At 63.8% G+C, this 56,355-nt stretch carries 55 protein-coding genes (2 of these 55 running past the window's edge); 23 read left to right on the top strand and 32 right to left on the bottom strand.

The features are described from left to right. The 16 genes from urtE to cbiE all read right to left on the bottom strand — a co-directional run. Positions 1-16 carry the 5' end (the start) of an urea ABC transporter ATP-binding subunit UrtE gene (gene urtE / locus ACSSU5_RS07865; protein ID WP_264311397.1) on the bottom strand. The gene continues 683 nt to the left of window position 1, outside the view, so the window shows 16 of its 699 coding nt (coding positions 1-16); the start codon lies at positions 14-16; its stop codon lies beyond the left edge, outside the window. 144 nt (positions 17-160) lie between these two features. Continuing rightward, the gene (gene urtD / locus ACSSU5_RS07860) at positions 161-1,018 is read right to left on the bottom strand and encodes an urea ABC transporter ATP-binding protein UrtD (RefSeq protein WP_492560949.1); all 858 of its coding nucleotides are present in this window, start codon (positions 1,016-1,018) and stop codon (positions 161-163) included. After that, positions 1,015-2,094, bottom strand: coding sequence for an urea ABC transporter permease subunit UrtC (gene urtC, locus ACSSU5_RS07855; protein WP_492560948.1), 1,080 nt, complete (start codon positions 2,092-2,094; stop codon positions 1,015-1,017). The genes urtD and urtC overlap by 4 nt, the downstream gene beginning before the upstream one ends. Continuing rightward, complete coding sequence (gene urtB / locus ACSSU5_RS07850) at positions 2,094-3,581, bottom strand: urea ABC transporter permease subunit UrtB (protein ID WP_492560947.1); 1,488 nt, start codon at positions 3,579-3,581, stop codon at positions 2,094-2,096. Before urtB ends, urtC begins: the two co-directional genes overlap by 1 nt. A 129-nt stretch (positions 3,582-3,710) precedes the next feature. Then, a complete protein-coding gene (gene urtA, locus ACSSU5_RS07845) occupies positions 3,711-4,976 on the bottom strand; it encodes an urea ABC transporter substrate-binding protein (protein WP_492560946.1) in 1,266 nt (421 codons plus the stop codon). Between the two features lie 185 nt (positions 4,977-5,161). Continuing rightward, positions 5,162-6,568 (bottom strand): D-serine/D-alanine/glycine transporter, encoded by a 1,407-nt coding sequence (gene cycA / locus ACSSU5_RS07840; RefSeq protein ID WP_492560945.1) that lies wholly within the window; start codon positions 6,566-6,568, stop codon positions 5,162-5,164. A 205-nt stretch (positions 6,569-6,773) separates the two neighbouring features. Further along, on the bottom strand, positions 6,774-8,138 hold the full coding sequence (locus ACSSU5_RS07835) for a PepSY-associated TM helix domain-containing protein (protein ID WP_492560944.1): 1,365 nt from the start codon (positions 8,136-8,138) through the stop codon (positions 6,774-6,776). Positions 8,139-8,196: 58 nt separating this feature from the next. After that, the gene (locus ACSSU5_RS07830) at positions 8,197-10,263 is read right to left on the bottom strand and encodes a TonB-dependent copper receptor (protein WP_264311404.1); all 2,067 of its coding nucleotides are present in this window, start codon (positions 10,261-10,263) and stop codon (positions 8,197-8,199) included. Positions 10,264-10,329: 66 nt separating this feature from the next. After that, entirely contained in the window at positions 10,330-10,761 is a 432-nt protein-coding gene (locus ACSSU5_RS07825) for a DUF2946 domain-containing protein (protein ID WP_492560943.1), read from the bottom strand. Between the two features lie 23 nt (positions 10,762-10,784). Further along, positions 10,785-11,270, bottom strand: a complete 486-nt coding sequence (locus ACSSU5_RS07820) for a copper chaperone PCu(A)C (protein ID WP_492560942.1) — start codon at positions 11,268-11,270, stop codon at positions 10,785-10,787. Between the two features lie 46 nt (positions 11,271-11,316). Further along, entirely contained in the window at positions 11,317-11,706 is a 390-nt protein-coding gene (locus ACSSU5_RS07815) for a DUF2946 domain-containing protein (RefSeq protein WP_264311407.1), read from the bottom strand. Between the two features lie 226 nt (positions 11,707-11,932). Then, entirely contained in the window at positions 11,933-12,787 is an 855-nt protein-coding gene (locus tag ACSSU5_RS07810; RefSeq protein ID WP_264311408.1) for an SPFH domain-containing protein, read from the bottom strand. Positions 12,788-12,813: 26 nt separating this feature from the next. Beyond that, complete coding sequence (locus ACSSU5_RS07805) at positions 12,814-13,251, bottom strand: NfeD family protein (protein ID WP_264311409.1); 438 nt, start codon at positions 13,249-13,251, stop codon at positions 12,814-12,816. Positions 13,252-13,381: 130 nt separating this feature from the next. Then, positions 13,382-14,107: a cobalt-precorrin-6A reductase gene (locus ACSSU5_RS07800; protein WP_492560941.1), complete on the bottom strand. Its 726-nt coding sequence runs from the start codon at positions 14,105-14,107 to the stop codon at positions 13,382-13,384. Further along, complete coding sequence (locus tag ACSSU5_RS07795) at positions 14,104-15,198, bottom strand: cobalt-precorrin-5B (C(1))-methyltransferase (protein WP_492560940.1); 1,095 nt, start codon at positions 15,196-15,198, stop codon at positions 14,104-14,106. The genes ACSSU5_RS07800 and ACSSU5_RS07795 overlap by 4 nt, the downstream gene beginning before the upstream one ends. Next, positions 15,191-16,402 (bottom strand): precorrin-6y C5,15-methyltransferase (decarboxylating) subunit CbiE, encoded by a 1,212-nt coding sequence (gene cbiE / locus ACSSU5_RS07790; RefSeq protein WP_492560939.1) that lies wholly within the window; start codon positions 16,400-16,402, stop codon positions 15,191-15,193. Before cbiE ends, ACSSU5_RS07795 begins: the two co-directional genes overlap by 8 nt. Positions 16,403-16,616: 214 nt before the next feature. On the opposite strand from cbiE, the gene cobG reads away from it, so the two are divergent. From cobG to ACSSU5_RS07755, 7 genes are all read left to right on the top strand, one after another. After that, on the top strand, positions 16,617-17,948 hold the full coding sequence (cobG, locus tag ACSSU5_RS07785; protein WP_492560938.1) for a precorrin-3B synthase: 1,332 nt from the start codon (positions 16,617-16,619) through the stop codon (positions 17,946-17,948). Next, positions 17,941-18,567 carry a precorrin-8X methylmutase gene (locus ACSSU5_RS07780; protein ID WP_039613543.1) on the top strand — a complete coding sequence of 209 codons (627 nt, stop codon included), beginning with the start codon at positions 17,941-17,943 and terminating at the stop codon, positions 18,565-18,567. The genes cobG and ACSSU5_RS07780 overlap by 8 nt, the downstream gene beginning before the upstream one ends. Next, a complete protein-coding gene (locus ACSSU5_RS07775) occupies positions 18,564-19,298 on the top strand; it encodes a precorrin-2 C(20)-methyltransferase (protein WP_492560937.1) in 735 nt (244 codons plus the stop codon). The genes ACSSU5_RS07780 and ACSSU5_RS07775 overlap by 4 nt, the downstream gene beginning before the upstream one ends. Then, positions 19,286-20,983: a precorrin-3B C(17)-methyltransferase gene (gene cobJ, locus ACSSU5_RS07770; RefSeq protein WP_492560936.1), complete on the top strand. Its 1,698-nt coding sequence runs from the start codon at positions 19,286-19,288 to the stop codon at positions 20,981-20,983. Before ACSSU5_RS07775 ends, cobJ begins: the two co-directional genes overlap by 13 nt. Before the next feature lie 101 nt (positions 20,984-21,084). Next, positions 21,085-21,774, top strand: a complete 690-nt coding sequence (locus tag ACSSU5_RS07765) for a hypothetical protein (RefSeq protein WP_264311416.1) — start codon at positions 21,085-21,087, stop codon at positions 21,772-21,774. 59 nt (positions 21,775-21,833) lie between these two features. After that, positions 21,834-22,514, top strand: coding sequence for a hypothetical protein (locus ACSSU5_RS07760; RefSeq protein WP_264311417.1), 681 nt, complete (start codon positions 21,834-21,836; stop codon positions 22,512-22,514). Beyond that, positions 22,501-23,124 carry a hypothetical protein gene (locus ACSSU5_RS07755; RefSeq protein ID WP_492560935.1) on the top strand — a complete coding sequence of 208 codons (624 nt, stop codon included), beginning with the start codon at positions 22,501-22,503 and terminating at the stop codon, positions 23,122-23,124. Before ACSSU5_RS07760 ends, ACSSU5_RS07755 begins: the two co-directional genes overlap by 14 nt. Here the strand turns inward: ACSSU5_RS07755 and ACSSU5_RS07750 are convergent. The 9 genes from ACSSU5_RS07750 to ACSSU5_RS07710 form a co-directional block, all read right to left on the bottom strand. Next, on the bottom strand, positions 23,121-23,717 hold the full coding sequence (locus ACSSU5_RS07750) for a MarC family protein (protein WP_264311419.1): 597 nt from the start codon (positions 23,715-23,717) through the stop codon (positions 23,121-23,123). The genes ACSSU5_RS07755 and ACSSU5_RS07750 overlap by 4 nt on opposite strands. 52 nt (positions 23,718-23,769) lie before the next feature. Beyond that, complete coding sequence (locus ACSSU5_RS07745) at positions 23,770-26,541, bottom strand: hybrid sensor histidine kinase/response regulator (protein ID WP_492560934.1); 2,772 nt, start codon at positions 26,539-26,541, stop codon at positions 23,770-23,772. Positions 26,542-26,676: 135 nt separating this feature from the next. Continuing rightward, positions 26,677-27,972, bottom strand: a complete 1,296-nt coding sequence (gene purD, locus ACSSU5_RS07740; RefSeq protein ID WP_492560933.1) for a phosphoribosylamine--glycine ligase — start codon at positions 27,970-27,972, stop codon at positions 26,677-26,679. A gap of 147 nt (positions 27,973-28,119) precedes the next feature. Next, entirely contained in the window at positions 28,120-29,727 is a 1,608-nt protein-coding gene (purH, locus tag ACSSU5_RS07735; RefSeq protein ID WP_264311422.1) for a bifunctional phosphoribosylaminoimidazolecarboxamide formyltransferase/IMP cyclohydrolase, read from the bottom strand. A gap of 80 nt (positions 29,728-29,807) precedes the next feature. After that, positions 29,808-30,128: a DNA-binding transcriptional regulator Fis gene (fis, locus tag ACSSU5_RS07730; RefSeq protein ID WP_012274390.1), complete on the bottom strand. Its 321-nt coding sequence runs from the start codon at positions 30,126-30,128 to the stop codon at positions 29,808-29,810. After that, positions 30,125-31,138, bottom strand: coding sequence for a tRNA dihydrouridine synthase DusB (gene dusB / locus ACSSU5_RS07725; RefSeq protein ID WP_492560932.1), 1,014 nt, complete (start codon positions 31,136-31,138; stop codon positions 30,125-30,127). The genes fis and dusB overlap by 4 nt, the downstream gene beginning before the upstream one ends. 174 nt (positions 31,139-31,312) lie before the next feature. Then, positions 31,313-32,668, bottom strand: coding sequence for a DUF3426 domain-containing protein (locus ACSSU5_RS07720; RefSeq protein ID WP_492560931.1), 1,356 nt, complete (start codon positions 32,666-32,668; stop codon positions 31,313-31,315). 40 nt (positions 32,669-32,708) lie between these two features. Next, positions 32,709-33,587: a 50S ribosomal protein L11 methyltransferase gene (prmA, locus tag ACSSU5_RS07715; RefSeq protein ID WP_264311425.1), complete on the bottom strand. Its 879-nt coding sequence runs from the start codon at positions 33,585-33,587 to the stop codon at positions 32,709-32,711. 134 nt (positions 33,588-33,721) lie between these two features. Next, positions 33,722-34,177: a MaoC family dehydratase gene (locus ACSSU5_RS07710; protein WP_492560930.1), complete on the bottom strand. Its 456-nt coding sequence runs from the start codon at positions 34,175-34,177 to the stop codon at positions 33,722-33,724. A 144-nt stretch (positions 34,178-34,321) separates the two neighbouring features. On the opposite strand from ACSSU5_RS07710, the gene ACSSU5_RS07705 reads away from it, so the two are divergent. Genes ACSSU5_RS07705 through ACSSU5_RS07695 form a run of 3 tightly spaced genes read left to right on the top strand, consistent with a single transcriptional unit; the run spans position 34,322 to position 35,997 of the window. Beyond that, positions 34,322-34,684, top strand: coding sequence for a CidA/LrgA family protein (locus ACSSU5_RS07705; RefSeq protein ID WP_264311427.1), 363 nt, complete (start codon positions 34,322-34,324; stop codon positions 34,682-34,684). Further along, positions 34,681-35,397: an LrgB family protein gene (locus tag ACSSU5_RS07700; RefSeq protein ID WP_264311428.1), complete on the top strand. Its 717-nt coding sequence runs from the start codon at positions 34,681-34,683 to the stop codon at positions 35,395-35,397. The genes ACSSU5_RS07705 and ACSSU5_RS07700 overlap by 4 nt, the downstream gene beginning before the upstream one ends. A 9-nt stretch (positions 35,398-35,406) precedes the next feature. Beyond that, positions 35,407-35,997 (top strand): LON peptidase substrate-binding domain-containing protein, encoded by a 591-nt coding sequence (locus ACSSU5_RS07695; RefSeq protein WP_264311429.1) that lies wholly within the window; start codon positions 35,407-35,409, stop codon positions 35,995-35,997. 117 nt (positions 35,998-36,114) lie between these two features. On the opposite strand, the gene ACSSU5_RS07690 is transcribed toward ACSSU5_RS07695, so the two are convergent. Beyond that, positions 36,115-37,431: a bifunctional DedA family/phosphatase PAP2 family protein gene (locus ACSSU5_RS07690; protein ID WP_492560929.1), complete on the bottom strand. Its 1,317-nt coding sequence runs from the start codon at positions 37,429-37,431 to the stop codon at positions 36,115-36,117. Positions 37,432-37,434: 3 nt separating this feature from the next. Next, positions 37,435-38,103 carry a DNA-3-methyladenine glycosylase gene (locus ACSSU5_RS07685; RefSeq protein WP_492560928.1) on the bottom strand — a complete coding sequence of 223 codons (669 nt, stop codon included), beginning with the start codon at positions 38,101-38,103 and terminating at the stop codon, positions 37,435-37,437. A gap of 294 nt (positions 38,104-38,397) precedes the next feature. On the opposite strand from ACSSU5_RS07685, the gene ACSSU5_RS07680 reads away from it, so the two are divergent. The 13 genes from ACSSU5_RS07680 to ACSSU5_RS07620 all read left to right on the top strand — a co-directional run bounded on the left by ACSSU5_RS07680 (position 38,398) and on the right by ACSSU5_RS07620 (position 50,776). Next, the gene (locus tag ACSSU5_RS07680; protein ID WP_492560927.1) at positions 38,398-39,669 is read left to right on the top strand and encodes a glutamate-5-semialdehyde dehydrogenase; all 1,272 of its coding nucleotides are present in this window, start codon (positions 38,398-38,400) and stop codon (positions 39,667-39,669) included. Between the two features lies 1 nt (position 39,670). Next, positions 39,671-40,330, top strand: coding sequence for a nicotinate-nucleotide adenylyltransferase (gene nadD / locus ACSSU5_RS07675; protein WP_264311433.1), 660 nt, complete (start codon positions 39,671-39,673; stop codon positions 40,328-40,330). Between the two features lie 43 nt (positions 40,331-40,373). Beyond that, positions 40,374-40,793: a ribosome silencing factor gene (rsfS, locus tag ACSSU5_RS07670; RefSeq protein ID WP_264311434.1), complete on the top strand. Its 420-nt coding sequence runs from the start codon at positions 40,374-40,376 to the stop codon at positions 40,791-40,793. Between the two features lie 10 nt (positions 40,794-40,803). After that, entirely contained in the window at positions 40,804-41,271 is a 468-nt protein-coding gene (rlmH, locus tag ACSSU5_RS07665) for a 23S rRNA (pseudouridine(1915)-N(3))-methyltransferase RlmH (protein ID WP_023382530.1), read from the top strand. 16 nt (positions 41,272-41,287) lie between these two features. After that, on the top strand, positions 41,288-43,177 hold the full coding sequence (mrdA, locus tag ACSSU5_RS07660; RefSeq protein WP_264311435.1) for a penicillin-binding protein 2: 1,890 nt from the start codon (positions 41,288-41,290) through the stop codon (positions 43,175-43,177). Positions 43,178-43,215: 38 nt separating this feature from the next. Next, a complete protein-coding gene (gene rodA, locus ACSSU5_RS07655) occupies positions 43,216-44,319 on the top strand; it encodes a rod shape-determining protein RodA (RefSeq protein ID WP_264314013.1) in 1,104 nt (367 codons plus the stop codon). Positions 44,320-44,336: 17 nt separating this feature from the next. Beyond that, the gene (gene mltB, locus ACSSU5_RS07650; RefSeq protein ID WP_264311436.1) at positions 44,337-45,347 is read left to right on the top strand and encodes a lytic murein transglycosylase B; all 1,011 of its coding nucleotides are present in this window, start codon (positions 44,337-44,339) and stop codon (positions 45,345-45,347) included. Beyond that, positions 45,347-46,351 (top strand): septal ring lytic transglycosylase RlpA family protein, encoded by a 1,005-nt coding sequence (locus tag ACSSU5_RS07645; protein WP_492560926.1) that lies wholly within the window; start codon positions 45,347-45,349, stop codon positions 46,349-46,351. Before mltB ends, ACSSU5_RS07645 begins: the two co-directional genes overlap by 1 nt. Before the next feature lie 222 nt (positions 46,352-46,573). Beyond that, positions 46,574-47,734 carry a D-alanyl-D-alanine carboxypeptidase family protein gene (locus ACSSU5_RS07640; protein WP_264311438.1) on the top strand — a complete coding sequence of 387 codons (1,161 nt, stop codon included), beginning with the start codon at positions 46,574-46,576 and terminating at the stop codon, positions 47,732-47,734. Positions 47,735-47,809: 75 nt separating this feature from the next. Then, on the top strand, positions 47,810-48,085 hold the full coding sequence (locus ACSSU5_RS07635; protein WP_264311439.1) for a DUF493 domain-containing protein: 276 nt from the start codon (positions 47,810-47,812) through the stop codon (positions 48,083-48,085). Next, on the top strand, positions 48,085-48,732 hold the full coding sequence (gene lipB / locus ACSSU5_RS07630) for a lipoyl(octanoyl) transferase LipB (protein WP_264311440.1): 648 nt from the start codon (positions 48,085-48,087) through the stop codon (positions 48,730-48,732). Before ACSSU5_RS07635 ends, lipB begins: the two co-directional genes overlap by 1 nt. A 2-nt stretch (positions 48,733-48,734) precedes the next feature. Beyond that, positions 48,735-49,751 carry a lipoyl synthase gene (gene lipA / locus ACSSU5_RS07625; RefSeq protein ID WP_264311441.1) on the top strand — a complete coding sequence of 339 codons (1,017 nt, stop codon included), beginning with the start codon at positions 48,735-48,737 and terminating at the stop codon, positions 49,749-49,751. An 86-nt stretch (positions 49,752-49,837) separates the two neighbouring features. Beyond that, positions 49,838-50,776, top strand: a complete 939-nt coding sequence (locus ACSSU5_RS07620) for a S66 peptidase family protein (protein WP_264311442.1) — start codon at positions 49,838-49,840, stop codon at positions 50,774-50,776. A gap of 115 nt (positions 50,777-50,891) precedes the next feature. On the opposite strand, the gene ACSSU5_RS07615 is transcribed toward ACSSU5_RS07620, so the two are convergent. From ACSSU5_RS07615 to leuS, 5 genes are all read right to left on the bottom strand, one after another. After that, the gene (locus ACSSU5_RS07615) at positions 50,892-52,211 is read right to left on the bottom strand and encodes a lytic murein transglycosylase (protein ID WP_264311443.1); all 1,320 of its coding nucleotides are present in this window, start codon (positions 52,209-52,211) and stop codon (positions 50,892-50,894) included. 60 nt (positions 52,212-52,271) lie between these two features. Next, positions 52,272-52,436, bottom strand: coding sequence for an alternative ribosome rescue factor ArfA (arfA, locus tag ACSSU5_RS07610; protein WP_016501800.1), 165 nt, complete (start codon positions 52,434-52,436; stop codon positions 52,272-52,274). Positions 52,437-52,551: 115 nt separating this feature from the next. Next, complete coding sequence (gene holA, locus ACSSU5_RS07605; RefSeq protein ID WP_492561306.1) at positions 52,552-53,589, bottom strand: DNA polymerase III subunit delta; 1,038 nt, start codon at positions 53,587-53,589, stop codon at positions 52,552-52,554. Positions 53,590-53,626: 37 nt separating this feature from the next. Next, positions 53,627-54,232 (bottom strand): LPS-assembly lipoprotein LptE, encoded by a 606-nt coding sequence (locus ACSSU5_RS07600; RefSeq protein ID WP_264311444.1) that lies wholly within the window; start codon positions 54,230-54,232, stop codon positions 53,627-53,629. 60 nt (positions 54,233-54,292) lie between these two features. Further along, positions 54,293-56,355, bottom strand: partial view of a leucine--tRNA ligase gene (gene leuS / locus ACSSU5_RS07595; RefSeq protein WP_264311445.1) — the 3' portion only. 544 nt of this gene lie beyond the right edge of the window; the window shows 2,063 of its 2,607 coding nt (coding positions 545-2,607); its start codon lies off the right edge, out of view; its stop codon occupies positions 54,293-54,295.

Below are 56,355 nucleotides of genomic sequence, written 5' to 3'. Positions count from 1 at the left end.
TGTCGATTTTCAGCATGTCATGTCCCTGTTTTTTACTCTGGCTGCACCGGCCCTTTCGCGGGGCAAGCCCGCTCCCACAGGTACACCACAGTACCCAAATCCAGTGGTGTACCTGTGGGAGCGGGCTTGCCCGCGAAAGGGGCGGAACAGGCTGCGAAGATCATCGGCCCAGATACACCTCGACCACGCGTTCATCCGCCTGCACCTGCTCCAGCGAGCCCTCCGCCAGCACGCTGCCCTGGTGCAGCACTGTCACATGGTCAGCAATGCTGCCGACAAACCCCATGTCATGCTCCACCACCATCAGCGAATGCTTGCCGGCCAGGCCCTTGAACAGTTCAGCGGTGAATTCGGTCTCGGCATCGGTCATGCCGGCCACCGGCTCGTCGAGCAGCAACAGTTGCGGCTCCTGCACCAGCAACATGCCGATCTCCAGGAACTGCTTCTGGCCGTGGGACAGCAGCCCAGCCTGGCGCTGCGCCAGAGGCTGCAAGCGCAGGGTGGCGAGCACCGCGTCAATGCGCTGCTGCTGCTCACCACTCAAACGCGCGGCCAGGCTGGCCCACACCGACTTGTCGGCCTTCAGCGCCAGCTCCAAGTTCTCGAACACCGTCAGCGCTTCGAACACCGTCGGTTTCTGGAACTTGCGGCCGATACCGGCCTGGGCGATGTGGTATTCGCTCATGCGGGTGAGGTCGAGGGTGTCGCCAAAGAATGCGCTGCCGGTGTCGGGGCGGGTCTTGCCGGTGATCACGTCCATCATGGTGGTCTTGCCCGCGCCGTTGGGGCCGATGATGCAGCGCAACTCGCCTACGCCGATGTACAGGTTGAGCGCGTTAAGGGCCTTGAAGCCATCGAAGCTGACGCTGATGCCTTCCAGGCTCAGCACCGTGCCGTGGCGGGTGTCCAGGCCCGCTGTGCGGCGGCTGCCCAGGCCGATGGCGTCACGGCCGCTGCCGAGGTTGTCGAACACCGGTTCAAGCATGAACTCCGGGTGCACAGGGGGCACGCCTCTCATGGCTGGCTCCTTTTCTTCAGCAGGCCGACCACGCCCTTGGGCAGGTACAGGGTGACGAGAATGAACAGCGCACCGAGGAAAAACAGCCAAAACTCGGGGAACGCCACGGTGAACCAGCTCTTCATGCCATTGACCAGGCCGGCGCCGAGCAGCGGGCCGATCAACGTGCCACGCCCGCCCAGGGCGACCCACACCGCGGCTTCGATGGAGTTGGTCGGCGACATTTCGCTGGGGTTGATGATGCCCACCTGAGGCACGTACAGCGCGCCGGCCAGGCCACACAGCACGGCGCTGAGCACCCACACCAGCAGTTTGAAACCGCGCGGGTCATAGCCGCAGAACATCAGGCGGTTCTCGGCGTCACGCACGGCGGTGAGCAAGCGGCCGAATTTGCTTTGGGTCAGGCGCCAGCACAGGTACAGGCTGGCCAGCAGCAGGCCGACGGTGAGCAGAAACAGCACCGCGCGCGTGCCTTGCGCGGCAATGTCGAAGCCGAGAATGGTGCGAAAACTGGTGAAGCCGTTGTTGCCGCCAAACCCCGTTTCGTTGCGAAAGAACAGCAGCATGCCGGCGAAGGTCAGGGCCTGGGTCATGATCGAGAAGTACACGCCCTTGATCCGCGAGCGGAAGGCGAAAAAGCCGAATACCAGTGCCAGCAAGCCCGGCGCCAGCACCACCAGGCACATGGCCCAAGCAAAGTGCTGGGTGCCGGCCCAGTACCAGGGCAGTTCGGTCCACGACAGGAAGGTCATGAAGCCCGGCAGCCCGTCCCCAGCGGCCTGGCGCATCAGATACATGCCCATGGCGTAGCCGCCGAGGGCAAAGAACAGACCGTGGCCCAGCGACAGCAGCCCGGCATAGCCCCAGACCAGGTCCAGGGCCAGCGCGACGATGGCGTAGCAGAGGATCTTGCCGACCAGGGTCAGGGTGTAGGCCGAGACTTGCAGCGTGTGGTCCGCCGGCAGCAGCGACAGTAACGGCAGCGCCAGCAACAGCAGGACGACGACGGCGCCGATGGCCAGCGACAGGCGCGGCCCGGCTTTTTGCGAAGCGGTGACAAGCAGTGGCTGGTTCATCAGTCGATTACCCGTCCCTTGAGGGCGAACAGGCCTTGCGGGCGCTTCTGGATGAACAGAATGATCAACGCAAGGATGAGGATCTTGCCAAGCACCGCACCGATCTGCGGCTCCAGCAGCTTGTTGGCTATCCCTAAGCCGAAGGCGGCCCAGAGGCTGCCGGCCAGTTGCCCGACACCGCCGAGCACCACCACCAGGAACGAGTCGATGATGTAGCTCTGGCCCAGGTCCGGGCCAACGTTGCCGACTTGGCTCAGGGCCACACCACCGAGCCCGGCGATGCCCGAACCCAGGCCGAAGGCGAGCATGTCGACGCGCCCGGTGGACACGCCACAGCAGGCGGCCATGTTGCGGTTCTGGGTCACTGCGCGCACGTTCAGGCCAAGCCGCGTGCGGTTGAGCAGCAGCCAAGTGAGCAACACCACGGCGAGGGCGAAGCCGATGATCACCAGGCGGTTGTACGGCAGCACCAGATTGGGCAGCAGTTGAACACCCCCGGACAACCACGCCGGGTTGCTGACTTCGACGTTCTGCGCGCCGAACAGCAGGCGGATGGCCTGGATCAGGATCAGGCTGATTCCCCAGGTCGCCAACAGGGTTTCCAGTGGGCGGCCGTAAAGGTGACGGATCACTGTGCGTTCCAGCGCCATGCCGACCCCGGCGCTGACGGCGAAGGCTACGGGCAGGGCAATCAGCGGGTAGAACTCGATCGCGCCGGGGGCGTAACGCTGCAGCAGCACCTGGACCATGTAGGTGCTGTAGGCGCCGAGCATGAGCATCTCGCCATGGGCCATGTTGATCACCCCGAGCAGGCCGAAGGTGATCGCCAGGCCTAAGGCCGCCAGCAGCAGGATCGAGCCCAGCGACAGGCCGCTGAAGGCCTGGCCGAGCAGTTCGCCGACCATGAGTTTGCGTTTGACCTGGGCCAGGCTGGTTTCAGCGGCGGTGCGCACGGCTGCGTCGGTTTCCGCGTCGGGTTGCAGCAGGGCCTCCAGACGCGTGCGGGCGACCGGGTCGCCGGTCTCGCCCAGCAGGCGCACGGCGGCCAGACGTACAGCAGGCTCGCTGGCGCCCAGTTGCAGGTTGGCCAAGGCCAGGCCGAGGGCGGCGTGTACCGCTGCGTCCGGTTCGTTGGCAAAGCGGCGGTCGAGGAAGGCCATCTGTGCAGGCTGCGCGCTCTTTTGCAGTTGCTGGGCGGCGGCCAGGCGTGTGTCGTGGTTGTCGCTGAGCAGTTGGTGGCTGGCCAGCGCGTTGTCGATCAGGCCGCGCAGGCGGTTATTCAGACGCACCTTGCGGGTGTCGCCTTCGGCGATGCGGCCCTGGCGCAGGTTGTCCAGCAGCGGTAGGCGCGCGGCATCGGGTTGCGCCGCCCAGCCTTCGAGCAAACGGGCTTGCTCGGCGGGCTTGGCGGTGAGGAAGAATTCGCCCTCGCTGGCCTGGGTTGCCAGGGGTATGAGCAGGAGCAGGGTGAGCAGGAGTCTGAGCATGCGAGTAATCCTGGAAATCGGCGGTGGATTCTTCGCGGGACAAGCCCGCTCCCACAGTGGACCTGTGTAAAGCAATCCCTGTGGGAGCGGGCTTGCCCGCGAATGGGCCGCAGCGCGGCCCCCGTGCTCTCAGTTACCTTTCACTGCATAGTCCGGGCGTTTGTCGTTACCCGGAATGAACGGGCTCCAAGGCTGTGCGCGCAATGGCTGCTCGGTTTCCCAGACCACGCTGAACTGCCCGTCATCCTGGATCTCGCCGATCATCACCGGCTTGTGCAGGTGGTGGTTGGTCTTGTCCATGGTCAGGGTGAAACCGGACGGGGCTTGGAAGCTCTGGCCAGCCAACGCCTCGCGCACCTTGTCGATATCGGTGGACTGGGCTTTCTCGGCCGCCTGCGCCCACATGTGGATGCCCACGTAGGTGGCCTCCATCGGGTCGTTGGTCACGGCTTTGTCAGCGCCGGGCAGGTTCTTGGCTTTGGCGTAAGCCTTCCAGTCGGCGACGAACTTCTGGTTGACCGGGTTATCCACCGACTCGAAGTAGTTCCACGCCGCCAGGTGGCCCACCAGCGGCTTGGTGTCGATGCCGCGCAGCTCTTCTTCGCCTACCGAGAACGCCACCACCGGCACGTCGGTGGCCTTCAGGCCCTGGTTGGCCAGCTCCTTGTAGAATGGCACGTTGGAGTCGCCGTTGACGGTGGAGATGACTGCCGTTTTGCCGCCGGCGGAGAACTTCTTGATGTTGGCGACGATGGTCTGGTAGTCGCTGTGGCCGAATGGCGTGTAGACCTCTTCGATGTCCTTGTCGGCTACGCCCTTGCTGTGCAAGAAGGCGCGCAGGATCTTGTTGGTGGTGCGCGGGTAGACGTAGTCGGTGCCCAGCAGGAAGAAACGCTTGGCGCTGCCGCCGTCTTCGCTCATCAGGTATTCCACGGCAGGGATGGCCTGCTGATTAGGCGCGGCGCCGGTGTAGAAAACGTTCGGCGACATCTCTTCGCCTTCGTATTGCACCGGGTAGAACAGCAGGCCGTTGAGCTCTTCGAACACCGGCAGCACTGACTTGCGCGACACCGAGGTCCAGCAGCCAAATACCACCGCCACCTTGTCCTGGGTCAGCAGCTGGCGGCTCTTCTCAGCGAACAGCGGCCAGTTGGACGCCGGGTCGACAACCACCGCTTCGAGCATCTTGCCGTTCACCCCACCCTTGGCGTTGATCTGCTCGATGGTCATCAGCGCCATGTCCTTGAGCGACGTTTCGGAAATGGCCATGGTCCCCGACAGCGAATGCAGGATGCCGACCTTGATGGTCTCGGCGGCCTGAATGCTCCAGCTAAGGCCCATCGCCGCAATCGATGCGCTGAGGGTAAAGGCCTTGATCAGACTGCGACGCTTCATGTGCTCTCTCCGCTGAGTTTTTATCGTGTTGGCCAAGCGGGAGGGGCGTTGCAAGGGGTGTGCCGAGTGGCAGAAGGTGCGAAATAGAGAGGCTGTGCGAGGAAATAGGGCGTGGAGAAGGCCCAGGATGGTGCCTGAATGATTCGCGTGCACAGCATTGGGGCCGCGCGGCGGCCCCAGTGTTATCAGCCGTTACGCACCGCCGTGCGTGGATGGCGCTTGCTGCGCACACCCTGGTAGGTCACTGCCAGCAGCACGAACCAGATCGGCGTAACCAGCAAGGCCGAGCGGGTGTCCGCCTCCAGGCTCAGCAGCACCAGAATGCCGGCAAAGAACGCCAGGCACACGTAGCACATGAAGCGCCCGCCGGGCATTTTGTACTTCGACGCTTGGTGCAGTGCAGCACGGCGTTTGCGGTAGCTGAGGTACGACAGCAGGATCAGCGTCCAGACGAACATGAACAGCACCGCCGACACCGTGGTGATCAGGGTAAACGCCTCGACCACGTCGGGAATCAGGTAGATCAGCACCGCGCCCAGCAACAGGCAAGTGCAGGAGAAGTACAGGCCGTTGGCCGGTACCGCGCGGCTCGACAGTTTTTCCAGTGCCTTGGGCGCGTCACCTTCCTGGGCCAGGCCATAGAGCATGCGGCTGGTGGAGAACACGCCACTGTTGGCCGACGAGGCTGCCGAGGTCAGTACCACGAAGTTGATGATGCTGGCCGCTGCTGGCAGGCCGGCCAGCACGAACAGCTCGACGAACGGGCTCTTGCCCGGTACCACGTCGCGCCATGGGGTCACGGCCATGATCGCGATCAGCGCCAGCACGTAGAACATGATGATACGGATCGGGATCGAGTTGATCGCCCGTGGCAGCGTGCGCTCGGGGTTCTTCGCTTCGGCGGCGGTGGTGCCGACCAGTTCGATACCGACAAAGGCGAACACGGCAATCTGGAAACCGGCGAAGAAGCCCATCAGGCCGTTGGGGAACATGCCGCCGTCATTCCATAGGTTGGCCAGTTGCGCGGTGCGCCCGCTCGGCGATTCGAAGCCGGTGATGACCATGTACAGGCCGGTGGCGACCAGGCCGAGGATGGCGATGATCTTGATCAGGGCGAACCAGAACTCCATCTCACCGAACATTTTCACGGTCACCAGGTTCAGTGACAAAAGCACTGCCACGCAGGTTAGCGCGGGTATCCACTGCGGCAGGTCCGGGAACCAGAATTGCGTGTAGGCGGCGATCGCGACCACGTCGGCGATACCGGTGACTACCCAGCAGAACCAGTAGGTCCAGCCAGTGAAGTAGCCGGCCCAGGGGCCGAGCAGGTCTGCCGAGAAGTCGATGAACGACTTGTAGTTGAGGTTCGACAGCAGCAGTTCGCCCATGGCGCGCATGACGAAGAACAGCATGAAGCCGATGATCATGTAGACGAAGATGATCGATGGGCCGGCGAGGCTGATGGTCTTGCCCGAGCCCATGAACAGGCCGGTGCCGATGGCGCCGCCGATGGCGATGAGCTGAATGTGGCGGTTGGTCAGGTTGCGCTGCAGATGCTGCTCTTCAGCGGGCGGGGAAGAGGTCCGGGTCATTGGCTGCATTCCATTGAGGGTCAGTCTTTTTTTGTGAAAGCCAAGTAGGCTAACACGGGCGTCCCAATTCGGGGCGCGACAGATCGACACGACCTTTGCGGTGCAGCGCCTGGCCTCTTCGCGGGGCAAGCCCGCTCCCACAGCAACGCGAGACCTGTGGGAGCGGGCTTGCCCCGCGAAGAGGCCGGTATGCTCAATACTGCAATCAGGCGCTGGCCATCACCCTACGCCGCACCACCAAGCTGTCCACCCCCCACATCACCACCATCGATACCCCCACCAGCGGGAACATCACCCCCAGCGCCACCATCACCCCAACAGCCGTTTTCCAGCGCGGCAAGTCATGACGCAGCGGCGGCACACCCAGCCCGCCCGCGGGCCGGCGTTTCCACCACATCACCAGGCCACTGACCGAACCCAGCAGGATCATCAGACACACCAGCAGAATGATGATCTGGTTAAACGCCCCGAACATCTTGCCTTCGTGCAGCATCACGCCCAGTTCGGTAGCCCGTGCAACCGGGCTGTAATCCTGCCAGCGCACGTCGGCCAGTACCTTGCCGGTGTACTGATCGACATGCAGGGTGGCGTCGTTACGCGGGTCGTCAGCGAATACCGCGACAGTGAACACGCCGTCTGCCGTCGTCGGCAAGGTGATGCTGTAGCCCGGCGCCACCTGGCGCGCAGTGGCAATGTCCTCGACCTGTTGCACGCTCACCTGCGGCGCCGCCGGGGCGTTCGACATCATGTGATGCCCGGCATGTTCGGCATGTGCGCCGGACTGCGGCATGGGGGTGTTCTCCACCGCCCAAGGCACGGTCTGACGATGGGCGCTGTTGAGCTCCCGGGCCTGCTGGTCGGATTTGGGCACGTCGTTCCACATCGCTGCCGGGAAGCGGTTCCACAAATCGGCATACTGCTTGCCCCACATGCCCGTCCAGGTCATGCCACTGAGCAGCATCAACAGCAGCAGGGCCGAGCCCCAGAACCCCGTCACCGCATGCAGGTCACGCCACAGCAGCCGACCGCGCGCGGAAAAACGCGGCCACAGCACGCCAGCGCTGCTGCGCCCGCGTGGCCACCAGAGATACAAGCCGGACACCACCAGCACGATGCCCCAGCCCGCGGCCAGCTCCACCAGGCGATCGCCCACCGTGCCAACCATCAATTCGCCATGCAGGGCGCGGGCAACCGCCTGCAAGTTCTGTTTGCCATCCTGCTCACCGAGCAGCTTGCCGCTGTAGGGGTCGACGAACACGTTCAGTTCGCGCCCGCCGTCATGCACCACGAACTGCGCGCTGCGCTCGGCATTGAGGGGCGGCAGGTATTGGCCGACATGGCCTTGCGGATACGCCTGGCGTACCTCGGCGAGCAGGGTGTCTGCGGCCTGTCGGTGGTGGCCGGCTTCGACCACCATCAAGTCGCGGTACAGCAGCGGGTCGAGCTGCGGCTTGAACAAGTAGATGATCCCGGTGATCGCCAGCAGGATCATGAACGGGGCGACGAACAGCCCCGCGTAAAAGTGCCAACGCCAGGCCAGGTTGTAGAAAGACACGCGTGTTCCGCTCATGGGAACCTCCTGTTTGACCAGGTGAGGGGCGCGACCGTAGCCGCGCCCATTGTTATTGTCAGAAGCTGAAATCGACCTTGGTCCAGAAGGTCCTGCCTGGCTCGTTCACCGGCTGTGGGTCTGTGGCCGGGTAGCCGAACCCGGCGTTCCCGGCCAGGTTCAAGTGCTCGGCGTAGGTTTTGTCGAACAGGTTGTCGACCCCTGCGCTGAGCTTGAGGTTGTTGTTCACCTTGTAGGCACCATTGAGCGAGAACACGCCGAAGCCTGCGCTCTTGTCGTAGTCCTTGCCGACTACGTTGCCCTGGTTTTCGGCGATGCGGTTTTGCGCGGCCACCAGCCGCCACAGCGCACCGACACTCCAGACGTCGCGGCTGTAGGTCAGGCCCAGACGGCTCTCCAGGGGTGGCATTTGCGGTAGCGCTTTGCCATCACTGCTGTTCTTGCCCCAAGCGTAGGCCAGGGTAGCGTCGGCCTTCCAGTTTTCGCTGAGCTTGTAAGCGGCACCCAGCTCGCCGCCCATGATGCGGGCGTCGATGTTCTGGGCCTGGGAGGTGCTCATGCCCATCATGCCGGTGCGGTAGTCGAACAGGATGTAGTCACGGATCTGCCCGACATAACCCGAGGCCCAGGCTTCCAGGCGCGCGTCGCGGTACTGGATGCCGAAGTCGAGCTGGGTGGTCTTCTCTGGCTTGATGCCGTCGAAGGCATTGGCCGCGCCGGCTGGCGCCAGCTTGGGCGAGAACAGCTCCCAGTAGTCGGGGAAGCGCTGGGCGTGGCCGAGGCCGATGTAGGTGGTGGCCGGGATCGCTGCCAGGTCGTGCTCGTAGCGGATGAAGCCGCTGGGCAGTGTATCGGCGCGGGTATCGCCTTCGGTGGCGACGCCTTGGCGAAAATCACGGGCCGAGGCACGGTCGAGGCGGGCGCCGGAGATCAGCCGGTCTTCGCCGCTGACGTACCAGGTCAGCTCGCTGAAGGCACCGTAGTTATGGAAGTCGGCATCTTTGGTCCACGCCTGGCCCTTGTGCGCATCGACGCCCATGCCACCGCGCTTGCGATGCTCGTTGGTCTGCGCATCGATGCCGCTGACCAGTTGCACGTCAGCCCAGCGCCAGGTCGCCTTGACCCTGGCGCCCATGGTGCGGCGGTCGACGTTGCTGACCATCGGCATGCCCATCATGCCGCTGCCGGAGGGCGTGCGCAGGCTGTAGTTGTCCATCACGTGGTCGGCGTAGTTGTAGTAGACCTGTGCCTCGACCTTGTCGAGCACCTCGCCGAGGTTGGACTTCTCGAAGCGCAGCCCCAGGCTCTCGCGCTTGAACTGCGAGCCGTCCATGCCGCGCCCGGCATAGCGTGCTTCGCCATCGCCCTTGCCGGCGGTGAGTTCCAGCAGGGTGTCCGGGTCGGGTGTCCAGCCGAGGGCTACATCGCCGTTCCATTTGTCCCAGCGCGACGGCACGGTGTCATCGTTGCCGTCGTGGTAGTCGTCCGAGCGCGACTGGTTGCCGACGAAGCGGGCATAGCCTTGGCTGTTGCCGGCGGCGGCGTCGAGTACCTTGTCGAAGCGGCCATTGGAGCCGGCCAAGAGGCTTGCGTTGACACGGCTGCCCAGGGTACCGAACTTTTCCGGCTCGCGTTCGAAGAGGATGGTCCCGGCGGAACCGCCAGGGCCCCAGATCACGCTTTGCGGGCCTTTGATCACGGTCAGGCGGTCGTAGGTTTCCGGCGAGATGTACGAGGTCGGTGCGTCCATGCGGTTAGGGCAGGCACCCAGCATGACGCCGCCATTGGTGAGGATGTTCAGGCGCGAACCGAACATGCCGCGCAACACCGGGTCGCCGTTGGTACCGCCGGAGCGGATAGCCGAGAAACCAGGGATGGTCTTGAGGTAATCGGCACCGTCGCTGGCAGGTACGGGTTGGCGTGGGTCTTTCGGGTTGGTGACCACGGTCAGCGGCGAGCTGGGCGCCACAGCGGTGATCACCGTCGGGCTCAGTTCGGGCGCGTCGTGCACGTGGCCTTCATGGCCAAGGTCGGTGGCCAGGGCCATGGGCGCAATCAGCGAACCGCACAAGGCGGCGATGGTCCCGCGCAGGGACAGGGCAAAAACAGGGGTGCAGCCAGACATAATGATTCCAGTCGATCAGTCATGGGTGTGCGCGAAGCCTCCTGGCTCCGTGCGGACAATGTGGTTTCAGACGCTGATCGAGGAAGGCGGCGCGCGGCTGCGCGCGCCAGGGAATACAGCCTGCCGGGCATGCCCCTGGCGCGTGGGGGCAATCAGGTGGGTGGAGGGGGCTACGACGCCGGCACTGAGCGGGCTGAGGGTTTGTGGCAGTGCGGGGCAGTTGAACAGCAGGCTGCAGTAGCCGCACTTTTCCCACATCACATGCAGCTGGCCGTCGTCGCCATGGCCGTGATGTGAGTCTGCGCCATGCTCATGCTCGGTGGACATCGACATGTCCATCGGCATGCTCATGCCGGCGTGGTGATCCATCGGCATCGACTGGGAAATCAGCGGGCCGATGAAGATCATCCACATGGCGAACAGGCTCAGCCAGCCGCCACCGACGCGCCTGCGTTCAGGGCGGGTGGTACGGCTGGTGCTGTTGCGCGGCAGGCTCATGGCGAGTGCCTGTCAGCTAATGGTCAGTGCGCGTGTTCGTGGGCCTGGGGCTGGCCCGAGGGCGCCTCTTTCTGCACGGCGACTTCGACGGTGACGTCACCGGCTTTCTCGAAGTGCAGAGTCAAAGGGAAACGCTTGCCGTCGCTGAGCAGGCTGCGGTCCTTGGGCTGCATCAGCATCACGTGGTAGGCGCTGGGGGCGAAGGTCACGTCCTTGCCGGCGGGCACCACCACGTTGGGCACCTGTTGCATCTTCATGGTGCCGCTGGCTGTCATGGCGTGCTCGTGCAACTGGGCGTCATCGCTGATGGGGCTGTCGACACTCAGCAGGCGGTCATCGGCCTGGCCTTTGTTGTGCACGACGAAATACGCGGCGACGTTGGGGGCATTCGGTGGCAGTTGCAGCGACCAGGGGTGCGCGATGTGCAGGTCGCCCACGGTGTATTCGTGGGCTGTGGCGAAGGCGCTGGGCAGCAGCAGGGCGGCCACGACGAGAGCTTGCTTGAGCATGGTGAGTCTCCGATCTGTTCAGGTTCAGGCAGACAGCGTGAGTAACTCAGACCAGGGGAGAGGCACGGGGATTGAGCGCGGGCCATAACTGGCGCGGCGTGGGTTGGTAGTCGGCAAGCTGCGGCGAATGCCCCGCGGTCATTGTCGGCGGGTTGTGCAACTGCGGCGGGTAGCCCGGTAAAGCCAGCAGCGGCGCGGCACCGGAGCAGCACCAGCAGTTCATCATGCTGGCGCTGTCATCGCTTTGCGGGCCGAGGTCGATTTTGGCCAGGGCCTGGACGTCGACTTTGGCCTTGTTGGCCATGCTGGAACAGAAAGCCCCCCACAGCAACTGCTCGGCCGGGCCCTTGGGCGCGGCAGAGGACAGCGGCATGGCCAGCAGGTTGAACAGCACTGCTAGGCAGGCTATCCAGGCAATGTGCCGACGTGGGGGCATGGAGAGATCCGGTCAGGAATCGTGGCGGGTATTGTAAGGCGGAGTATAGGTAAAAAAGGCGGGGTGCGGTGAAGTGACGCAGTTGGTGGTGGTTTCTGGGGCTGCTCTGCAGCCCATTCGTGGGACAAGCCCGCTCCCACAGGCACAGCGCTGACCTCTGGAGTTGCGCAGTTCCTGTGGGAGCGGGCTTGTCCCGCGAATGGGCCGCAGAGCAGCCCCGACATTCTCAAGCCTTGTTGCGGCCCATCAAGCCGCGCACGGTCTCCTGCAGGTCCGCTGGCAACACCACGACTTTGGCATTGTCGCTGCTGGCCAGGTTCTCCATCGCCCCGATGTACCGTTCGCCCAGCAAGTACATGGCCGGCACGGTCTCGTTACCCACCGCCTCTTTTACCAGCGAGATCGCCCGCGCCGAAGCCTCGGCCAGGTTGATCTGCGCCTCGGCATCCAGCTTGGCCGATTGCAGGCGTGCTTCGGCTTCGAGGATCGCCGCCTGTTTGGCACCTTCGGCGCGGGTCACGTCGGCCTTACGCTCACGCTCTGCTGCCGCCTGGCGCTCCATGGCCAGTTGCATGTTCTCGGATGGCTTGATGTCCTGGATTTCCACCGAGCGCACGGTCACGCCCCAGTCTTCGGTCTGCTCGGACATCGCCTCGCGCAGGCGGGCCTTGATCTGCTCACGGCTGGACAAGGCTTCGTCCAGGTCCATGGCACCGACGATGGCACGCAGCGAAGTCATGGTCAGGCTGGTGACGGCGAAGGAGAAGTTCTGTACGCCGTAAGAGGCCTTCTGCGGGTCGACCACCTTGGCGAAGCACAGGGCATTGGCAACGATCACCGCGTTGTCCTTGGTGATGATTTCCTGCTGCTGCACATCGAGGATGATGTCTTTGGTGGGCAGGCGATAAGCGACCACGTCCACGTAGGGAATGACGATGTTCAGGCCGGGCTTGAGGGTGTTGTTGTAGCGGCCCAGGCGCTCGACGATCCATTCTTCGCCCTGAGGCACGATGCGCACCCCCTTGAACACGGTGATCAGGACGAACAGGGCGAGGGCGCCCACGACGATAAGGCTGGTCATGATACGAACTTCCTTTTTGTACGGATTCAGGCCCGGATGACGCGGGCGGTATTGCCTTCGATGGCGGTAAGGCGCACACGCTCGCCGGACGGGATGTCAGTGTCGGCGACGCAGGTCCATTCCTCATTGCCGAGGATCGGCTTCTGGAAACGCACGCGGCCTTTCTGAAACTCGGAAACGCTGGCGGTCAGCAGGCCGACTTCACCGATCACGCTGTCGGCTGTCCAGCGCACATCTGGCTTTTTGCGCCGAAACACCTTGAACCACAGCGCAGTGGTGGCTGAAGAAAGCAGCACCCACAGCAGCATCTGCATATCCAGTTGCAGGCTGGGCGCGGCGAGCGAGATGAGCGAAACCAGCACGGCACCGATGCCGAACCAGAGAATGAAGAACGTGGGCAGGACCAGTTCGAGCAGGGTCAGCGCGATACCGAAGACCAGCCAGATCCACCATTGCATGTCCATATGAATGAAGCCTTCCGGGGGAGAGGGCTGAAGTCTAAGGCAGAGGGGCCGCCATAGGCTATTCAAGCGGCATGTGAACCGTCTGAACTTCGTGTCAGAAAAGGGGAGTTGCCCAGCGCCTGCCGCAGCGTTAGCCGTTGGGGCTGAGTGCTGCAGTCAAATCAGCAGGTGAGCTGAATGTCCGATCGACTCCCAGAAGTTCCGGCCGGCGCAGAATCAACACCGGCACCCCTAGCTCCCGCGCCACGTCCAGCTTTGGCTCGGTCGCTACGCTGCCGCTGTTCTTGCTGATCAGCACATCGATCTTGCGGCGCGCGAACAACGCACGTTCGTCTTCAATGCGGAAGGGCCCGCGTGCGCCGATCACTTCGCAGCGTTCGTTACCGGGGCAGGCCTCCAGTGCGCGCAAGGTCCAGAACTGCTCCGGCGGGATCTCTGCCAGATGTTGCAACGGCTCACGCCCCAGCGTGAACAGCGGTCGCCGGAACGGCGCGAGTGCTTCGATCAGCCCCGCCCAGTCGTCCACTTCGCGCCAATCGTCACCCGGCTGTGCCTGCCAGGCGGGGCGGCGTAGCGCCCAGCAGGGAATACCTGCGCTACGCGAGGCAATGGCGGCGTTGCGGCTGATTTGCGCGGCATAGGGGTGGGTGGCGTCGATCAGCAGGGTGATGCCCGCCTCACGCAGGTACTGGGCGAGGCCTTCAGCACCGCCATAGCCGCCGACGCGCACCTGGCAGGTCAGGTCCTGCGGTACGCGGCCGATGCCGGCCAGGCTGTACACGTGCTGTGGGCCTAATTGACGGGCAATGGCCAGGGCCTCGGTCACACCACCCAGCAGCAGGATGCGCGCCGTCATTGCACACCTGCCTGCCCAACGATCCCGCCTTGGCGGTTGATGGCAAACACCTCGACTTGCACCTGCGCTGGGACCACGCTGCGGGCGAAGGCCAGCGCGTGTGCGCAAACGGCGTCGCCCAGGGCGATGCCAGCGGCATGCGCCAGCGCCAGGGCTTGCTGGCTGGTGTTGGCGGCGATGATCGCGGCCTGAAGGTTTGCGTCGGCGCCGATATCCGCCGCCCAGCCGGCCAGTTGTGGCAGGTCGATGCTCGAATGGCGGCTGTGCAGGTCCATGTGCCCGGCGGCAAGCTTGCTGATCTTGCCGAACCCCCCGCACAGGCTCAGGCGCGGCACCGGTACCTTGCGCAGGTGCTTGAGCACCGCGCCGACGAAGTCGCCCATTTCGATCAGGGCGATTTCCGGCAGGCCGTAGACCCGGCGCATGGTGTCTTCGCTGGCGTTGCCGGTGCAGGCGGCGATGTGTGTGTAGCCGTTGGTGTGGGCGACGTCGATACCTTGATGGATCGAGGCGATGTAGGCCGCGCAGGAAAACGGCCGGACGATGCCGCTGGTACCCAGGATCGACAGCCCGCCGAGGATGCCCAGGCGCGGGTTCATGGTTTTGAGTGCCAGCAGTGCTCCGCCCTGCACATTGACCGTTATTTCGAAGCCGCCGTGGTAGGCACACTCCTCAGCCAAGCGTTGCAGGTGTTCGCCTATCATGCGCCGGGGCACCGGGTTGATGGCCGGTTCGCCCACCGCCAGCACCAGCCCGGGGCGTGTCACGGTACCGACGCCTTCGCCGGCAACGAAGCGCACGCCGGGCTCCGCCAGCAAACGGACCTGGCTGAACAGCAGGGCACCATGGGTCACATCCGGGTCGTCGCCGGCGTCCTTGAGGGTGCCCGCTTCGGCACGTTCGCCCTCGCGACGGCAAAACTCCAGGCGCATCTGCACCACCTTGCCCTTGGGCAGGGTGATGCTCACTGCATCGCTGCAGACGCCGGTCAGCAACAGACGCGCCGCCGCGAGGCTGGTGGCGGTGGCGCAGCTGCCGGTGGTCAGGCCGCTGCGCAGCGGTGCGGGCTGTTCGTGGGTTTCTTCACGCATCGGCGGGCTTCACCACGTCCAGCAAGGTGATCGGCAGTGCCTGGCGCCAGGTGTCAAACGCCCCCAACGGCTGTGCCTGGGCAACATGAATCCGGGTCAGTTCGCCACCGTGACGTTCGCGAAAATGCGCCAGGGCCAGCTCGCTTTGCAGGGTTACCGCGTTGGCCACCAGCCGCCCACCGGGGCGCAGGCGCTGCCAGCACAGGTCGAGTACGCCTTCACGTGTCACCCCGCCACCGATGAAGATCGCATCGGGCTGCTCAAGGCCTGCCAGCGCCTCGGGCGCCTTGCCGCGGACCAGTTGCAGGCCGGGCACGCCCAATGCATCGCGATTGTGTTCGATAAACCCCTGGCGCCCTTCGTCGGCCTCGATGGCCAGCGCACGGCAGGCGGGGTGGGCGCGCATCCACTCGATGCCGATCGACCCACAGCCTGCGCCCACGTCCCACAGCAGCTCGCCGGGTTGTGGCGCGAGGCGGGCCAGGGTGATAGCGCGGACATCGCGCTTGGTCAGTTGGCCGTCATGCTCGAAGGCGGTGTCCGGCAGCCCGGCTACCCGTGCCAGGCGCGGTGCATTGGGCGCGGCGAGGCACTCGATGGCCACCAGGTTGAGCGCTGCAACCTGAGCGTGAGGCCAGTCCTGGGCGCTGCCCGCCCGTTCACGTTCCTCGGTGCCACCGAGGTGTTCGAACACGCGCAGGCGGCTTGGCCCGAAGCCACGCTCGCACAGCTGTGCGGCAAGTGCGGCGGGGCTGTCGCCGTCGTTGCTCAGCACCAGCAGGCGGGCGCCGGTGTGCAGCTGGGCATTGAGCGCCGCCAGCGGGCGGGCGACCACCGACACCACCTGCACATCCTGCAGCGGCCAGCCCAGTCGGGCGGCGGCCAGGGCGCAAGAGGACGGCATCGACAGCACCCGCATCTCGCTGGCGGGCATCTGGCGTGCCAGGCTGGCACCGACGCCGTAGAACATCGGGTCGCCGCTGGCCAGCACGCAAATGGGTTCGCCGCGCTGGGCGAGCACGGGCGCCAGAGAGAACGGGGTTGGCCAGCTTAGCCGCTCGCCGACCACGCAGCGCGGCAGCAAGGCCAGTTGGCGAGGGCTGCCGAAGATCCGCGAAGCGCCCAGCAGGGCACGCCGGGCCTGCTTGCCAAGGCCATTGAAGCCGTCTTCACCGATGCCTACTACTGTCAGCCAGGGTGCCATGTGTTTCAATCCGCCATTTCTGGGGCCGCTTCGCGCCCCTTCGCGGGCAAGCCCGCTCCCACAGGTGCAGCGTGATCCCTGTAGGGGCGGGCTTGCCCGCGAAGGGGCACGAAGCGGCCCCGGGTAAACAATAAGCTCGACCACCGGCTTTTCATGCCGCCGGACAAAGCAGGCATAATACCGCGCCTTCTACACTCAAGCGCACTTTCACAGATTGCCGGACACCTCTTTGAAGCAGGCTCATCCCTCCGACGTTTCACCTCGCCCCTCGGCTTGCCCGGGGTTGTGGCGCATCGTCAGTGCCCGTGACGGCGGGATTTGCCGGATCAAGCTGCCGGGCGGTCTGCTGCTGGCCGATCAGGCCGATGCGGTGGCCGAGGCCGCCGAGTGTTTCGCGGGCGGGGTGATCGAGGCCACCAACCGCGGCAACTTGCAGATCCGCGGTATCGGCAGCGACCATCGCGGCCTGGTCGCCAGGCTGCTCGCTGCCGGCCTGGGCCCGCGCGATGCCGCCGGTGACGATGTGCGCAACCTGATGCTCAGCCCGCTGGCCGGGCATGATCCGGCCATGTTGCTGGATGCCCGGCCGCTGGCAGGGCAGATCCTCGACATGCTGGAACGCACACCGCGTTTTCACCAGTTGTCGGCCAAGTTCGCCGTGCAACTGGATGCCGGCGAAGGCCTGGCGATGCTCGAACATCCTCATGATCTGTGGCTTTCGGCCCTGCATCTGGAACACCAGACGTGGTTGGCGTTCGGCTTGGCGGGCTGCCCGGCCGACGCTCAGGTGCTCGGTGCGGTGCCGTTGGCGCAGGGCCTGGCGCTGGTACGTGCGGTGCTGGAGCGTTTCCTTGACCTGGCGTCTGCGCAGCAATCGCGCATGCGCCAGTTGCTGGAAAACTGTTCGGCCAGTGTTTTCGTCGAAGGGCTCGGCCTGGACATCCGTCGTGATGCCGCCGTGCTCCAGTGGCGTCGCCCGCACAGCCAGCCCACATGGCTGGGTGTGCTGCCACAGGGCCACGGCCTCGCCCTGGGCGTGGCCCCGCCACAGGGCCGGTTGACCCCAGCGATGCTGCGAGGTGCCGCGCGCATCGCCCGCCACCTGGGTGACGGCAGCCTGCGCCTGAGCCCTTGGCAAAGCCTGGTGCTGACCAACCTCGACCCAGGCCATATCGAGCAGGCCCAGGGCCAACTGTCCGCATTGGGCCTGCTTTGCCACAGCCATGAGCCGCTGGCCCGTATCAGCGCCTGCACCGGCAGCCGTGGTTGCGCCAAGGCCCACGGCGAGACCAAGGCCGATGCCGTGGCCTTGGCCGCGCTGCTGGGCCCTGGCGTGCCAGGCAGCGTGCACCTGTCCGGCTGCCCCCGATCTTGCGCCGTGGCCCATGTTGCCCCGGCCACCTTGCTGGCCCGTTCACCGGGCCGTTACGACTTGTATGTGCGCGATGCGCGCCTGCCGGGCTTTGGCGCCCTGCGCGGCATCGACCTCACCTTGAACGAAGCAGGCGCCATGCTCGACCTGCCGACGGAGCACCTTGATGATTGACTACATCCGCGATGGTCAGGAGATCTATCGCAATTCCTTCCGGATCATCCGTGAGGAAGCCCGACTCGAGCGGATACCCGCAGACCTCGAAAAACTCGCTGTACGCGTGATCCATGCCTGCGGCATGGTCGACGCCATCGATGGCCTGCAGTTCTCCGAAGGCGCTGGCCGGGCCGGGCGTGAGGCGCTGCTTAACGGCGCGCCGATCCTGTGCGATGCGCACATGGTCGCCGAAGGCATCACCCGGGCCCGCCTGCCAGCAGACAACAAAGTCATTTGCACCCTGCGCGACCCAAGCGTGCCAGGCCTGGCCAAGGACGCCGGCAATACCCGTTCCGCCGTGGCCCTGGAGCTGTGGCGGCCGTACCTGGAAGGCAGCGTGGTGGTGATCGGCAACGCCCCGACCGCGCTGTTCTACCTGCTGGAAATGCTCGACGCTGGCGCTCCCAAGCCTGCGCTGATCCTCGGCTTCCCGGTCGGCTTCGTCGGTGCCGCAGAATCCAAGGCCATGCTCGCCGCCGACAGCCGTGGCGTGCCGTTTGTGATCATGCAAGGCCGCCTGGGCGGTAGCGCGATGGCCGCTGCTGCGGTCAACGCCCTTGCCACGGAGGTGGAATGATGGCGCCACGTGGACGTCTGCTCGGCCTGGGCGTAGGCCCCGGCGACCCTGAATTGATCACCGTCAAAGCGCTGCGCCTGTTGCGCGAGGCGCCGGTGGTTGGCTACTTCGTGGCCAAGGGCAAGCGCGGCAACGCGTTCGGCATCATCGAGGCGCACCTGCAGCCAGAGCAAACCTTGCTGCCGCTGGTCTACCCGGTCACCACCGAGGCCCTGCCGGCACCGCTGTCCTATGAACAGGTGATCAGCGACTTTTACGATGAAGCCAGCGTGCAGGTTGCCGAGCATCTGGATGCCGGCCGCGACGTGGCGGTGATCTGCGAGGGCGACCCGTTCTTCTACGGCTCCTACATGTACCTGCATGACCGCCTGGCGCAGCGCTATGAGACTGAAGTGATTCCCGGCGTCTGCTCGATGCTCGGGGGCGCCTCGGTGCTCGGCGCGCCGTTGGTGTACCGCAACCAGAGCCTGTCGGTGCTGTCGGGCGTGCTGCCGGCCGAGGAGCTCAAGCGGCGCCTGGCCGATGCCGATGCAGCGGTGATCATGAAGCTTGGCCGCAACTTCCCCAAGGTGCGTGGCGTGCTGGCCGAACTGGGCCTGGACGGGCGTGCGCTGTATGTCGAGCGGGCGACCATGGCCAACCAGAAGATCGTGCCGCTGGCGGACGTCGACCCGCAGTCGTCGCCGTACTTCTCGCTGATCATCGTGCCGGGTGAAAAATGGCAGGGATGAGCATGCACAAGGCGCCGGCAATCGTCATTCTGGGCCCCGGCAGCCTGGCCACGGCGCAGCGTATCCAGCAGCGTTATCCACAGGCAGTGATTCATGGCCTGAGTGGCCGGGTCGAGGGCGCCGATCAGTCTTATGCCTCGTTTGGCGACACCCTGCGCGCGCTGTATCAGCAGGACACCCCGATCATCGCCTTGTGCGCCGCCGGTATCGTCATCCGCAGCTTGGCCTGCGTGCTCAGCGAGAAAGGCGTCGAGCCGCCCGTGTTGGCGGTGGCGGAGGATGGCAGCGCGGTCGTGCCGCTGCTCGGTGGCTTGAGTGGTGTAAACGTGATGGCGCGCGAGATTGGCGAGGCACTTGGCGTGGCGGCTGCGATCACCACCAGTGGCGAGCTGCGCTTTGGCACCTGCCTGCTGAACCCGCCACAGGGCTATGCCCTGGCGGATATCGAGCAAGGCAAGCGCTTTGTCTCCGACCTGTTGGCCGGCGAGTCGGTACGCGTCGAAGGGGATGCGCCGTGGCTGGATCAGGCGCAACTGCCTGCCAGCGAGTCGGCCCAGCGCACCATTCATGTTGGCCATCAGGCGCGCCCGAGCAGTCGGGACGAGCTGCTGATCCATCCTCGGTCGGTGGTGGTTGGCGTCGATACCGGCAACCTGCAGAGCATTCGCGCAGCACTGCAGGATGCGGGCATTGCCGAGCAGTCGCTGGCCTGCTTGCTGGCGGGCGAGCTCGCCATGGCCGATACAGCCTTGCACGAGGCTGCACAGGCCCTTGGCGTGACGCTGCGTTTTGCGGCCAAGCCTGGCGATTTGCGCGGCATGGTTGCCCAGGCGCTGCCAGAGGCACAGTTGATTGAACAGGCGGATGCAGTCATCGCCGTAGCTTCGGCCCCCGTGGATGCCGAGCAGGTCGGCCACCGCCGTGGCCGGTTGGCAGTGATCGGCCTTGGCCCTGGCGCGGCCGAGTTGATGGTGCCGGCGGTCAAAGCCGAACTGGCACGCGCCCAGGACATTCTCGGCTACGAAACCTACGTGCGCATGGCCGGGCCGTTCCGTGCCGACCAGGTGCAGCATTGCACCGACAACCGCGAAGAGATGCAGCGCGCACGCCATGCCTTCGAGCTTGCTGCACAAGGGCGTTCGGTGGTGGTGGTGTCGTCGGGGGACCCGGGTGTGTTCGCCATGGCCGCGGCCGTGCTCGAAGCGCTGCACGCATCCAGCGACCCGGCCTGGCATCGGGTCGATCTGGAGATTCTGCCGGGTGTTTCGGCTTCGCTGGCAACCGCCGCCCAGGCCGGGGCACCGCTGGGGCACGACTTCTGTGTGATGTCGCTGTCGGACAATCTCAAACCTTGGTCAGTTATCGAGCAGCGCCTGGACCTGGCCGCTCAAGCCGACCTTGTGTTGGCGTTCTACAACCCGATTTCCCGGTCACGGCCGTGGCAGCTGGGGTGTGCCCTGGACATCGTGCGCCGGCACCGAAATGGGACAACGCCTGTAGTCCTTGGCCGCGACATCGGTAGGCCTGGGCAGACGCTCAAGGTCGTCTCCCTGGCCGAGCTGGTGCCAGAAATGGTCGACATGCGCACCATGGTCCTGCTGGGCTCTTCCACGACCTGCCAGTTCCCGAGGGCCGATGGCACGCAGTGGGTGTACACCCCGCGTTGGTACCCGACAGCCAATTGAGGCACCGAGGGAACCTGTTCATGCCTGTTCCCTGCTGGTTTACGGCATAGGGTGAAGGCCCCTCGACGATACCCGTCGGGGGCCTTCAAAGGACCCTGCACATGACCGATGAAACCACTATCAGCGGCAACAGCATTGCCGTTGTCGAACAGTCGCTGCTGGCGCTCAGCGCAGGCATGTCGGCGCAAAGCCGGCGCGATGCCAAGACCACGTTCCAGTTTGCTTCCCGCGTGGCGTCCAAGCTGCATGACCGCGATGGCGAATCCGAAGCCTGGTTCAACAAGTTTCTGGAAGTGATGCGCACCTTGGGTTGGGTGGTGGGTAAGCGTTCCTACGAGCGCGACTACGACCAGAGCCTGTCGCTGACGCTGGGGCCGATTGCCTTCAAGGTCGCCAGCGCCGCAGGTAAGGCATTGCTCGGTGGGCCACTGGGTGAGGCCATGGCAAAGCTGGCGGGCGATGCCATCAGCGCGTTGGGAAATATCGAGGAAGCCCAGAAGATCTACCAGCAAAATCTCAAAGGGCATCCGGTCTCGACCACGGGGCTGGGGGCCTGTATCGAAACGCCCGAAGGCGAACTGTTCATGCTGGTCAACGCCTTCAGTGCCTCGCCGAGCGAAAACGACCTCAATACCACAGTGTTCGAATGGAAGAGCGCCAGTAAGGACCGCTACTGTGGCTCGGCTGTGCTCAGTTTCAACGAAGTGGTCTACAACGACGCGGTTCGTGAGTCGATCGAGCAAAAGCTGATCAACAAGGCCGTCAAGGCAGCCAGCGAATTCGAGATCTGACACAACAGCGGGGCTTTCGGGCCCCCTTTTTCAATGTGTTTGAACGTCGAGGTATTCCGATGAGTAAGGACGTCTATTCCTTGTGGCTCGTTGGCGGCACGGCCTTGTTGGTTGCCGAAACGGCATTGCCGTCCCGGCAATATGCGCTGGACTCGGTGCTGTTCGCGCAGTTGCGTGCGGACAAACTGCATGGATCACGCTTTGCCGATTACGCGCGCTGGTACAGCAGCTACCGCACAGCCTTGGAGGCGCGTGGTTGGGTGATCCCCTACAGTCGCAGTGATTATCAGCCCCAGCAGGGCAACGCGCCGCTGACTCAACGCCTTACAGATGGCTTGCAGGCTCGTCATCCAAGCCTGGCAGGCTACCTGCAGGCAGCCATTGTCAAACTCTCGCACGATGAGGTGCAGCCATACCTGCGGCCCTTCACCGTGGTCGAACAGGGCCAGGCAGCTCACGTGGTGTATGAGGTGGGTGTGATGCTGCCCGACGCATCCCTGGACCTGTGCGGGCTGGCGTTGAAGAGCGTGCTGCCCGCTGCGCAAATCCACCCTTGCACGGCGTTATCGCCGTCACCCAGCGATAAGGTCGATCTGCGCACCACCCTTGCAACGCTGGGTGATCACGTGGCGGAAGCTGACCGCCAAGGGCTGCACGCGTTGCTCGAACACAAGCAATACGCAGGGCGGATCAGGAACTTGGGCGTACTGAAGCCGGAGGTTAGCCATGCAAACACATGAAGCCACTGTCGTCGGTGCCAGCCTGGTCTCTTTCATCCCCGGTGTCAGCCAGGGGCAGCGCAAGGCCGTCAAGCTCGCTGCGCTGTGGGCCGAGACCGTGACCCTGCAGGACATGACCAAGGAAAACGCGCAGGACCAGTATCAGTATTATCGCAAGAAGTTGATGTATCTGGGGTGGGACGCGAAGTCGGCTGAAGAGGTGCACTGGCCGGACCCTCAACGGCCGAAAATCGTTGACCAGGCGCTGAGCAAAATCGACGCCATCGCAGGCGTTCAGCATTCGAGCAACATGGCACTGGCGCTTGAGGCATTGAAGAAGAACGGCAAGCCGTTGCTGCATTTTGAGTCGCGCAGCAAGGACCGGGCACAGTTTCAGCTTTTGTCCTGCGCCCCGGTGAGTGGTAATTACGTGGACATCGTGGTGTATCACGAGGCCGGCAACGTCGCGGCTTTCACGGCCGGGTTTATGTTTCGTGAGCGCCGCGACACGCAGGTAACCGCAGAGCTGGTGCGTTTCAATACACGCCTGTTCGACCAGGAGCGCCGCAGTGCGGTTGAGCGTGCGCTGGTGAAAATCGCGCTGAAGGAGATCCATGAAATGGAGATCTAGAGCACGAGATAACCCTTGATCCCGGTAAAGATGATCTGCGCCGCCAGGGCACAGACGAACAGCCCCATCAAACGGCTGACGATCTGCAGGCCCTGGTCGCCGAGAATCCGCTCGATGCCGTGCGAGAGGTACAGCACCAGGCCCACGGTGAAGCTGGCCAGCGCGATGCTGACGATGGCCAGCAGCTTGTCGTCCCAGTGCGGCTGGCCCACGCCCATCACCAGCAGGGCGCCGATGGTGCCGGGGCCGACGGTCAGCGGGATGGTCAGCGGCACGATGGTCACATCCTGCTGCACGTTGTCGGCCTGCACGGCGGGTTTGCCTTGGGCCATGCCCAGCGCGGAGATGAACAGCACGCTGCCAGCACCGATGCGGAAGGCGTCGGCGGTGATGCCGAAAATACCGAAGATCGCCCTGCCGAACAGGTACAGCAGAACACTGGCGACCAGTGCGGCAAAGGCCACCTTCCAGGCCAGCTGTTTGCGTTCCTTGCTGGAGTGACCGCGGGTCAGGCTGATGAAGCACGACAGCACGAAGAATGGGCTGTAGAGCACGAGCATCTTCAGGTAGACGCTGAACAACTCATGAAGCATGGGCGTGGATCCTCGGCTGCGGTGGGGCCTGTAGGAACATCATCGGCAGTGTTTACGGGATAGGCGCCGGATCCGTCTTGGCTTCCCGGTGATTCGCCCAATACTGGATCAGCTCGCGCAATTGCGACAACTCAACCGGCTTGGCCATGTGCCCATCCATGCCCGCCAGCTTGGCGCGCTCCTTGTGCTCGGCGAGGATATGCGCGGTCAGCGCCACCACTGGGGTTCGCTGACGCTGGTGTGCGGTTTCCCACGCGCGCAGTTGCTGGGTTGCCGAGAAACCGTCCAACACGGGCATCTCGCAGTCCATCAGCACCAGGTCATAACGCTGCGCTTTCATCGCTTGCAACGCCTCTTCACCATTACAGGCCGTGTCTGGCTCCAGGTTGAGCTTGCCGAGCATGCCGCGGATTACTTTGGTCGAGATGCTGTTGTCTTCGGCGACCAGCACGCGGAAGTCGCTGGGCAGGTCCAAGGCTTGCGGGATGCCGGGGAGGGTGGCTGGCACCGCTTGCTCACGGCCGCGCTGGGCCAACTCTTCGGCCAGGGTGGTCTTCAGTGTATAGCCCGCCACCGGTTTGGCGAGGATCCGCTTGACCCCGGCATTGCGCGCGATGACCTTGCTCGGCGCATTGCTGATACCGGTGAGCATCACCACCAGGATGTCGTGGTTCAGGCTTGGGTCTTCCTTGATCTTGGCGGCCAACTGCATACCGGTCATGCCAGGCATGTTCTGGTCCAGTAGCACGGCATCGAAGTAGTCGCGCAAGTGGGCCTTGGTGCGCAGCAACGCCAGCGCTTCCTTGCCGGACGGCACTGCGCTGACATTCATGCCCCACGCGCTGCACTGCTGCACCAGCACCTTGCGGCAGGTGTCGTTGTCGTCCACCACCAGGACACGGGCATCGCGTAGCGGCCCGTCGAGGTCGGCAGGGGGTTGTTCCAGGCGCGAAGGGTCCAGCGGCAGGGTCAGCCACAGCGTGTTGCCCATGCCACTGCTGCTCTTGATGCCGAATTCGCCCTGCATCAGGCCGATCAGTTGCTTGGCGATGACCAGCCCGAGGTGGCCCCCCAGCTTGTTGCTGGAGAGGAAGTGGTGGCTGTGCAGCTCGGCTTGCAACAGCGCTTCGCGTTCGGTGGCCGGCAACGGTTCGCCGCTGTCCTGCACGGCAATGCGCAAGCGCGGCGCGGCGCCGCGCTGGTCGAGTGCCACCACCAGCAGGATTTCCCCCTGGTCGGTGTTTTTCAGGGCATTTTCCAGCAGGCTCGACAGAGCCTGACGCAGGCGCGTCGGGTCGCCACTGATCACGCGTGGCACCTGTGGCTGGGTAAAGCTGATTAGCTCGATGTTCTGCTGTTCGGCCTTTGCCCGGAAGATGTTCAGGCAGTCCTCGATCAACGCATTGAGGTCGAACTGCACATCGTCCAATTCGATCTGCCGTGACTCCAGCTTGGAGATGTCGAGAATCTCGTTGATCAGCGTCAGCAGCTCGTTGCCGGCGCTGTGGATGGTTTGCACATAATCGCGCTGCTTGACCGACAGCGGCGTGCCGAGCAGCAGCTCGGTCATGCCCAGTACGCCGTTCATCGGGGTGCGGATTTCGTGGCTGATCTTGGCCAGGAACTCGGCCTTGGCGTTGATCTCGGCATCGCTGGCAGCCAGGGCGCGGCTGGCGCTGAAGCGCTCCTCGCTCATGCGCCGCAGGCGTTCGCTGACCGCCAGGTTGAGCAGCAGGCCGCAGATGACGGTCAGGCCCATGAGCACGCACAGCAGCCAGGGCGTCGAGGTACGGGTCAGGCCCAGTAGTGCTGGCAGCAATACCAGGCCGCCGAGGTTGTAGACCCCCATGGCGAGGGTGAACAGGCGTGCGGGCGCGTAGCCCTTGTACCAGTGATAGGCGCTGACCAGCAGCATGCTGACGCTGCCCAGGGCCAGCAGGGCATAAGTCATCAGGTTGAGTGGCAAGGTGTCGACGAACAGCAGCACCAGGCCGCTGAGCGCAGCCACCAGCATCTCGCCTTGCAACAGGCGGTTCAGCCGCGGCGAATGGCACGGCGCGAAAAAATGCAGGGTGAAATACAGGCCGGCCAGGCCCGCGAGGACCAGCGTGAGGTAGGCGGCTGGCGTTTGCGCGCTGTGCCACACATGCCACCAAGGGCCGCTGAGGTTGAGCAGGATCAACCCGCTGAGCATCATCAGCCCGTGGTACACGGCCAGAATCAAGGTGGTGCTGGAGCGGCTGTAGAGGAAGCGGATCAGGTTGTGCAGGATCAGCATCACCAGGCCGCCGAAGAGCATGCCGAACAGCAGCGGTTGGCTTTGGTCCGAGGCGGCCACGGCAGCGGGCTCCAGGCTGATGGCCGGGCGCAGCTGGTGCTCGGAGACCAGACGCAGGTAGATGTCCAGCGGCTGCTTGCTGTTGGGCAGTGGCAGCACATGGTCGCTGCCGCGCAGGGTCGGGCTGGCATTGCCGGCCTGGCGCCCGTGGTGCAGCTGACGGAGTAATTTGTCGCCATCGAGGGCGTAGAGGTCCAGGCCTGAAAGGTCTGGGGCGAACACCCGTAGCAGTTGCTCCTGATCGCCGGGTTCCAGGCGATAGTGCAGCCACAGGGCTTGTTCTGCGGGGGCCGCATCCAGGTCGCCGAGCAGCAGTGGGCTGAACTGGTTGCGATAGCGATCGGAGCGCACGTCGCTCAATTGCAGGTTGGCCTGTTCGTCGAGCAGAACGGACCAGCCTCCGCCCTCGTCGGCCGAGGCCGGGAGCAGGCAGAGCAAGGTCAGCAAGCTGACGATCAGAGCTGTGGCAATCCGAAGCCGACGCACTACGAAATCCCTTCTTAGCCGAGGTGCCGGATACTAACTATGCGCGGCGCGCCAACTCGAAGGCAAGGCCCACACAGGGCCCTGTCGACGAGCCGAAGGCCGTGGGCGCAAGGCGTCACGGCACTTCGGTAAAGGTTACTGCTGGTGTTCACCGCGCTCGCGGGCGATGGCCCGGTAGCCGATGTCGGTACGGTAGAAGCTGCCGTCCCATTTGACCTGCTCTGCCAGGCGGTAGGCCTGCTGCTGAGCGGCTTCGACGGTCTCGCCCAGGGCGGTGGCGCAGAGCACACGGCCGCCGGCGGTCACCACCTGGCCATCTTTGAGGGTAGTGCCAGCATGGAACACCTTGCCTTCGAGCTTGGCCGCTGCGTCCAGGCCGCTGATCGCGTCACCTTTGGCGTAGTCGCCTGGGTAGCCACCGGCAGCCAGCACAACGCCCAGGCTCGGCCGTGGGTCCCACTGGGCTTCAACCTTGTCCAGGGCCTTGGCGAAAGCCGCTTCGATCAGCAGCACCAGGCTCGATTCGAGGCGCAGCATGACCGGTTGGGTTTCCGGGTCGCCGAAGCGGCAGTTGAACTCGATGACCTTGGGGTTGCCCGCCTTGTCGATCATCAGGCCGGCATACAGGAAGCCGGTGTAGACGTTGCCTTCCTCGGCCATGCCGCGCACGGTTGGCCAGATGACCTGGTCCATCACGCGCTGGTGCACGTCGGCGGTAACCACCGGGGCAGGGGAGTAGGCGCCCATGCCACCAGTGTTCGGGCCGGTGTCGGCGTCGCCGACGCGTTTGTGGTCCTGGCTGGTGGCCATCGGCAGCACGTTGTGGCCGTCGACCATGACGATGAAGCTGGCTTCTTCGCCGTCCAGGAACTCTTCGATCACCACACGCGAGCCGGCATCGCCAAAGGCGTTGCCTGCCAGCATGTCACGCACGGCGTCTTCGGCTTCCTGCAGGGTCATGGCGACGATGACGCCTTTGCCCGCAGCCAGGCCGTCGGCCTTGATCACAATCGGCGCACCCTTTTCCTGCAGGTAGGCCAGGGCTGGCTCGATTTCGGTGAAGTTCTGGTAGTCAGCGGTCGGGATCTTGTGACGCGCCAGGAAATCCTTGGTGAAGGCCTTGGAGCCTTCCAGCTGCGCCGCGCCCTTGGTAGGGCCGAAGCAGTCCAGGTTACGGCTGCGGAACAGGTCGACGACACCGGCGACCAGTGGCGCTTCAGGGCCGACGATGGTCAGCTGCACGTTCTGTTCGGCGAAGTCGGCCAGTTGCTCCAGGGCAATGACGTCGATGGCGACGTTTTCGCACTTGGCTTCAGTGGCGGTGCCGGCGTTGCCTGGGGCAACGAAGACTTTCTCGACGCGTGGGTCCTGGGCGACTTTCCAGGCCAGGGCGTGCTCACGGCCGCCGCTGCCGATGATCAAAACTTTCATGTCAAAACCTCGATTCAGGTGATCTCGAGGCTAGCAGCAGACCTGTGAGAGCGGGCTTGCCCCGCGAATGCGGCGGTGAATGCACCATCGTATTCGCGGGGCAAGCCCGCTCCCACAGGGCCGTTGCCAGCCCCGGGATCCATGTAATTAGTGGCGGAAGTGGCGCATACCGGTGAACACCATCGCGATGCCGGCTTCGTCGGCTGCGGCGATGACTTCGGCATCACGCATCGAACCACCTGGCTGGATCACGGCGCTGATACCCACTTTAGCCGCATTGTCGATGCCGTCACGGAACGGGAAGAACGCATCCGACGCCATGACCGCGCCTTGTACCTGCAGGCCAGCATGCTCGGCCTTGATTGCAGCAATGCGCGCGGAGTTGACGCGGCTCATCTGGCCGGCGCCGACGCCGATGGTCTGGCGCTGCTTGGCGTAGACGATGGCGTTGGACTTGACGAACTTGGCCACTTTCCAGGCGAACACCAGGTCGTGGATCTCTTGCTCGGTCGGCGCACGCTTGGTAACGATTTTCAGGTCATCGGCAGTGATCATGCCGTTATCGCGGCTCTGTACCAGCAAACCACCGTTGACACGCTTGAAGTCCCAGCCAGCAGTACGCTCAGCGGGCCATTCGCCGCACTCCAGCAGACGTACGTTCTGCTTGGCGGCAACCACGTCGCGGGCGGCCTGGGAGATTTTCGGGGCGATGATCACTTCGACGAACTGGCGCTCGACGATGGCTTTGGCGGTTTCGCCGTCGAGCTCGCGGTTGAAGGCAATGATGCCGCCAAAGGCCGACTCGGTGTCGGTGGCGTAGGCCAGGTCGTAGGCCTTGCGGATGCCGCCTTCGTCTTCCGGTACCACGGCCACGCCGCACGGGTTGGCGTGCTTGACGATGACGCAGGCAGGTTTGACGAAGCTCTTCACGCACTCCAGCGCGGCGTCGGTGTCGGCCACGTTGTTGAACGACAACTCTTTGCCTTGCAGCTGGATGGCGGTGGAGATGCTGGCTTCACCCTTCTTGGCTTCGACATAGAACGCCGCGCTCTGGTGCGGGTTCTCGCCGTAGCGCATTTCCTGGGCTTTGACGAACTGGCTGTTGAAGGTGCGCGGGAACTCGCTGCGCGCTTCTGTGCTCAGGGTGTCCTTGGCCTGGTCGATGGTGCCCATGTAGTTGGCGATCATGCCGTCATAGGCGGCCGTGTGCTCGAAGGCCTTGAGCATCAGGTCGAAGCGCTGGGCGTAGGTCAGGCCACCGGCTTTCAGGCCGTCGAGGACGTTGGCGTAGTCGCTGGCGTTGACCACGATGGCAACGTCTTTGTGGTTCTTGGCGGCCGAGCGGACCATGGTCGGGCCACCGATGTCGATGTTCTCGATGGCGGTCGGCAGGTCGCAGCCTGGCTTGGAGATGGTGGCTTCGAAGGGGTACAGGTTGACGGCGACCAGGTCGATCGGCTTGATGCCGTGCTCGTTCATGATGGCGTCGTCGATGCCGCGACGGCCCAGAATGCCGCCGTGAATTTTCGGGTGCAGGGTCTTGACCCGGCCATCCATCATTTCGGCGAAGCCGGTGTAGTCGGCCACTTCCACCGCGTTCACGCCGTTATCCTTGAGCAGCTTGTAGGTGCCGCCAGTGGACAGGATCTCGACACCGAGCTGCTGCAGCTCACGGGCGAATTCGAGGATACCGGTCTTGTCGGAGACGCTGATCAGGGCGCGGCGGACTGGCAGGCGGGTAGTCTGGTCGGTCATTTCGGATTCCATAACGCGGTGGAGTCAGCAAAAAAGGCGCCTCTGTTCAGGGAGCCGCCTTTTCTGATTGGGATTCTGGCTTACAGCAAGTCGTACTGCTTGAGCTTCTTGCGCAGGGTGCCTCGGTTGAGCCCGAGCATCTCGCTGGCCTTGGTCTGGTTGCCCTTCACGTAGTTCATCACGCTTTCAAGCAGGGGCGCCTCGACTTCGGAGAGCACCAGGTTGTACACGTCCGTGACGGTCGCGCCTTCCAGGTGGGCGAAGTAGTTGTGCAGCGCCTTCTCGACGCTGTCGCGAAGGGTCTGGCCCTCTTCGCTCGGCGTGTTGAGGTGCTGTTTCAGGTTGGCGTTGTCGCTCACGGGCGTTGTTCCACTCACAAATGTCTCGGTCATCATCGTCATGCGGCCACCCCTTGTCCGTCCTCTGTCTCAAGGCTCTGTCGACGTTCACTGAAAAACGCGCGAACGTTGGCGCACTGCGCTTGTGTGTCTTCCAAAGCATTGAACCGGGAGCGAAACTCCTTGCCGCCGGGTCGTGTCGCCAGGTACCAGCCAACGTGCTTGCGGGCGATACGTACGCCCATCACATCGCCATAGAAGGCATGCAGCGCGGCCAGGTGCTCTAGCAGGATGCGTTCCACTTCGTCCAGCTGCGGGGCCGGCAACTGTTCGCCGGTCCGCAGGTAATGCTCGATCTCGCGAAAGATCCATGGCCGCCCCTGGGCGGCGCGGCCGATCAACAGGCCATCGACCCCGGTGGCGTCCAGTACCGCCCGGGCCTTTTCTGGCGAAGTGATATCGCCGTTGGCAAATACCGGGATAGACACCGACTGCTTGATGGCAGCGATGGTGTCGTATTCGGCCTCGCCGGTGTACAGGTCGGCGCGTGTGCGGCCATGCACCGCCAGCGCCTGGATGCCGGCCTGCTCAGCGATCTTCGCCACATTCAGGCCGTTCTTGTTCGCCCGATCCCACCCTGTGCGGATCTTCAGCGTCACCGGGACGTCCACGGCGCTTACCACGGCGTGGAGAATCTCGCTGACCAAGGCTTCATCTTTCAATAAAGCAGAGCCTGCAGCTTTGTTGCAGACTTTTTTTGCCGGGCAGCCCATGTTGATGTCGATGATCTGGGCACCCGCTTCGACGTTGGCCTTTGCCGCCGCCGCCATCATTTGCGCGTCACCACCGGCGATCTGTACCGAGCGTGGCTCGGGATCGCCTTCGTGGATGCGGCGCAGGCTCGACTTGCGGCTGTTCCACAGGCTCATGTCGCTGGACACCATCTCCGACACCACCATGCCTGCGCCAAGGCGCTTGCAAAGTGTTCGGAAAGGCTGGTCCGTGACCCCGGCCATGGGGGCGAGGATCAGGTTGTTTCGCAGTGTGTATGGGCCGATGCGTACCGCCGACATAGGTGATCCCTGTTGTGGGGCCGAATCTTGGAGTTCGAAAAAGGGTGGGCATGATACCCGCTCTCGGTGACCGGATAAAGATGGATTTGGATAAAATCTGAACAGTTGCCGGCTTATGACTTTTGGTACGGGTAGGCGAACCTGGGGGCGCGGAGTGCCCCCAGGATCAGCTGATTACTCCGGCGAGCGGAAGCTGAGGCTGTAGTTCACAGCCTTGGGGCCCGGATCGAGGATGTCCAGGGCGATGTGGATCGGGGTCTGGCTGGGCATCTCGCCACGCCCGGCCAATTCGCCGGAGAGGTACTCGCTGGGCTTGAAGCGTCGGCTGGCGATCAACTGGCCATTGAGGTCGGCGAACCGTAGCTCCAGCAGCGGGAACGGCTGGGCGAACGGGGCGCGGTTGTAGATGATTGCGTCGACGATCAGCGCACCCTTGAAGTCAGGATGGCTGCGCACCACCAGGTTGCTGCTCTTGATGCGTGCAATGTCGACGCGGGTCGGCACTTGGCAGCCGAACACCGGGCACAATTGCTGGAAGATCGGCCGGTACTGGTCCTGACGGGCCATTTCGTCGAAGTGGAACCAGATGTACTGGAAGGCCAGAAGGCCTGCTGCCAGCAGCGTCAGCAGCCCCCACAGCAAGCGCTTGCCCCAGTTGGCCTGGGGCTTTTCCCAGCCCAGTTGCAGCGGGTCGTCGACCACATCGACCAGCGGTTCCTTGCGCGGCGTGCGCTCGGGTTTGCCGGACAAGCCTGGCTCCAGGCGTTCGCCGGGTAGCGGCTCGACCGGGTCGTCGTCACGGGCTGACAGGTGCAGGTCCAGTTCGTCGTCGTCGCGGGCGTTGAGGCCCTTTTCCGGGGCTGCATCATCGCTGGTGGCGAAGTGCTCGCTGACGAACGCATGGTGCTCGTCGGCCTCGATGCCCCGGCGCACGGGCGGCTCATCGTCGATGTCCAGGTCCAGGTGGCCGCCCAGGGTCGGCTCGGTGCGATCACCCGGGGCCGGCTCCAGGTCCAGAGGTTCCTGTTCCAGCAGGACCGGTGCAGGGGCCGGCGCCTGTTGTGGCTCGAAGCGGTCGTCGGTGGCGTTGCCGAACAGCTTGTCGGCATGCGCGTCCGGCTGATGCTCGTCGCGGCGGGCCTGCAAGCCGTTGTCGGCACGGGCCGGGCGAGACTCGGCAGGGTCGCCGCGCTGTTCGAGGCGGGCCAGTTCCTGGTCCAGGTCCAGTTCATCCAGGGCCTGGGCGGTGAGGGCCCAGTCTTCCTCGATGGCCAGTGGGCGTTCGCTGACGGGCGGATCGGGCGTGACCGCAGGCTCGGCGACCGTCTCGGCAGGCGCTGCCGGTGCTGGCGGTGCCACGGGCGCTTCGTCAGCGCCGGGACGGTTCTGCTCCAGCAGCTGCTTGGCGGCGTTGAACACCTGCAGGCAATGGCCGCAACGCACCACGCCGCGCGCCACACTCAACTGGTGATGGGTGACGCGAAAGCTGGTCTGGCAATGCGGGCACTGGGTGACGAAACTGTCGGTCATGCGGCGATCCGGGGTTATACAGAGGTTATTCTAGGCGCGCTTAACGACGGCGACCACTGATGCGCACCCAACCGTCGCGCACGGCGATCGGGTCCAGCTCGAAGTCGGCGGCGTAGGCAGCAGCCACGTCCTCGCCTTGTTCGGCAAGGATGCCCGACAGAGCCAGCAGGCCACCAGGGCGAACCAGGCCGGACAGCTGTGGCGCCAGCGCGACCAGCGGGCCGGCAAGGATGTTGGCAACCAGTACGTCGGCCTGCATGGCTGGCATGTGCTCGGGCAGGTACAACGCCAGCTTCTGATCGGCGATACCGTTGCGCTGGGCATTGTCGCGCGAGGCTTCAATGGCCTGCACGTCGATGTCGGTACCGACCGCTTCGCGCGCGCCCAGCAGCAATGCCGCGATGGCCAGAATCCCCGAGCCGCAGCCGAAGTCGAGCACCTGGGTGCCTTCGAGTTGCTGGCCGTCGAGCCATTCCAGGCACAGGGCAGTGGTCGGATGGGTGCCGGTGCCAAACGCAAGGCCGGGGTCGAGCAGCAAGTTTACCGCGTCCTTTTCCGGGGCTTCGTGCCAGCTTGGCACGATCCACAGGCGGCGGCCGAAGCGCATGGGCTGGAAGTTGTCCATCCAGCTGCGTTCCCAGTCCTGGTCCTCGATCACTTCGGCCTGGTGCTCGGGCAGCTCGGTGCCGGTCAGCAGGCGGACGTGGGCGAACACCTGCTCAGGTTCGGCATCGGCCTCGAACAGGGCCAGCAAGTGGGTGTGCGACCACAATGGTGTGGTGTTGAGGTCGGGTTCGAAGATCGGCTGATCTTCTGCGTCCACGAACGTGACCGAGACCGCGCCGACTTCGAGCAGGGCGTCTTCGTAGGTTTCGGCTTGTTCCGGGCTGATGGCCAGGCGTACTTGCAGCCAGGGCATGGCGGGCACCTTTGGTAAATCGACAGGGGCAGCCCGAGGCTGCGCGAAGGCTGGCAGTTTACGCGAGTGTGGGGTGTTTGTGGATTGTATCGGGGGCAAGTCGCGAATGGGGCGCGCAGCGCCCCGACAATCGTTCAGACAAAACAGAGTGAAAGGGACTCTGCTATATAGGCAGGCTTTTCTTCCCCTTCGATCTCCAGCGTGGCGATAGCCTTGAGCAGCCATTGCCCGGGCTTTTTCTCCAGCACCTCGGCAAGGTCGACCTTCAGCCGAACCTGGCTGTTCACCTTGACCGGTTGAATGAAGCGCACACTGTCCAGCCCGTAGTTCACGACCATCTTCAACCCTTGCGGCAGGATGAGGATGTCGTCCATCAGCGTGGGGATCAGCGACAAGGTCAGAAAGCCATGGGCAATGGTGCCGCCGAAGGGTGTTTTGGCGGCCTTTTCAGGGTCGACGTGAATGAACTGAAAATCACCCGTGGCCTCGGCAAACAGGTTGATGCGCTGCTGGTCGATGGTCAGCCAGGCGGAACGTCCCAGTTCCTTGCCAACGTACTGCGAAAGCTCTGTAACCGGTACATAAGGCATCGCGACTCTCCAGGGTTGTCAGTTGGTACGAAAGTACAAGATCAGCACGGCGAACCCTTTCAGTCAAGTTGAGCCTTTTTCGGCGAATATCGGCTTATAGCCGTGGCGTGCTTATAATGGCCGCCATGCCCGAGGGAGATGCTTATGCTGTTGCGTGGTTTGACCTGGCTGGTGCTGTTCCAGCTGCTGGGTACGGCGATCAATCACCTGTTTGTGCCGTTTCTGCCGGGGCCGATCATTGGTCTGTTGCTGCTGCTGGCGTTCCTGATGCTCAGGGGCGAAGTCGGCAAGCCGCTCAATGAAGCCGCCAGCAGCCTGTTGCGCTACCTGCCGCTGTTACTGGTGCCGCCGGCGGTGGGGGTGATGGTGTACGCCAAGGATATCGCCGCCGACTTCTGGGCGATTGCCGGTGCGCTGTTTATTTCGTGCCTGCTGACCTTGGTATTCGTTGGCGTGCTGATGCAGAAGCTGATCCACCGCCAGGGCAAGCGCGGGGAGCAGCCATGATGCTCGACTGGCAAGGTGCGCTCGACGCGGTCATCCACCACCCCTTGTTCGGCATCGGCATTACCCTCGGGGCTTACCAGGTGGTGCTCGCTGCCTACGAAAAGACCCGCTGGATCTTCCTGCAGCCGGTGCTGGTCTCAATGCTGCTGGTGATTGGCGTGCTGCTTGTGTGTGGCATCGACTACCGCGAGTACCGCAAAACCACCGAGATCATGAACACGCTGCTGGGGCCTGCTACCGTGGCCCTGGCCGTACCGCTCTATCTCAACCTGCGGCGCATTCGTCAGCTGTTCTGGCCAACCTTTACTACGCTGGTAGTCGGAGGCCTGTTCGCCACCGTCTGCTGCCTGCTGCTGGGCTGGTGGTTCGGTGCCGAACACATGATCCTGATGACCATGGCGCCCAAGTCGGTGACTTCACCGATTGCCATGCTGGTGGCGGAGCAGATTGGCGGCGTGGCAGCGCTGGCTGCTGTGTTCGTGCTGATCACCGGGGTGATCGGCGCGATCTTCGGCCCGGCGCTGTTGACCCGGCTTGGTGTGCACAGCCCTGAAGCGCGCGGCATGTCGTTGGGTGTCACCGCGCATGCGGTGGGCACTTCGGTAGCCTTGCAGGAAAGTGACGAATGCGGCGCGTTCGCCGCGCTGGCGATGAGCCTGATGGGGGTGGCCACGGCGGTGTTCCTGCCGCTTGCGGTCAGCCTGGTGGCTTGAGGAGTTGTGATGACGCTACCGCTGTTTCCCCTCAATACTGTGCTGTTTCCCGGTTGTTTTCTCGATCTGCAGATTTTTGAGGCGCGCTACCTGGACATGATTGGCCGCTGCATGAAGCAGGGCGGGGGCTTTGGTGTGGTGTGCATTCTTGAAGGTGAGCAGGTCGGCAAGGCGCCACCGGTGGTCGCGTCGATCGGCTGCGAAGCGATGATCCGCGATTTCGTGCAGCAGGATAACGGCCTGCTGGGTATCCGCGTCGAAGGTGTGCGGCGTTTCAACCTGGAACAGACCGAAGTGCAGAAGGACCAGTTGCTGGTCGGGCAGGTGCAGTGGCTGCCGGAGCTTGCGGACAGCCCGCTGGGCGAGGCAGACGATGACCTGCTGGCGTTGCTGGTTGCATTGGGCGAGCATCCGATGGTCGAGGCGCTGGACATGCCGCGACCGGTGGAGGGGCGGCAAGCGCTGGCCAATCAGCTGGCGTATCTGCTGCCGTTCATGGAAGAGGACAAGCTGGATCTGCTGACCATCGACTCGCCGCAGTTGCGGCTGGAAGAGATTCAGAGGCTGCTGGAGCGGATTCAGGGTGAGTTGTTTGCCTGATTGATCAGTGTGGCCTGTACCGGCCTCTTCGCGGGGCAAGCCCGCACCCACAGGCAGCCTGCAATGCACCACCTGTGGGAGCGGGCTTGCCCCGCGAAGAGGCCGCAACAGCCACCCTCAATACTGATACCGCTCCAAAGCCTGTGGCAACGCATGCATGGCAAAGAACGCGAGCAGCGCAATACACGCCGGCAACACTAGCCACCACACCCGCAGCGGCAGTGCTCTAAGCGGCTGCCGGTACTGCGTCAAGGTCAAGCTCAGCGCACAGACGCAGCACGCCAGCAGGGCGCCGGCCAGAATATCGGTCGGCCAGTGCGCCCCCAGGTAAACCCGCGACAAGGCAATCGCCAGGGCGGGAATGCACCCCAGCAACACCCAGGTCAGTCGCATCCGTGGCGGCTGACCTCGTCCCGCCAGCACCGCCATCACCAGAAAGAACGCAAACGACGCCGAGCTGTGGCCGCTGGGCATGCTGTAACTCGTCAGTGGGTCGATCAGCACCTCAGGCCGTGCGCGGGCGAACAGCCATTTGAGCGTGCCGTTGGCAAGCGCCGTCCCCATCAATGCGCCGCCCGCAAACAGGGCATGTCGCCATTGCCGGGCGAGCAGCAACAGGCCGGTCAGCAGCCCACCGAGGAAAAACTGGGTGCGAAAATCACCCAGGCGCGTCACCAGCACGACGGCGCCGTCGATGACCTGGCTGCGATGCTCCTGCACCAGTGTCATCACGCCCTGATCGAATTCGTGCAGGTAGGGCCAGCCCAGGAACACACCGGCCAGGGCCGCGAAGCTCAAACCGGCGATCAGTCGCGTGCCGTGGCGTTGGTCGCGCAGGCTGCTGTTCAGGCTCAGGCCGATGAGCACCGCCAAAGTGCCCGCAATGATGCCGGCATCCAGCCAGAAGCCTTCGGGTAACGGCAGGCGCATGGCCGCGCCGGTGGCCCAGCCGGGCAGCAGGTAGGCAACGGACCAGCCGGCGCCTGCCACCAGGCTCACGGCAATGAAGCGCGGCAGCGGCATGTCGAACATGCCAGCGACCATCGGCAGCATGGGCCGTAGCGGCCCTATGAAACGCCCGACCAGCAGGCTGGCGATGCCGTAGCGCTGGAAGTAGGTTTCGGCGCTGCCGATCCATTCCGGGTGGTGGCGCAGCAGTGGCAGGCGGCGGATGTTTTGGTGGAAGTACTTGCCGATCGTGTATGACACGGCGTCACCCAGCAAACCGCCGAGAAAGCCCAGCAGCAGTGTCTCGCCCAGGCTGAAGGTGCCGCTGCCGGCCAGCACGGCGACCGCGAACAGCAACACCGTGCCGGGCACAATGATGCCGGCAATGGCCAGGCACTCGATGCAGGCCACCAGGAAAATCGCCAGGCCAAGCCACTGAGGGTTTGCGCTTAGCCAGCCGGTCAGGCTGTCGAGCCATTGGCCCATGTTTCAGCTTCCTTGTTCGTGTATGAAGAAGTCCCGACCTTCGACTTGGCCGCGACGTATCGGGTTCCGCGTACAGAAGCGGGCGTATTCGGCGTCGACGAAGCGGTAAGGCAGGTGCTCGTCGCGGCCATGGGGGATACCCAGGCGAGCAGCCTGGACTACCCGAGGCACGGCGATGCCGCAGTCTTCGACGTAAAGGCGCTCAGGGTCGAACCGCTGGGCGTCCCAGTGGGGCACTTTCAGGCCCAATGCCCGGCACAGCAGGGTTTGGCCCGCACACAGGCGCTCTGCCGGGCGCAGGTTGCCGCTGGCATCCGGGTTGTTCAACTGCATCTGCGCCAGGCTGTTGGCGTTCGAGATGGCATCCTGCCAAGGGTAGGCGGACTTGATCAGCACTGCATTGCCTGGGCCTTGGGCACTGAAATTCAACGAATCGCCACCGCGGGCGTAGTACATGTAGATGTGGCCGCCATCAAGGAACAGCGCCTTGCGTTTTTCGGTGTAGCCGAGCGAAGCGTGGCTGCCTTTGTCGGTCAGGTAGTAGGCCTCGGTCTCGATGATGCGCGCGGCCAGCCACAGGTCGCCCTGGCGATGGCGAATGACCTTGCCCAGCAGCGCTTTGGCCAGGGTTTGGGCGTCACGGTCGAAAAAGCTGTCGGGCAGGGCTGACATGCGGGCAGTTCGCGGCTGAGGAGGCGGGGATGATAGCAATGAATGGCTTAATCGAGGCTGAACCTGTCGCCCATTCGCGGGCAAGCCCGCTCCCACAGATGCTCGCAAAAACCCTGTGGGAGCGGGCTTGCCCGCGAATGGGCGACAACAGGAGATAGAAATTTCGATAACCCCAGTTACATCTTTCCTACACATTGGCTTCGCCATTTTCTACCATCCGCCACCCGCCGCTGGGCGTACACCTGCGCGGCAGTTATAATCAGCCGATTTCCCCTTCGCCAAGACACCGAACCCATGACTGAGTCCGTTCTTGACTATATGACCCGTTTGGGTCGCGCTGCCCGCCAGGCTTCCCGGGTGATCGGCCGTGCCAGTACTGCGCAGAAAAACCGCGCCTTGCAAGCGGCCGCCGACGCCCTGGACGCCGCGCGTGCCGAGCTGACCGCCGCCAACGAGCTGGACCTCGCCGCAGGCCGTGCCAACGGCCTGGAGCCTGCGCTGCTCGACCGCCTGGCGCTGACCCCGGCGCGTATCGACGGCATGATCACCGGCCTGCGCCAGGTGGCCGGCCTGCCCGACCCGGTCGGTGCCATCCGCGACATGAGCTACCGTCCATCGGGTATTCAGGTTGGCAAGATGCGCGCACCGCTGGGGGTGATCGGGATCATCTACGAATCGCGCCCGAACGTGACCATCGATGCGGCCAGCCTGTGCCTCAAAAGCGGCAATGCGACCATCCTGCGGGGTGGTTCCGAGGCGATCCACTCCAACCGTGCCATCGCCACCTGCATCCAGCGTGGCCTGGCCGAGGCCGGCCTGCCGGCGGCAGTGGTGCAGGTGGTCGAGACCACCGACCGCGAAGCCGTGGGCGCGCTGATCAGCATGCCGGAGTTCGTCGATGTCATCGTACCGCGCGGAGGCCGTGGCCTGATCGAGCGTATCAGCCGCGATGCGCGAGTACCGGTGATCAAACACCTGGACGGCATCTGCCACGTCTACGTCAGCGAACATGCCGACCTGGACAAGGCCTGGCGCGTCGCCTTCAACGCCAAGACCTACCGCTACGGCATCTGTGGCGCCATGGAAACCCTGCTGGTCGACCAGCGCGTGGCCGAACGTTTTCTGCCGGAAATGGCCCGTCGCTTCCTGGAAAAGGGCGTCGAGCTGCGTGGCTGCGAGCGCACGTGCGCAATCATCGATGCCAAGCCGGCCAGCGAAGACGATTGGCACACTGAATACCTGGATGCGATCCTGTCGATTCGTGTAGTCGATGACCTGGACCAGGCCATCGAGCACATCAATCATTATGGCTCGCACCACACCGATTCGATCATCACCGAACACCAGGGGCAGGCCCGCCAGTTCATGGCCGAGGTCGACTCGGCATCGGTGATGCTCAATACCCCGACCTGCTTCGCCGACGGTTTCGAATACGGCCTGGGGGCGGAGATCGGTATTTCCACCGACAAGCTGCATGCCCGTGGCCCGGTCGGCCTGGAAGGGCTGACCTGCGAGAAGTACGTGGTGATCGGCGACGGCCAACTGCGCGGCCAGGAGTCCTGCTGAGTTGAGCAAGGCCCAGGCAGTCCGGCGCATCGGCATTCTAGGCGGTACCTTCGACCCCGTGCACATCGGCCACCTGCGCAGCGCGCTGGAAGTGGCCGAGTTCATGGCGTTGGACGAGTTGCGCCTGCTGCCCAACGCCCGGCCGCCACACCGCGATACGCCGCAAGTGGCTGCGCAGGATCGCCTGGCGATGGTGCGCAGCGCCGTGCAGGGTGCCGAGCGCCTGAGTGTGGACGCCCGCGAGCTTGCCCGCGACAAGCCGTCGTACACCATCGACACCCTGGAGTCGATCCGCGCCGAACTGGGCACGAACGACCAGTTGTTCCTGGTGCTGGGCTGGGATGCCTTTTGTGGGTTGCCCGGCTGGCATCGCTGGGAAGAGCTGCTGCAATACTGTCACATCCTGGTGCTGCAACGCCCGGATGCCGACGTTGAACCCCCTGACGAGCTGCGCAACCTGCTGGCTGCGCGCTCCGAGAGCGATCCCACCGCCATGTCCGGCCCGGCGGGAAATATTTCGTTCGTCTGGCAGACGCCGCTTGCGGTGTCGGCTACACAGATCCGACAGCTGCTGGCCAGCGGCAAATCGGTGAGGTTCCTGGTGCCGGACGCCGTACTGGCCTATATCGAGGCGCACGAACTCTATCGTGCGCCTAACTGACGGTGCCTCTGGCGCCTCATCCAACGAGTTGAACGAGTTTTATATGACCAAGCAGAAAATTTACGGCGACGAACTGGTCGCAGTGACCAAGGCAGCGCTGGAAGACGTCAAGGCCCAGGACATCCAGGTCATCGACGTGCGCGAAAAGCACAGCCTGACCGACTACATGATCATTGCCACCGGTACCTCCAACCGCCAGATCAACGCGATGGCCGAAAAGGTCCGTGAAGCAGTCAAGGCCAAAGGCGCCCAGCCGCTGGGTGAAGAAGGCAAGGGCGACAGCGACTGGGTGTTGCTGGACCTGAACGACGTCATCGTGCACATGATGACCGCCGCTGCCCGCCAGTTCTACGACCTGGAACGCCTGTGGCAGGGCGCCGAGCAAAGCCGTGCCGCCGATGGCAAGCACCACAGCCCGGAGCACGTCCACGAGTACTCCGAAAAGCTCAAAGACCGCGAATAAGGAAAGCGCTGTGCGTCTGCGCCTGATCGCGGTCGGCTCGCGCATGCCCAAGTGGGTCGAGGACGGTTGGCATGAATATGCCAAGCGCCTGCCCCCTGAGCTGTCGCTTGAGCTGGTGGAAATCCCGCTGAACACCCGTGGCAAGAATGCCGACGTCGCTCGCCTGATCCGTCAGGAGGGCGAAGCCATGCTGAGCAAGGTTCAGCCTGGGGAACGCATCGTCACCCTCGAGGTCCATGGCAAGCCCTGGAGTACCGAGCAACTGGCGACCGAGCTGGACCGCTGGCGCCTGGATGCGCGCACGGTGAATTTGATGGTGGGCGGCCCGGAAGGGCTGGCACCTGAGGTCTGCGCACGCGCCGAGCAACGCTGGTCGTTGTCGCCGCTGACGTTGCCGCACCCGTTGGTAAGGATACTCATCGGCGAGCAGATCTATCGCGCCTGGACCGTGTTGTCCGGGCACCCTTACCACAAATGAGCCTGTAAGTAGTCCGATGTCGCAGCCGATTCGTCTCAAGGACCACGAGAAAGACGCCCGCCTGGTGCGTAACCGCGTCGTGGTCGGCGCGGTGGCGATCGTGCTGCTTATCTGCGTCTTGATCGCGCGGCTGTACTACCTGCAGATCATCCAGTACGACTACCACTCGACGCTGTCGGAGAACAACCGGGTGCATGTGCAGCCGATCCCGCCGACCCGCGGGCTGATCTTCGACCGCAACGGGGTGATCATCGCCGATAACCGGCCCAGCTTCAGCCTGTCCATGACCCGCGAACGTGCGGGTAATTGGCAGGAAGTACTGGACAACATCGTCGAAGTGCTGGAGCTGACAGAGGACGACCGCGCCCTCTTCGAAAAACGCATGCGCCAGGGGCGTCGGCCGTTCGAGCCGGTGCCTATCCTGTTCGAGCTGAATGAAGAGCAGATCGCCCGGGTGGCGGTGAACCAATTCCGCCTGCCGGGTGTGGAAGTGGTCGCGCAGTTGGTTCGGCACTACCCGCAAGGTGCGCACTTCGCGCACTCGGTGGGGTATGTCGGGCGCATCAACGAGAAAGAACTGAAAACCCTGGACCCTGTGAACTACAGCGGCACGCACCATATCGGCAAGACCGGTATCGAGCGCTTCTACGAAGATGCCCTGCACGGCCAGGTAGGTTACGAGGAAGTCGAGACCAACGCCCGCGGCCGCGTGCTGCGAGTGCTCAAGCGTACCGACCCGAAGCCTGGCAAGGACATTGTCCTGAGCCTGGACATCAAGCTGCAGGAAGCCGCCGAGGCTGCCCTGGGTGGCCGGCGCGGCGCCGTGGTCGCGCTTGACCCGCGTAGCGGCGAGGTCTTGGCGATGGTCAGCCAGCCCAGCTTTGACCCCAATCTGTTCGTCACCGGTATCAGCTTCAAAGCCTATGCCGAGCTGCGTGATTCGATCGACCGGCCGCTGTTCAACCGTGTGCTGCGTGGCCTGTATCCGCCGGGCTCGACCATCAAACCGGCAGTTGCCATCGCCGGCCTCGACAGTGGTGTGGTGACGGCCAGTAGCCGGGTGTTCGACCCGGGCTACTACCAGTTGCCCAACTATGACCATAAATACCGCAACTGGAACCGCAGTGGCGATGGCTGGGTCGACCTCGACCTGGCGATCATGCGCTCCAATGACACCTACTTCTACGACCTGGCGCACAAAATGGGCATCGACCGTTTGTCCAGCTATATGAACAAATTCGGCCTGGGCCAGAAGGTCTCGCTGGACATGTTCGAGGAATCTTCCGGGCTGATGCCGACACGTGAATGGAAGCGTGCCACCCGCCGCCAGGCCTGGTTCCCGGGTGAAACGCTGATTCTCGGTATCGGCCAGGGCTACATGCAGACCACCCCCTTGCAGATGGCTCAGGCCACCGCGCTGATCGCTAGCAAGGGTAAGTGGCGGCGCCCTCACTTGGCCCGCACCATCGAAGGCCAGCCGCCGGTGGACGAAAGCCCGATCGACGATATCGTGCTGCGTGACCCGTCTGACTGGGCCAAGGTGACTCACGGTATGGAGCAGGTGATGCACAACGCGCGGGGTACCGCTCGGGCCGCTGCCGCCGGCGCCCAGTATCGCATTGCCGGCAAGAGCGGTACGGCCCAGGTGGTGGCCATCAAGCAGGGCGAGAAGTACGACCGTAACAAGGTCCAGGAACGTCACCGTGACCACGCCTTGTTCGTGGGCTTCGCGCCGGCACAAGATCCCAAGATCGTGATCGCGGTCATGATCGAGAATGGCGAGGCCGGGGGTCGGGTTGCCGCGCCGGTGATGCGTCAGGTGATGGACGCCTGGCTGCTCGATGAGAACGGCCGTCTGAAAACCGAGTTCGCGCCAGCGACTGTTGCTCAGGAGTTGGCCCCGTGATGAACAATTTCGATCGCATGCTCTCCAGCGAGGATGTGATGCGTCGGCGCGCCAGCTTTCTGCAGCGCATTCATATCGATGGCCCCTTGCTGGTCATCCTCCTGGCCCTGGCGGCCGGTAGCCTGTTCGTCCTCTATTCGGCCAGTGGCAAGAACTGGGACCTGCTGCTCAAACAAGCCACCTCGTTCGGTATCGGTCTGGTGTCGATGTTCGTCATCGCCCAGCTGGAGCCGCGCTTCATGGCGCGCTGGGTGCCGTTGGCCTACCTGGTCGGCGTGTTGCTGCTGGTGGTGGTGGACGTCATGGGCCATAACGCCATGGGTGCCACGCGCTGGATCAACATTCCCGGGGTGATCCGCTTCCAGCCCTCGGAATTCATGAAGATCATCATGCCGGCGACCATCGCCTGGTACTTGTCCAAGCGCACCTTGCCGCCGCACCTCAAGCATGTGGCGATCAGCCTTGTCCTGATCGGTGTGCCGTTCATTCTCATCGTCCGCCAGCCTGACCTGGGGACGGCGCTGCTGATTCTCGCCTCCGGTGCGTTCGTGCTGTTCATGGGCGGGTTGCGCTGGCGCTGGATCGTCAGTGTGGTGGCTGCGGCGGTGCCGGTGGCGGTTGCCATGTGGTTCTTTGTCATGCACGACTACCAGAAGCAACGTGTGCTGACCTTCCTTGACCCGGAAAGCGACCCGCTGGGCACGGGCTGGAACATCATCCAGTCCAAGGCCGCGATCGGCTCGGGCGGGGTCTTCGGCAAAGGCTGGCTGCTGGGTACCCAGTCGCACCTGGACTTTTTGCCCGAGAGCCACACCGACTTCATCATCGCGGTGCTGGGTGAGGAGTTCGGCCTGGTGGGCATCTGCCTGCTGCTGATCGTCTATCTGCTGCTGATCGGTCGCGGCCTGATGATCACGGCTCAGGCGCAGACCCTGTTCGGCAAGCTGCTGGCAGGCAGCCTGACGATGACCTTCTTTGTATACGTGTTCGTCAATATCGGTATGGTCAGCGGCCTTCTGCCCGTGGTGGGCGTGCCGCTGCCCTTCATCAGCTATGGCGGAACTTCGTTGGTGACGCTGCTGTCAGCGTTTGGCGTTCTGATGTCGATCCATACGCACCGCAAATGGATCGCACAGGTTTGAATAAGGTGAAGAATTTCATGCAAGCAGTGCGTAACTGGGCTGCCCGTTGTGCGCCGTGGATCGGCGCGGTGGGCCTGTTCGGCGCTGTCCAGCTGGCCCATGCCGGCGACTACGACGGCTCGCCTCAGGTGGCTGAGTTCGTTGGCGAAATGGCCCGCGACTACGGTTTTGCCAGCGAGCAGCTGACAGGTGTGTTCCGCGAGGTCCAGCGCAAGCAGTCGATCCTTGATGCCATCTCGCGTCCGGCCGAACGGGTCAAGCCCTGGAAGGACTACCGGCCGATGTTCATCACCGACGCGCGCATCGCCCGTGGTGTGGACTTCTGGCGTCAGCACGAAGCGGTGCTGGCACGTGCCGAGCAGGAATACGGGGTGCCGGCGCAAGTCATCGTCTCGATCATCGGCGTAGAGACCTTCTTTGGCCGCAATACCGGCAACTATCGGGTCATCGACGCCCTGTCGACGCTGGGCTTCGACTACCCGCCTCGGGCCGAATTCTTCCGCAAAGAGTTGCGCGAGTTCCTGCTGCTGGCCCGCGAAGAGCAGCTTGACCCGCTCACGCTCAAAGGCTCCTACGCCGGCGCCATGGGCCTGCCGCAGTTCATGCCGAGCAGCTTTCGCAACTATGCCGTGGACTTTGACGGCGACGGCCACATCAATATCTGGAACAACCCGGACGATGCCATCGGCAGCGTTGCCAGTTACTTCAAGCGCCATGGCTGGGTGGCCGGCGAAGGTGTGGTCAGCCGTGCCATGGTGCAGGGCGAGCGAGCCGATGAAGGCCTGACCACCGGCATCGAGCCGGTGAAGACCGTCGGGGAGTTGCGAGCGCTGGGCTGGTCGAGTCATGATGCGCTGCGCGATGATCTGCCGGTTACCGCCTTCCGCCTGGAGGGCGAAAACGGCCCTGAGTACTGGATGGGCCTGAAGAACTTCTACGCGATCACTCGCTACAACCGCAGCGTGATGTATGCCATGGCGGTGCATCAGCTTTCGGAACAGCTGGTCCAAGCACGGGGCGTCAAGTAATGCGCGCAATCATCTCTGCCAATACCTTCAAGCTGCTGACCTGCATGACTGTCGGCATGCTGCTGGTCAGCTGCTCCTCCAGCCGCCCGACCACCACCCAGAAAAGCGGCAATACTGTCCGCGCCCAGCCCGGACTGGACATCAACCGTGCCCACAAGGACGGCGCGCCGTGGTGGGACGTGGATGTGAACAAGATCCCCGATGCCACACCGACCGTGCACACGGGCAACTACAAGGCCAACCCCTACACGGTGCTGGGCAAGACCTACTACCCGATGCAGGAGTCGCGCAACTACCGCGCCGAGGGCACCGCGTCGTGGTATGGCACCAAATTCCATGGCCAGAACACCGCCAACGGCGAGCTCTACGACCTGTACGGCATGAGTGCGGCGCACAAGACCTTGCCGCTGCCGGCCTATGTGCGGGTGACCAACCTGGCCAACGGTCGCAGCGTGGTCCTGCGGGTCAACGACCGCGGCCCGTTCTATTCCGACCGCATCATCGACCTGTCCTACGCGGCGGCGAAGAAGCTCGGCTACGCCGAAATCGGCACCGCGCATGTGCGCGTCGAGGGGATCGACCCGCAACAATGGTGGGCCCAGCGTGGCCAGCAACCACCGTTGGTGCTGAAGGAGCCGCAGGTCGCCCAGACCCAGTCGATTCCGGCCAGCACCGGGCGCGTCGAGCAGTGGACCCCGCCGCCGCAGCAACACGCGGCGCCAGTGGTACCCGTACAGGTCGGCGGCAACAATGTGCCGGCCGGCAACGGCGGCAGCTTCCTGCAGGTGGGTGCCTTCGCCAACCCGGACGCCGCCGAACTGCTGCGTTCGAAGCTGAGCACCATGGTCAGTGCGCCGGTGTTCATCAGTTCCATCGTGCGTAACCAGCAGACCTTGCACCGCGTGCGCCTGGGGCCGATCGGCAGCCAGGGTGAGATCCAGCAGGCGCAAGACAGCATTCGCCTGGCGAACTTGGGGCAGGCAAAGCTGGTCACAGCAGACTGACAGCTTTAGTAGGAGCGGCCCTTTCGCGACACAAGGCCGCTCCTACAGGTTTTGTCATGAATTGCCGGGCGCGCGCATGTACAATGACGGCTTTTGCCCGCAGCGACATAAAGCCGCACTGCGTGGGCTCGGCCCAAGGCCTTAAAAACTAGACTGACTGGCGCTGGGCACACGCTGTAGCCCAGGGAACATCTCAGACCATTAGCGATTTTCGAGAGACGGATGAACATCACCAACCTTGCCAAACGACTTTGCCTGCCCGTACTGCTGATGATCACGCCTGCTGCTTTCGCGGCAGAGCAGATGATGCCGGCACCACCGCAACTGGCAGCCAAGTCCTACGTACTCATGGACGCGTCCAGCGGCAACGTGCTGGTCGAGAACAACGGTGACGAGCGCCTGCCGCCAGCCAGCCTGACCAAGCTGATGACCGCCTACATCGCCACCCTGGACATTCGTCGTGGCCAGATCGGTGAAAACGATCCGGTCACCGTCAGCGAAAACGCCTGGCGTACCGGCGGTTCGCGCATGTTCATCAAGGTTGGCAGCCAGGTGACCGTCAGCGACCTGCTGCACGGCATCATCATCCAGTCGGGTAACGACGCTTCCGTCGCCCTGGCCGAACACATTGCCGGTAGCGAAGACGCTTTCGCCGACATGATGAACAAGACGGCCACCGACCTGGGTATGGCCAACAGCCACTTCATGAACCCGACCGGCCTGCCGAACCCGGAGCACTACTCTTCGGCGCACGACATGGCCCTGCTGGCGCGCGCGATCATCGACGTCGACCCGGCCCACTATGCGATCTACTCGCAGAAAGAGTTCTACTGGAACAACATCAAGCAGCCGAACCGCAACCTGCTGCTGTGGCGTGACAAGACCGTCGATGGCCTGAAGACCGGCCACACCGACGAAGCCGGTTATTGCATGGTGGCTTCGGCCGTACGTGACGGCCAGCGCCTGATCGCCGTGGTGTTCGGCACCAACAGCGAGCAGTCTCGTGCTGCCGAAACCCAGAAGCTGCTGACCTACGGCTTCCGCTTCTTCGAAACCCAGACCTTCTACCAGAAGGGCACCGAGCTGACTCAGGCCCCGGTCTGGAAGGGCGCCACCAGCCAGGTTAAAGCTGGCCTGGCCAACGACCTGACCATGACTATGCCTAAAGGCCAATTGAAGCGCCTGCAGGCTTCGATGACCATGAACCCGCAGCTCACCGCACCGATCGCCAAAGGTGACGTGATCGGCAAAGTGGAAGTCAAACTGGACGAGAACGTGGTTCACAGCGCCGACCTGATCGCCCTTGATGGCGTCGAGGAAGGTGGTTTCTTCCGCCGTATGTGGGATAGCATCCGTCTATTCTTCTACGGGTTGTTCAACTGATAACGTGACCTGCCACGCTCCCGCTGTTCATGCGGGGGCGTTGTTGTTGCCACGGCTTACGAGGCCGTTTCCGCCATGAGCGAACCTGACGTCAAGTCGCACAAGATCGAGTTCCCCTGCGCCGATTACCCGATCAAGGTCATTGGCGATACCGTTGTCGGTTTCAAGGACACGGTCATCGAAATCCTCAGCAAATACGCCAAGGTCGACCTCGCTACCCTGGCCGAGCGCCAGAGCAAGGAAGGCAAGTACACCACGGTGCAACTGCACATCGTTGCCGAGAGCGAGAACCAGCTGCACGACATCAACAGTGCACTGCGTGCCACCGGCATCGTGAAAATGGTGCTCTGATGTCCGCCTGTCTCGGTTTTCGCGATCTTGGCCTGCAGCCCTATGAACCGGTGCTGGAAGCCATGCGTCGCTTTACCGAGCAGCGAGGGCCCGACAGCCAGGACGAAATCTGGCTGGTCGAACACCCTTCGGTCTTCACCCAGGGCCAGGCCGGCAAGGCCGAGCACCTGCTGATTCCGGGCGATATCCCGGTGGTGCAGACCGACCGTGGTGGCCAGGTGACCTACCATGGCCCCGGGCAGTTGGTGGCCTACCTGCTACTGGATGTGCGCCGGCTGGGTTTTGGTGTACGTGAGCTGGTCAGCCGTATCGAGCAGACCCTTATCGACCTGCTTGCCAGTTACGATGTCCAGGCCGCGGCCAAGCCCGACGCCCCGGGTGTCTATGTCGATGGAGCGAAAATCGCCTCCCTCGGCCTGCGAATCCGCAACGGCCGTTCCTTCCACGGCCTTGCCCTGAACGTGGACATGGACCTTGCGCCATTCCGCCGAATCAACCCCTGCGGTTATGCGGGGCTGGCCATGACCCAGCTACGCGATCAGGCAGGCCCGATCGAACTCAACGAGGTCAGGACAAGGCTGCGCGGACAGCTGGTCAAGCACCTCGACTACGCTGAGCAGACGACCCTCACGGGCGGAATCGACTGAATATGACAACTGTGCAAGAAGCCGTGCCGAACCTGATACCTACCCAGGATGTCACCTCGCGCCCTGCGCCGAAGAAGGTGGAAGCTGGGGTCAAACTGCGTGGCGCCGACAAGGTGGCGCGCATCCCTGTGAAGATCATCCCGACCGATGAGCTGCCGAAAAAGCCCGACTGGATCCGCGTGCGCATCCCGGTCTCGCCCGAGGTAGACCGCATCAAGCAACTGCTGCGCAAGCACAAGCTGCACAGCGTCTGCGAAGAAGCCTCTTGCCCGAACCTGGGCGAGTGCTTCTCTGGCGGTACCGCGACCTTCATGATCATGGGTGACATTTGCACCCGTCGTTGCCCATTCTGCGACGTGGGCCACGGCCGACCGAAGCCACTGGACCTCGACGAGCCGAAAAACCTCGCCGTCGCCATTGCCGACCTGCGTCTGAAGTACGTGGTGATCACCTCGGTGGACCGCGACGACCTGCGTGACGGTGGTGCCCAGCACTTCGCCGACTGCATTCGCGAGATTCGCGCCTTGTCGCCAGGTGTGCAACTGGAAACCCTGGTCCCGGACTACCGTGGCCGTATGGATGTGGCCCTGGAGATCACCGCGCAAGAGCCGCCGGATGTCTTCAACCACAACCTGGAAACCGTACCGCGCCTGTACAAGGCCGCGCGTCCGGGTTCGGACTATGACTGGTCGCTGGACCTGCTGCAGAAGTTCAAGCAGATGGTCCCGCACGTACCGACCAAATCGGGCCTGATGCTCGGCTTGGGCGAGACCGACGAAGAAGTCATCGAAGTGATGCACCGCATGCGCGAGCACGAGATCGACATGCTGACCCTCGGCCAGTACCTGCAGCCGTCGCGCAGCCACTTGCCGGTGCAGCGTTTTGTGCACCCGGACACCTTCGCCTGGTTCGCCGAAGAAGGCTACAAGATGGGCTTCAAGAACGTGGCCTCCGGCCCGCTGGTACGTTCTTCGTACCATGCTGACCAGCAGGCCCACGAAGCCAAGATCAAGCTCTGAGCCTGGTCTGAGTCACACATGCCGATGCGCGCCGAAAGGCGGCATCGGCATTTTTGTTTTTGTGCCCTGCGCTGCAAGGAGTTGCGATGAATTGCGCCGAAACCTTCGAGTCCCGCCTGCCCGCCGTACTGCGGGAGGATGCCTGCTTTGCCATCGTCGCACCGGCCGGGCCGGCACGCCTGGATGCGCAAAAAGCCAGCCAGTGGTTTGCCGAACGTGGCTATCGCTGTCGTATCTACCCGGGCGTTGATCAGGCCCAGGGCTACCTGGCGGGATCTGATCAGCAGCGGCTGCAGGACCTTCACGATGCCTTCGCTGACCCGGCTATCGACGCGATCCTGTGCATGCGCGGCGGCTACGGCAGCATGCGCCTGCTCGACCAGCTCGATTTTGACCTCGTTCGCCGCAATCCCAAGCCACTGATCGGCTACAGCGACATCACCGCGCTGCACACGGCCATCTACCGGAACACTGGTCTACTTACCTTCCATGGGGCAATGCTGAACGCCGATCTGCTGGGCGCCAAGCTTGAGCCGACCGAGTCGTCGCTCATAGCGCAGTTGATTGGGCAGGTTGGGGCCGGGGATGCGATTGCGCATCCTGCCGACTTTGCCTTGAACTGCGTGGTGCCGGGTATTGCCAGTGGGCGTTTGCTGGGTGGCAACCTGTCGATGCTCGGCGCGACCCTGGGCACCGTGGCAGAGATCGAAACGCAGGGGTGCATCTTGTTTATCGAGGACGTCAACGAACCGCTGTTTCGGGTGGATCGTTTACTGACCCAGTTGCGCCTGGCGGGCAAGCTTGACGGGGTGAGGGGCGTGTTGGTGGGGGATTTTGCAGGGATCACCGTGGCGGCGTTGGCGCCGCTGCTGCAGGACATTTTCGGGCCGCTGGGTGTGCCGGTGCTGGCCGGGTGGCGCAGTGGGCATTGTGACCCGAATGTGTGCTTGCCGCTGGGGGCTGAGGTGGTGCTGGACAGCGAGAAGATGAGCCTGGTGTTGCAGCAGGACTTGTTTAGGGCTTGAGGGGCTGCTGTGCAGCCCTTCGCGGGCAAGCCCGCTCCCACCGGTACTGTGCAGGCCTTAAGGTCGCCGCAGTTCCTGAGGGAGCGGGCTTGCCCCGCGAAGGGCCGCAATGGCGTTAACGCTGACGCAGGCTCTCAAGCAGCTTGTGCGTCGGATACCCATCCGCCGCCCACCCAAACCCTTGCTGGGCATTGCGAATGGCCTTGCGGGTATTGGCGCCAATGATGCCATCGGCATTGCCGGCGTCATGCCCGCTGGCATTGAGCAGGTTTTGCAGTTCCATGCGCTCGCTGCGGCTCAATGGCAGGTCTTCCTTCGGCCAGCTGCCGGCAATGAAGCCCCAGCCCGAGAACCGATCACCCAGCAGGCTCACGGCCAGTGCATAGGACGATGAGTTGTTGTACTTGAGAATGGCGCGGAAGTTGTCCAGCACCAGGAACGCGGGGCCGCGTGCACCCGCAGGCAGCAGCAGGGCGGCGGACAGCTGGTTGCTGTTGGCGGGCAACTGGGTGCCGGCGGGCAGCTTCACGCCCAGTTGCAGCCATTCACTCACCGGCTTGCGCAGCGAACCATCGGCCAGCCAGAAGTCGAAGCCTGCCGGTACTTGCACTTCAAAGCCCCAAGGCTGGCCACGTTTCCAGCCGGAGCTTTGCAGATAGTGCGCGGTCGAGGCCAAGGCGTCGGGGGTGCTGTTCCAGATGTCCCGGCGGCCATCGCCGTCGAAATCCACCGCATGGGTGTTGTAGGTGGTCGGGATGAACTGGGTCTGGCCCATGGCGCCGGCCCATGAACCGCGCATGGCCTCAGGCTGGATATCGCCGTTCTGCAGGATCTGCAGGGCGGCAATCAGCTGGTCCTGGGCGAACTGTGGGCGGCGGCCTTCGTAGGCCAGGGTCGCCAGCGAGCGAATGACCGACTTGCTGCCCTGGAACTGGCCGAAGTTGCTTTCCATGCCCCATACCGAAACCAGCACCTGGCGGTCCACGCCATAGCGCTGCTCGATGCGGCTCAACAGTTCCGCATTCTGCTCCAGCAGTTTCTTGCCATTGCGCACGCGCAGTGGCGACAGGGCGCCTTCCAGGTATTCCCACACGGGGCGGGTGAATTCAGGTTGGCTGCGGTCGGCCTTGATCACGTCCATGTCGGGGGTTACACCGACGAATGCACGGTCGAAGGTGGTTGGTGAAATACCGGCCTGCAGGGCCTGTTGGCGGAAGCCAGCCTGCCATTGCGCGAACGTTTGCAGAGGCTGGATCTCAGTAGTGCTGGCGTCGGGCGTTGCACCGGGCAGGTTCACCACCGGGGCGGGCTGGGCAGGGGCCAGCGGCAAGGCATCGGCGGCGGTGGGTTTTTCCGCGCAGGCGACGAGCAGGATGAAGCTGGAGGCCGCGATCAGTTGACGGGATTTCCAACGGGGGAGAAGACTGAGGAGCATGCACAGATCCAGAATTTCAGGTCAGGTGCTGACCATACCATGCCTGCGCTTTCGATGCTTTCATGCGGCCAAAAAGTAAGAAGCCTCCCAATCTCTCGATTGGAAGGCTTCGCGGCGGTAGCTGCCTTTGCCCTTGTCTGGTTGTTCCTGGCGGCAGCGGAACAGGGGCTGGGCGACGATGGACTTGGCCTTGTTGGGGCCGTGCTTTTTCGGCTTTTTGCTCATGGTGCGGTTCCCGATGGATGGCGTTCGAGGCGCACTGTAGGCCCGTGGGTGGTGGAGGGCCAATTGATTGTGTATATGGTTCGGGGCTTAGGGCTGCCTGTAGGAGCGGCCCCGGCTATTCGGGTGGGAGCGCTAGCCGCTGGCCCGCCATCAGCAGCGACAGCCGCGCCAGGCCGGTCCAGGGCGAACCTTCGGCCTGGCCCTTGATCTGCGCATCGATACGCTGAGCATCTTGCAGCAGCTGGGCCCAGCGCGGCGCAGACAGGCGCTGCAGGGCTTTGCTGACCAGCGGGCGACGTTTGTCCCACACCGGTGGCCGCGCTTGGCTGAATGCCTTGTCCAGCGGTACGCCCTGGCTGAACTGCTGGGCAAGCCCGGACAGTTGGCGCAGCTCGCGGGCCAAGGCCCACAGAATCACCGGCGGCTCCACGCCTTCACCGCGCAGGCCTTCGAGCATGCGCAGGGCATGCGCGGCTTCGCCATTGAGAATGGCATCGACCAGCCCGAAGACATCGAAGCGGGCGCTGTCGGCGACGGCCGACTGCACGGTCTCCACGGTGATCTGATTGCCCTCGGCAAGCAGCTTGAGCTTTTCGATTTCCTGGGCGGCGGCCAGCAGGTTGCCTTCGACACGTGCGGCAATCAGGTCGACAGCATCGCGCTGTGCCGAAAGGCCGGCCTGCGACAGCCGCTGGTTGATCCATTGGGGGAGCTGGTGGGCATCCACCGGCCAGATCTGGATGAACTGGCAGTGGGCACCTTCGATCAGTGCCTTGCCCCACTTGGTCTTCTGCGCGCTGCCGTCGAGTTTGGGCAGGCTGATCAGCAGCAGCGTGTCCTCAGCCGGGTTGGCGCAATACTCCATCAACGCGGCAGCACCCTTGTCGCCAGGTTTGCCGGAGGGCAGGCGCAGCTCCAGTAGGCGGCGTTGGGCGAACAGGGACAGGCTGGCGCCCGCCTGGAGCAGGGTGCCCCAGTCGAAATTGGCGTCGGCACTGAACACCTGGCGTTCGTCGAAACCTTGCTGGCGCGCAGCGGCACGGATGGCGTCGGCGGCTTCCTGGCACAGCAACGGGTCGTCGCCACTGACCACGTAAACCGGTGCCAGAGTGCCTTGAAGGTGCTTGTTGAGTTGGGCGGGGGCGAGTTTCATCGGAAACAGGCGGGGCACCTGGGTGCCCCGCACGGGCTCAGTTGCCCGGAACTTCCAGTGGCGACTGCTGCGGCGTTTCGGCCTGCTGGTGGCGAGCCGCTTCCAGCGCGTCGGCTTGCGCCTTGGCGCGTTCGTCGGCTTTGCGCTGCAGCTCGTCCAGTTGCGCCGGGGTCAGCATCTGCAGGCGTACGACCATGGCGTTGACCAGGTCGCGGCGCATCTCTTCGCGTGCCCGGTTGGCTTCTTGCTCGGAACCTGTGATGTTGGACGCGTCACGCATGTAGATCTTGCGGACTTCCAGTTTGTCGGTGAGCAGTTCCAGGTTGTTCAGGCCCTGGATGCTGTAGTCCAGCACCGTGGTCAGCTCGTACTCGGCCGAGCGGCTGCCACCGCTGTAGGTCGCGGCGCGCTGGCTTTCCTGCTCGTTGGTCAGCACCAGGCGGTAAGGTGCGCCCGCGTGGACGTTGACGCCGCTGCGCTCCAGGACCTGGCGCAGTTCGGTCACTGTTTCGCCATAGGCATTACGCGCGCTGACGTCCATCTCCTTGACGTTCAGCTCGGTGGAGCCGGTGCCGCGCAGCTGGAAACCGCAGGCGCTGAGCAAAACGGCCAGGCCGATTACCAGCAGATTGCGTTTGATCATGTTGTTGCTCCCTCTTGGGCCTGTACCGCCCGCCCGCAGTGGCTGCGGGCGGGCGTGCCATCAATTGGCGACGATGTTGACCAGCTTGCCCGGTACCACGATGACCTTGCGGATGGTCAGGCCATCGATGAAGCGCAGGACATTTTCGTTGCTGCGGGCGGCGGCTTCGACTTCTTCGCGGCTGGCCGCGGCCGGCATCTCGACCTGGCCGCGCAGTTTACCGTTGACCTGAACCACCAGGGTAACGGTGTCCTGCACCAGTGCCTGCTCATCGACGCTCGGCCAGGCGGCATCGATTACCGACTCTGCGTGGCCCAGATGCAGCCACAGCTCATGGGAGATGTGCGGGGTGATCGGGGCCAGCAGCAAGGTCACAGCCTCCAGGCCTTCCTGCAGCAGGGCGCGGTCCTGTTCGGTGGCTTGCGGGGCCTTCTCCAGCACGTTCATCACGGTCATCACCTGGGCGATGGCGGTGTTGAACTTGTGGAACTGACCCACGTCGTTGCTGGCCTGCTTGATGGCAGCGTGGATGGCGCGGCGGATGACTTTTTGCGCGTCATCCAGCGCGGCGACATCCAGCTTGCCCGGCAGACCCTGGCTGACGTGGCTCTGGGCCAGGCGCCAGACACGGCGCAGGAAGCGGCTTGCGCCTTCGACGCCGGAATCGGACCACTCCAGGCTCATGTCGGGTGGCGAAGCGAACATCATGAACAGGCGGCAGGTGTCGGCGCCGTAGGCTTCGATCATCGATTGCGGGTCGACGCCGTTGTTCTTGGACTTCGACATCTTCTCGGTGCCGCCGATTTCCACCGGCAGGCCGTCGGTCTTCAGGCGGGCGCCAATGATCTTGGCCTTGGCGTCACGTTCGATCTCGACGTCGGCCGGGTTGAACCAGTCCTTGCCGCCGTTGCTGGCGACGCGGTAGTAGGTCTCGGCGATCACCATGCCTTGGGTCAGCAGGTTCTTGAACGGCTCGTTCGAGGTGACCAGGCCTTCGTCACGCATCAGCTTGTGGAAGAAGCGTGCATACAGCAGGTGCAGGATCGCGTGCTCGATACCGCCGATGTACTGGTCGACCGGCAGCCAGTGGTTGGCCGCTTTCGGGTCGACCAGACCCTGGTCGTAGTTTGGCGAGGCGTAGCGGGCGAAGTACCAGGACGACTCGACGAAGGTGTCCATGGTGTCGGTTTCGCGCTTGGCCGCAGTGCCGCATTTCGGGCAGGTGCATTCGTAGAATTCAGGCATGCGCGCCAGCGGCGAGCCGGCGCCATCCGGTACCACGTTCTCCGGCAGGGTAACCGGCAGTTGGTCTTCCGGTACCGGCACGTCGCCGCAGGACGGGCAGTGGATGATCGGGATCGGGCAGCCCCAGTAGCGCTGACGGCTGATGCCCCAGTCGCGCAGGCGGAACTGGGTACGCGACTTGCCGAGGTCCTTGCGGATCAGGGCGGCTTCGATGGCGTCGAAGGCGCCGGCGAAGTCCAGGCCGTCGAACTCGCCGGAATTGATCAGCTGGCCGTACTCGTTGTAAGCGGGCAGCCATTCGTTACCGACGTCATCGCCTGCGCTGGTGCGCACCACGGCCTTGACCGGCAGGTTGTACTTGCGGGCGAACTCGAAGTCGCGCTCGTCGTGGGCCGGTACGGCCATCACTGCGCCGTCGCCGTAGTGCATCAGTACGTAGTTGGCGACCCAGACCGGCAGTTTTTCGCCCGTCAGCGGGTGTTCGACCAGCAGGGAAGTGGGCATGCCCTTCTTCTCCTGGGTGGCCATGTCGGCCTCGGCAACGCTGCCGCTCTTGCACTCGTCGATGAACGCCTGCAGCGCCGGGTTGCCCTGGGCGGCCTGGGTGGCCAGCGGGTGTTCGGCGGCGACGGCGACGTAGGTGGCGCCCATCAGCGTGTCAGGACGGGTAGTGAAGACCTTGAGGGTGCCTTGGTGGCCGATGCTGGCCTGGTCGAACGGGAACTGCACTTCCATGCCGCGCGACTTGCCGATCCAGTTGCGCTGCATGGTCTTGACCTGTTCAGGCCAGCCCGGCAACTCGTCGAGGCTTTCCAGCAGCTCGTCTGCATAGTCGGTGATGCGGAAGTAGTACATCGGGATTTCGCGCTTTTCGATCA

It is taken from the genome of Pseudomonas sp. E1MeOHC2, from assembly GCF_058745025.1.
Note: the sequence above shows the minus strand (reverse complement) of the source record. Positions and strands in the feature narration are given on the sequence as shown.

Coding starts and splice junctions, on each gene's coding strand:
- urtD (WP_492560949.1), bottom strand. CDS start 1,018: ATGAGAGGCGTGCCCCCTGTGCACCCGGAGTTCATGCTTGAACCGGTG.
- urtC (WP_492560948.1), bottom strand. CDS start 2,094: ATGAACCAGCCACTGCTTGTCACCGCTTCGCAAAAAGCCGGGCCGCGC.
- urtB (WP_492560947.1), bottom strand. CDS start 3,581: ATGCTCAGACTCCTGCTCACCCTGCTCCTGCTCATACCCCTGGCAACC.
- urtA (WP_492560946.1), bottom strand. CDS start 4,976: ATGAAGCGTCGCAGTCTGATCAAGGCCTTTACCCTCAGCGCATCGATT.
- cycA (WP_492560945.1), bottom strand. CDS start 6,568: ATGACCCGGACCTCTTCCCCGCCCGCTGAAGAGCAGCATCTGCAGCGC.
- ACSSU5_RS07835 (WP_492560944.1), bottom strand. CDS start 8,138: ATGAGCGGAACACGCGTGTCTTTCTACAACCTGGCCTGGCGTTGGCAC.
- ACSSU5_RS07830 (WP_264311404.1), bottom strand. CDS start 10,263: ATGTCTGGCTGCACCCCTGTTTTTGCCCTGTCCCTGCGCGGGACCATC.
- ACSSU5_RS07825 (WP_492560943.1), bottom strand. CDS start 10,761: ATGAGCCTGCCGCGCAACAGCACCAGCCGTACCACCCGCCCTGAACGC.
- ACSSU5_RS07820 (WP_492560942.1), bottom strand. CDS start 11,270: ATGCTCAAGCAAGCTCTCGTCGTGGCCGCCCTGCTGCTGCCCAGCGCC.
- ACSSU5_RS07815 (WP_264311407.1), bottom strand. CDS start 11,706: ATGCCCCCACGTCGGCACATTGCCTGGATAGCCTGCCTAGCAGTGCTG.
- ACSSU5_RS07810 (WP_264311408.1), bottom strand. CDS start 12,787: ATGACCAGCCTTATCGTCGTGGGCGCCCTCGCCCTGTTCGTCCTGATC.
- ACSSU5_RS07805 (WP_264311409.1), bottom strand. CDS start 13,251: ATGGACATGCAATGGTGGATCTGGCTGGTCTTCGGTATCGCGCTGACC.
- ACSSU5_RS07800 (WP_492560941.1), bottom strand. CDS start 14,107: ATGACGGCGCGCATCCTGCTGCTGGGTGGTGTGACCGAGGCCCTGGCC.
- ACSSU5_RS07795 (WP_492560940.1), bottom strand. CDS start 15,198: ATGCGTGAAGAAACCCACGAACAGCCCGCACCGCTGCGCAGCGGCCTG.
- cbiE (WP_492560939.1), bottom strand. CDS start 16,402: ATGGCACCCTGGCTGACAGTAGTAGGCATCGGTGAAGACGGCTTCAAT.
- ACSSU5_RS07780 (WP_039613543.1), top strand. CDS start 17,941: ATGATTGACTACATCCGCGATGGTCAGGAGATCTATCGCAATTCCTTC.
- ACSSU5_RS07775 (WP_492560937.1), top strand. CDS start 18,564: ATGATGGCGCCACGTGGACGTCTGCTCGGCCTGGGCGTAGGCCCCGGC.
- cobJ (WP_492560936.1), top strand. CDS start 19,286: ATGGCAGGGATGAGCATGCACAAGGCGCCGGCAATCGTCATTCTGGGC.
- ACSSU5_RS07765 (WP_264311416.1), top strand. CDS start 21,085: ATGACCGATGAAACCACTATCAGCGGCAACAGCATTGCCGTTGTCGAA.
- ACSSU5_RS07760 (WP_264311417.1), top strand. CDS start 21,834: ATGAGTAAGGACGTCTATTCCTTGTGGCTCGTTGGCGGCACGGCCTTG.
- ACSSU5_RS07755 (WP_492560935.1), top strand. CDS start 22,501: ATGCAAACACATGAAGCCACTGTCGTCGGTGCCAGCCTGGTCTCTTTC.
- ACSSU5_RS07750 (WP_264311419.1), bottom strand. CDS start 23,717: ATGCTTCATGAGTTGTTCAGCGTCTACCTGAAGATGCTCGTGCTCTAC.
- purD (WP_492560933.1), bottom strand. CDS start 27,972: ATGAAAGTTTTGATCATCGGCAGCGGCGGCCGTGAGCACGCCCTGGCC.
- purH (WP_264311422.1), bottom strand. CDS start 29,727: ATGACCGACCAGACTACCCGCCTGCCAGTCCGCCGCGCCCTGATCAGC.
- fis (WP_012274390.1), bottom strand. CDS start 30,128: ATGACGATGATGACCGAGACATTTGTGAGTGGAACAACGCCCGTGAGC.
- dusB (WP_492560932.1), bottom strand. CDS start 31,138: ATGTCGGCGGTACGCATCGGCCCATACACACTGCGAAACAACCTGATC.
- ACSSU5_RS07720 (WP_492560931.1), bottom strand. CDS start 32,668: ATGACCGACAGTTTCGTCACCCAGTGCCCGCATTGCCAGACCAGCTTT.
- prmA (WP_264311425.1), bottom strand. CDS start 33,587: ATGCCCTGGCTGCAAGTACGCCTGGCCATCAGCCCGGAACAAGCCGAA.
- ACSSU5_RS07710 (WP_492560930.1), bottom strand. CDS start 34,177: ATGCCTTATGTACCGGTTACAGAGCTTTCGCAGTACGTTGGCAAGGAA.
- ACSSU5_RS07705 (WP_264311427.1), top strand. CDS start 34,322: ATGCTGTTGCGTGGTTTGACCTGGCTGGTGCTGTTCCAGCTGCTGGGT.
- ACSSU5_RS07700 (WP_264311428.1), top strand. CDS start 34,681: ATGATGCTCGACTGGCAAGGTGCGCTCGACGCGGTCATCCACCACCCC.
- ACSSU5_RS07695 (WP_264311429.1), top strand. CDS start 35,407: ATGACGCTACCGCTGTTTCCCCTCAATACTGTGCTGTTTCCCGGTTGT.
- ACSSU5_RS07690 (WP_492560929.1), bottom strand. CDS start 37,431: ATGGGCCAATGGCTCGACAGCCTGACCGGCTGGCTAAGCGCAAACCCT.
- ACSSU5_RS07685 (WP_492560928.1), bottom strand. CDS start 38,103: ATGTCAGCCCTGCCCGACAGCTTTTTCGACCGTGACGCCCAAACCCTG.
- ACSSU5_RS07680 (WP_492560927.1), top strand. CDS start 38,398: ATGACTGAGTCCGTTCTTGACTATATGACCCGTTTGGGTCGCGCTGCC.
- rsfS (WP_264311434.1), top strand. CDS start 40,374: ATGACCAAGCAGAAAATTTACGGCGACGAACTGGTCGCAGTGACCAAG.
- mrdA (WP_264311435.1), top strand. CDS start 41,288: ATGTCGCAGCCGATTCGTCTCAAGGACCACGAGAAAGACGCCCGCCTG.
- rodA (WP_264314013.1), top strand. CDS start 43,216: ATGCGTCGGCGCGCCAGCTTTCTGCAGCGCATTCATATCGATGGCCCC.
- mltB (WP_264311436.1), top strand. CDS start 44,337: ATGCAAGCAGTGCGTAACTGGGCTGCCCGTTGTGCGCCGTGGATCGGC.
- ACSSU5_RS07645 (WP_492560926.1), top strand. CDS start 45,347: ATGCGCGCAATCATCTCTGCCAATACCTTCAAGCTGCTGACCTGCATG.
- ACSSU5_RS07640 (WP_264311438.1), top strand. CDS start 46,574: ATGAACATCACCAACCTTGCCAAACGACTTTGCCTGCCCGTACTGCTG.
- ACSSU5_RS07635 (WP_264311439.1), top strand. CDS start 47,810: ATGAGCGAACCTGACGTCAAGTCGCACAAGATCGAGTTCCCCTGCGCC.
- lipB (WP_264311440.1), top strand. CDS start 48,085: ATGTCCGCCTGTCTCGGTTTTCGCGATCTTGGCCTGCAGCCCTATGAA.
- lipA (WP_264311441.1), top strand. CDS start 48,735: ATGACAACTGTGCAAGAAGCCGTGCCGAACCTGATACCTACCCAGGAT.
- ACSSU5_RS07620 (WP_264311442.1), top strand. CDS start 49,838: ATGAATTGCGCCGAAACCTTCGAGTCCCGCCTGCCCGCCGTACTGCGG.
- ACSSU5_RS07615 (WP_264311443.1), bottom strand. CDS start 52,211: ATGCTCCTCAGTCTTCTCCCCCGTTGGAAATCCCGTCAACTGATCGCG.
- arfA (WP_016501800.1), bottom strand. CDS start 52,436: ATGAGCAAAAAGCCGAAAAAGCACGGCCCCAACAAGGCCAAGTCCATC.
- holA (WP_492561306.1), bottom strand. CDS start 53,589: ATGAAACTCGCCCCCGCCCAACTCAACAAGCACCTTCAAGGCACTCTG.
- ACSSU5_RS07600 (WP_264311444.1), bottom strand. CDS start 54,232: ATGATCAAACGCAATCTGCTGGTAATCGGCCTGGCCGTTTTGCTCAGC.